Consider the following 57,671-nt stretch of genomic DNA (forward strand, 5'->3'; position numbering starts at 1 on the left):
GGTACAAAAAAGGCACTGGCGGTAATCGCCCAATGCCTTTTTGAAAGCTACGCGCAGTGAGGAATTTTCTCCACTTCCCTGTAGATTTGCTCCCCTTTGGCAATCTCAGCTGTGCGTAAATCATACGCAGTCTGCAAATTCAGCCAAAACTGTGCCGACGTATCCAATGCTACTGCCAAGCGCAAAGCGACATCTGCACTCACGCTACGGCGCATTAATGCGATGTCATTTACCGTCGGCGCTGATACATGCAAAGCCCTTGCAAGCGCAGCGGCCGTAAGGCCAAGCGGTTCCAGATACTCCTCCTTGAGAACTTCTCCAGGGTGTATGGGCCTCATGCCATTCTTAAACATGACTCACCTCAGTGATATCCACGATTTCTACATGTTCGGGACCGTTGGCCCCCCAGACGAAACAGATTCGGTACTGACCGTTAATCCGGATGCTGTGTTGGCCTTCCCTGTCGCCATGCAACTGCTCCAGCCTGTTTCCAGGCGGGGAGCGCAGATCGGTGAGATCGACCGCTGCGTCAAGCATGCCGAGCTTTCGCTCCACTACTGAAAGGATCGCTGCCCAGTGTCGGGTTTTGCCCGTTTCAAAGAGAATCTGGGTGTCGGCGCATCTGAAGCTTCTGATCATAGCTTAATGCTTAACGTTATTCGTTAAGGCGAGTCTACAGCGTTTGCTGGAATTCTCAACCTGCTGAGGAGGGGCGTGTGGGTATGGGAAGGGTTATACAGCGCGGGTTTTTTCCGACCCATGGCTTCGAGTCGAACGATTCAGACACAAAAAAGGCACTTGCGATAGATGCTAAGTGCCTGGTCTCTATAGCTTGCTGCCGGGGTAATTTGAATTGGTTGAGTAAGTTATTGATTTATAACATTAATATCGGATTTTGTTTTTGGTTGGAATACCAATTGGAATACTGCGTTCCACTTGACTACCTGTTTTCATTCGATCTGACCAGCACGCTTCGTAACCATGATTGGCAGTGAACTACCCCTAGCTGCCGGTAGCGACAGGCAGAAATCGGCCAGGAGCGAACGTTCATCTTAGGGGCTCATACAGCCAAACGCGGTCACTCGACGTGTCTACGAAAGCATGGGCGATTCATCCACGACACAGCCGGTTGAGACCAAGCACATGAATTGACACTCCGGCACTACGCCTCACAGCGTGATCGTGGTTGATGGGCCGAGTAGTCGATACTGTTATCGGCCGAGTCTCGATGGGATATTGCCGCTAGACATCGTGTGACAATTGTGAAGTTATGGCTGGTTCGTGGAAAGCTGACCGGTCCTTACTTGAGGCAGAGAGCAAATGCAGTCCGATCTTATTAAAAAACGAATCATCGGCAATCTGATCGATGAGGTAGTCGAGCTCGACGCTTCTACTCTAGAACAGGTTGGACATAGCCTGATTGAACTGTTGGAAGAGAAGCGCCTGATCCATCACGGTCTTAACAAGGACTATCGACCTGTCGGATACACCATCGACACCTTTTCGCAAGATTTCCTCGTCGCCGGAGAGTACAGCGCCGAAAAAGATTACTTCCATGGCAAGGTAAGCAAGGGGGCAGACGGGAAAGGGATCGCAGGCGAGGAAGAGGCTGAGGATCCCGTACCAACGTATGCCAAGATCGCGAATGACGTTCAGCATGTCCTTGACCACGCTGCAGGCAAGCTGCCCAAAAAAATCTACCTGATATGCAGCCAAGAGGAGCCAGAGTCGTTTCGCGCAAAATTCAACCGCACGCCAATCGCTAAGGAGCATGGCGAGCGTCTTAATATTCTCGATGCGCGCGAATTGGCAAGGTTCATCTACGAGTTCTCCACGCAGAATCATACAGCGGCGGCATTCTATGCCACGATTTTCCCGGGATTTTCCCAGGATCTAGACAACCATGCCTACTACGGCAAGGCACCTGCATCGTGTGAGTATCACGTCTCTGATGCTGCTGTGGTGGTCGCAATCCAGAAGCACTTTGATCAGGGCAACAGTGTTTGTCTGCTGACCGGGCTCAGCGGCTCTGGCAAAACGCAGGCGGCTATTGACTACCTGCAACAGGAAGGTAAGCACTACGAAAACTATCTTTGGATATCTGGGGGGGACTGGAGTCCGGACACCTCGCTCAGTTCGGTTCAGCGTGCAAGAGGTGGCGTCGCTGTAAATATCGCGGGTATTTTCAACAGCTTCAAGACATTGCTCGTTATCGACAGTCTGGAGCGCGGGTTGGGTGAGAACTCGCTCGATGACCTCTTAAAAGGGTTCGAGCGTGGCGGTCGGGTGATAGTCACTTCGCAGCTCAATCCAGCGAGCAAATCAGTACTCCATATGCCTACCCTTTCGACGGAGGCCGCTGCCGCCATTTTGGGGGAGGACGGGAACAAACTGAGCGCGATTGCAGCAAAATTTATAGAGGCTTGCCGGTTCTCTCCTCTCATCCTCGCAACAGTTCGTAAGCTTGTCGAAGCTGAAGGCGTGCCGCGGGAAGAGCTCTATGAAGAAATCCTCGCCGAACCGCAGGTCATTTCAGATAGCAATGGCACGGCAATCATGGGCAGCATCTTGCGACGTTTGGATAGTCGATATCATCGTGGCCTGCAACAGATTGCAAACTCTGGATCATTTGCGAACGACGCAAGGTTTCTCGGGCATTTCCTGGGCCACTCCGTAAAGTCTCACCTTCAACGACTGTCGATACTGAAGCCGGGGGTCGCGCCTGAGCTTCTATCCGTACACGACCTCATCTGCCAAGCCGTTCGCGAAAAACTAGACGCCGAGCCGATCGCTATCGCCGTCACTCAATATGTCGAAAAGCATTCGGGTGAGATGATTCCAAGTGTCATCCGGCAGATCCACTTGTGCGCGCCTCAGTTGACTGAGATCTATCAGCGACGTCAGGTGCAGCAACCAGACTGGCTAACCTACGCTTTGCTGCAACTGGATAACGGCCGTAGTCTCGTACAAGAGCAGGAGCTTCACCTCCGGAGAATTCAGGGGGAGACTCCATTGCAGGAGCTACTCTGTGTCATTGACGCGCAAGAGGCATTTGTCTACTCACTGGATCACGACGATCGGCACCAGCACTTTAGTGCCTGGGCGGAAGAGTATGGCAAGGCTCAGCAAGGGGACCCAACATCTGAAGTAAACCTTGAGCTTTTACACCACCAAGGTAAGGCATTGCGCCGCTGCGGCAGATTGCCTGAGGCACTAACCTGCTTTCAAAGGTTACTGGAGATTCGTCCCGAGTGGCATGCGACGCAATTGCAGATTGCGCATTTGGGAACACAAAATGGTGCTGACGACTTAATTAAAAAAGCGGGAGCGGATTCCATGCGCATCCTCGTCGGCCGTGTAATGAAAGCACCATGGGATGTGCCGCTGCGGGTATCGTTGGCCGCGGTCGCGCGACTCCGCTCTTACAAGAAAGTCGCCGACGAGATGGTGAGCAAAGCTGAGCAGGTGCAAGCCCTTGCGGATGTCATTGCTTTGTCGGCTCTCGAAGGGCTGGACCAGTTCTATGAGGCCTACCTGTCATTTACCTCAATTTTTGCGTATCAGCACCCGGAGATTTGCGTGGCGCTAGCTGAGGGATTCCCGGAGATGCTCTACATGCCTCCCGATTCGGTTGATAAGGATCAATGGACTAGCGCGTGTGAGGCACTTGGTAATACCGCCGCGGCGGCTGCCAGTGCAGGCAAGGAAGCTTTGCGCGATCGCATCACGGCGGCAGGCGTTATGTTCGCAACGGCTCTGGGGAGCAAATCTAGGGTCAAGAGCTTTGACGCACGTGCGATTGCCAAAATGTTCCTTTTCGCGAAGATGCCAGCGGAGGCGCTGGATGCAATCATGAAAATCTCTCCTGAAACTCTTAATAAGGATCACTGGCTCCTATATCGCAAAGCTGAGGCGGAATTAGGAGTCGGCAAACTGGAGGATGGGTTGAACACCGCTGAGCTTGCGATTGCGCTTGCCAAAGGAGACCCAAAAGGGCTTGAGCGCATCGCTAGCTATTATGATTTGCTCAGTAAATGCCACGAGGCATTGGGCGATTCAGACGCTGCGATCACCCAAACGGAGCTAGCGATGGAGGCCACCCCAGCAGGGAAGTATAGGAACGCGTTGTCGGAAAGATTGGGAGAACTAAAACGGCAAGCCACCAACCACTGACCGACGACTTAGGATCGATTCAGTTTTATTCGGGGATGACTGCAATGGCCGATAGCTGGTCTATACGATAGACAGCTATCGGCCGAGGCTGTGTGAGAACTATTTAGAGCAGGTTTGACGGTCAGTAACGGAACGAAATCGCGCTCCTACGCAAAAATATAGATCTGCTGACTAACCAAACGTTTGCAGATTTTACGTAGCAACGCAGACTTCAAAACAATCCCTGCGTTTTTACACAACCTGAGCCAATAGCGGACGTTCAACCCAAGCGCTGCTTCCGGTCAAAAGCAGAAGTTTCAGAAGGGTGCCCGGCCAGGTGCAACAAGCCAACGCGGCTCAACCCTGACCCCACTCATCCATAGCCAACGCCGGTTTGTATTCGCATCTTTGCCGTTCGAAGTCGGTCGGCACGGTAACAGGCGTCTCAAAGAAGTCGGAAAAATCGAAATCGGCCAGCTTGTATGGGGCGACCAGCACGGATTCTTGAGCATTTCCGAGGAAGACCACCGGCCGATTCGCCGCGACATTGGCGCATTCGTGCGAGTAGTTAAAGTCCAGAGCGTGTGCCATCAAATATATTTTCTCCGGCACCCGGGAATCGGCTATCTGATCACTGGACCAGCTAAATCCGAAATAGAGAATTACGCTGGACACCAAGACTGACAGCAACGAGTAAAGCGGGGGCTGATCAGCGGCTTTGCCATCAAGCTTGCCCTTCAGCCAGCCGGCTCCAATGAGAGCGTGAACCATGGACAGCATCAACGCCACGGTGAGTATGAACGGCACCAGCAGTTTGAGCACCAACAGAGCAGTGGTGAAGACCAAGGTGATGGGCAATGCGGAGGCGTCAACGTGGAAAACTCCATTGATATTGCTCGCAGCTTTGCCGCGAGCGTAGAGAACCACACCCGAGAGGATAATCGAAACCAGAAACTTAGTGCTTGCAAAGCTCCACAGGGATCTCACCACCGCCGAGCGTTCCATTGATACCCCAACGAAGATAGTGCAGAAAACTACCGCCCACAGCCTAAATGCCAGAGTATGTTCGCGAACCCAGTCCATATCGCTGTTCGCTGATCGAGTGATCGCCAGCAGGACTCCGACAACCCCAATCAGGCCAAGCGCCCAGCTAAGTTCGTAACGGCGTTTGTCTTTTTCATACCCCTGTAGGATCAGCCATTCGCCCAGGCGCTGGTGGATATCGCGAATATAGTACTTCAACGATTTCTGGCGTTCCCGAGACAGATCCTTCTCGCTCCCACGCAGCTCCTGATGAATGCTTTCGAGGTGTTGTTCGATTTTTTTTATCATCTTTCTTAAAGCTATCGCTGAAATGAATCGTTGGTGTAAGACTTATGTTGCTCTGCATAGGAACGCAGACATAAATCTGGCGAAGAGAGTTGAGGGAGGATGTAGGCCCAATAACAGCGTTTGATAATTTTAGAACTGCCAGTCATCAGCACATCTAGGAGCTCCCGCTTAAATTGCAACCGTTCGCGACCGTTTTCTTACGGCAAGAAGTGGACGTTCGAGCCAGGTCCGCTTTCGGCCAGAGGCAATGGGGCGCTCTGATGTATCTTGAAAAGCAGGGCGATTCAATTTAGTAAAGCCGCCTGTATAAGTTCTATTTCGACTTCAGAGTAAGCTGATTTCTTTGACCTACGACAGTGGCGGGAACAGTCCTGGTCTACCATTTCCGTTTTGCCCGGAGAAAGTTGTGATTTTCGCCTTTCCAACCACGAAACCGGGAGGGTCATTGTTTTCTATAACCAAAAATTGCCCAGTCGCTGAAAGAGAGGCCAAGTGTTCGTAAAATTTGAGATCTAAAGTGGTCTGCGCAATGGCTGCCTCATCAGGCGCGAGCTCGCCATGACGCTTATACAGGATTGGTTTGCGATAGGTGACGAGTGGCGAGTCCAGCACCACAAAGCCTGGATGAGGTAGGCCTTTTTCCCTGCAAAATATCAAGAAAGCGACCACAAATGCTGAGTGAAATATCGCCTTCACACCTTTACCGTTTTGACCGCGAGGAATCCCATTCACTGCAAAATCATAAGATTGCTGATCCCAGCTAACAGTATGCACTCCGGGGTATCCCCATGCATCTAGTACAAGTTTGACGGTCTGAGCGAACGCATCCCCTTCACTTTCGTCGATCCCAATGATGAGCCCTTCTGCGACCTGTCTCCCGATACGGAGCATCTCTATTTGCTGGCGGCGATTCAAAAGGTCAATTCGCCGATCATATAAGGCAACTGATCGAGCAGCATCGTCCCGCATCTTTATGCATTTTTGGTAGGACTCCCGGATGCTTGACTCTATCGGTCTCAGAAGCAATATGTCCTGTTCGTAACTTTTTATATTGGTGGCTAAACTTTCACTTTGTTCCCTAGAACCCGCAAGATCAGTTTGAAGATTCTGTATAGTAGGTTTTAGGTTTTCGAGATCGCGTTCTATTTTTCGAATTTCTGCTTGGGCAGAGTGTTGTTGGCGCTCTAGGTCAGCGGGTGAGTGCGGGATGTGTTGATGCCCTGGCTGCGCGCCACACATAGGGCATGGTTGATCTTCAAATCGGCGAAGGAGAAATCCTCCTTCCTCAATGGCCTCAAGCCGCCTAATATCTGTTATATAGGTTTGACTTAGATCGATAAACCGTTGTCCCATAGCTTGCAGTTGGGAACTCTGAGCGTCTGAGATGCTTTGGTTATCCAAAGTTTTGCGCCGAAGGTGAACCAGATAGTCAAGTCGCTCTTGAACCGTTGTCAGTTCCTCCCCCAAAACCTCCGATCTTGTTAACTGTTCTTCAAATATGCGTTCCAGTTCTTCTATATTTGAATCACCTAGTTTCTGATCTAGCTCCTCGATCATTTCAGTTAGGAGTTCAATTTTTCCGGCGTTACCAGCTTTCAGTGTTGCTTGGTCAGGTATGGGGATGATGTGGGAATCATCTTGACCAGTGAGCAGTGCCTTGAATACATTTTTGTCTAGGGTTGGAGAATTTTTGGGATTTATTTGAGTCGGGGTGACAACCGAAAACATCCGATCTTCATCTATTAGAAGATATGGTATTAAGTGCCGGAGAGAGAGGGGGACTAATCTTGCCGCTTGAGTTGAAGCTATTTTTGCGTCTGAGATGCCTACGCGGCCCAGCAGGAGCTCAGAAATACTACCTGTTTTACCTTTGCCGTGGTCTGCCGACACAATAGTGCCCTGACGATCAGCAATAAAGCCATCCTCTGCTAAATCATCATATACCGTGATTTTTCCTCCCTTCCTCATCCGATGGATAGTAATGCTTCGATGATGGGAAAAATCTATACCTAATAATATGGTGTCGTAATCTGCACCCTGTTTTAGTATGGGGGGTTTGTCGCCGCCGAGCATAAAGTTGAGCACGGAGAGAATATAGGATTTCCCCGCATTCGAGCCACCGTAGATGATATTTAGACCAGCCTCCAGCGTTAAGCAAATGGCAGGAAGGTTGGGTCCGGTAAAGGTAAGGTGGCGGAGGCGCATCCCTTTAAATGATGTGACTTCAGGCAATTGAATAACCCTCGTCAAACTGAAACTCCATTGTTAGACTCTCTATATGTGTGCGCATATCATAAAATAAATTGCCATGGTGCTTCGCTTGTAAGGCTAGCCAGTTGGCTCGCTCTGATAAAGTGAGGTTGTAAATTGTTGCAAGTAACTTTATGAATGCGGGTGCGTCATCGCCAGAAACAAATCGTATCCCATCATCTGCTTCTGTCGATACAATCAGATTTCTTCTAATCAAAATTTGGAGGCTGTCTTGAATTGTTCTGCGTCGTACTCGGTATTCGCCTACTCTGCTGCTGACTGCAGGATGAAGACTGGACGGCCCTCCAATATCTGCCGTATGCACGACGAAATAGTCCAGCAGAGAGATCGTTTCCAAATCGAGTGGGCATGGATAAAACGCTTCAAGGATAATCAATGAGCGTAGAGCTGTTTCAATGGGGCCATTGAAGAGAGTGTTTTTAGAGTCGGTTATATTGTCCATGGCAACGTTCCCTCGTTGGCGAAGTGATGGCAGGTGCCCTGTCTAACTTGGATAGATGCACGTTTGTGTCTGCCAAAAATTCCACTTATTTCAATTGCTGATGCTTGCGTCATTACTTTAGTTATACGCTCCATACCCACTGCGGAACAGTATGTTTCATAGATTCCTGCAAGTATCTCGTCGTTAAATTTATCTAGGTGATAAGGATTTATATTGTCCCGGAAGTGTCTTCGAAAAGCATCAGCATCGAAGTAGCGTCGACGTTGCAGGTTGAAGCCTATTTTGTGTAATGGATGGTTTAGGATGTCTGAGGCATCAGTGAAAATAGTGTTTTCGTATTCGGAGTATATGGAAATTAGCTGCCGAATATATTCGCTTTCTTGAGATGAGATATCGATCGGCACTACGCCGGCAGGTGATTCACCAGGATCATCACCAAATGTGTCTGCAAGCACAAAATCGATACCTTCGAGCGTTAACATCTTTGCAGCATCAATGCCGACGATGTTTGTAAAATCAAACTCTTGGATTATTTTTTTAAGTTTGGGTGTTAGCGCAATCGACTGCTTGGCTATTATTTTTTTTGCGCAACGGGTGTCCCATTCATTCAATATTTGATTTTGAAATTGCGCAGAGTTATTAAGTAGATGCTCAGCTTTACGATTAAAGCCTTTGGGTGCGACAAAAATGTATTTGCGAGGAGGAGTAAAATGCCCTTCAGAAGCAAAGTAGAAAATTTTGCCCAACTCTTGGTGCATGGCAGCGTCGTCAAGGGTTTTGCCAAGCATCTTGCATTGGTAATTGTCCCATGCGCCTTCATGGCGCTTGTGGGTCACAAACCCTACGACGTCACGGCCGAGGTCGTTGGCATTACCGAACTCTTCATGATCCACATACTCTTTTTTTTGCTGAGCAACCCAGCGATGTACGAAAACCTCAAGTTCCTTGTCACCCATTGCGAGGATGTCGCGGCTATAGCTCAGTTTCCGAGACATTTTTGAACGCTCCCTTTCCTTGAGTATGTAATGCTCACCGTCATTCTCCTGACCCCATGCCGGCAAAATCATCTGAGGTCTCTGTGGGCCACTCGCTTTGCCCAACGGCTTAGCTTTTGATATCAAAACGACATTGGATAGTGAGTTTAGCGATTTGTCGAGCAAAGTCTTACGTATAGCTGGTGCTGAGGATTACGACGCGATTCTGACTCCAAAGTGAACCGGCTCGGATATCTCACAAACTCCAATGACCGTTTTTTCCTGCTGCTAGCGAAAAACAGCGTGAAACTCAGCGGCCGTTTTTGGCCTGTCACGACTAACCGGTTTGGGTTGGTTTTGCCATTGCGGCGGTGTTTTCGAGCAGGTTTATCCGCAAGAAAATATCTACGCTGAGATGGATGAAGGCGGGCAAGTGAGCCTGGAGGGTTGCCTAATCTCGATACGAGCGTCAGATCAGCAACTCTCGGCTGTTCCCTAATCGTTTCCAGACCAGTAGGGCGGTGAGCCGATAGTAATACCGGGTGGCGTCGGAATGGTCTTTCAGGTGCTGGGTGAGAAACCAGCGCATATGCTTGAGCTGCCAGGTCCAGGGATTGTCTCGCTGCCATCGCTGTTGAATGGCTGCTTGCATGATGCGGGCTTGCCGTAGGTGACGCTGCTGCGTGACCTTCGAGCCGGTCAGTACGCCGCTCAGGAACAGCGCCATATTGAACGGCTTGGTCACGCTCGACCTCCAATGTAGGCCGAAACCACATCGATCCGGTTATGCCCGAGCTCAAGGCTGATCTGTTGCCGCGCCTGTCGATCCAGTTCGCGGTCAATGCGATAGCAGTGGCCACCATTGACTGGTGCGGCGTGGCCAGTGAGCTGTTCGTAACGCTCGCAGGCGTAGGCCGCGCGCAGTTCATGAAGACCTTTCAACCGTTGTTCATGTAGCGTTTCGCGGGCAGGGAGCACGGTCTGTTGTAGGAACACGGCGTAGCTTTCGTCTCGGGCCAACAAGTTGCGGCTGCGGGGCGGCGATGCATGACGAGCCAACTGCAGGGCCGCCTTCACCGCTTCATTTGCCACAACCCATCGCGGCGCTGAAGCCCCTGAGCGGCCACCTTTGGTGCCGTCCTGAATGTTGATGCGGCCTAAGTGTTCGGCTTCGCGGTGCAAGCGTGGCAGGTCAGCCAGGATCGCTTCGCGCAGGCGCATACCGGTTGTTCGGGCCAAAAGGACAATCGCCGCCACCCGTTCGTGTTGCTGTTTGCCTAGCGCCTCAATCACTCGCCGCACCTGTTGGTGGCCTTGGCCATCTGGCGCGCGGGTGCGTATGGTCGAACGCTTCTGTTCCAACGCCTGACTCGGGCTGGCGATCCTCACGTCCTGATCACCGCGCAGCGCGGCGAGGGTGCGGTTGACGCTGCTCAGGCGGTTCTGCGCTGTAGCGATGCAGAGTTCACCTTGTTGGATCTGCTGGCGCAGGTAAGCGGCGTAGTCCTGCAGCGTATGTCGGTCGATCTGGCGCGCATCGTTGTAACCGGGGCCGTCCTCTGACCGACACCAACGCACGAACGCTTGCCAGCGATCGCTGTGCGCTTTGACCGTGGCGAAGTGGCCGCCGGCAAACAGATCCTTGAGCGCTTGTGGACCGGCGTAGCTCAGCTGGCGGCCATAGCCAAAGTTGCGACCATCACGCCGACTGACCAAGGCCATCGTCATCACCGCTTTCGTTTGTTTGCAGAAAGAGCAGCAGGGCTTTCCAGTGAGGGCTGAGCCTGTCCACCTGCTGCCAGTTTGTCGGACGGATCAGGAGAGTGTTCTCGTGGTGTTGCAGTAGTGCCCCTTCCTCACGCAGTTGCTCGATCAGTCGGGCGAGGTCGGCAGGGTCTAGGGGTGGTGTGGCGACAGCGGCGACAGTGGCGACAATCCGCGTCGTTTCTGGCCTGGCACGTGGCGACAGGGTGGCGACAGAGGCGGTGACACGCCGCGATTCTGGTTGCGATTGATGTTGCGCCTGGTAGCGGCGCACCGCGTCATTGAGGCGGAACATGGCGTACCTCGAAGGTTCTTCCATCGCGACTGCTCAGCCAGCGATGAGTGATCAGCACGACCAATAAAGAGGCGGTATGGTCGGCGCTCTTGCGGGCAAAACGAGGGCCTTTGCGATTGACGTCGCGGATGCTGAAGTGGGTCCAGCCTTTCTGCACCAGCCAGCGCAGCAGCCGATCCGCTTCCTCGCGTCGGCTATTGACCGGCTCCTGTTCAGTCAGGCGCTGAATCTCGGCCAGGTAGTAATCCATCAGCGTGGAGGCGCGCTGGATGTGTGCTTCGTCCAACGCACTGGCCTCTTCCACCATGGCCAGCACGCCCGCGATACGCAGTACATTCGCCGCGGCCTTGCTCGCGACAGGCTGGACGCCGGCTAGCTCGCCGAATTCGCCAGACTGGCACTCGATGGTGTCGTGAATATCAATCCAGGCACGACGGGCACGGGGAGTCAGCTCCAGCCTGGCGGGATTGAGTGAGCCATCCTTGTGGAGCGACCAGGGCTTTTGCAGCAGGGCGGTGATCCGCTGTTGGTAGCACTGGACTTTGGCATCTCGGGTCAGGTCGATCGCTTTGTAGAGCCGCTGGCCGGCCAGGCGCTCGGGCCAACTGATCAGGCAACGACCCAGGATGCCTTGGCCATTGATCACCGGGTCTTTGAACAGCTGGTTGGCCAGGTAGGGTTGCAGCATCAGATGCAGGCTGAGGCGGCGGTCATAGGCGCGTAGGCTTTCTCCGGCCATGGAGCGCGCCCGGTCGATCGGGCTGCCATCCCACAGCGTCGACAAGGTGGTGATTGCCTTGAGCAGATTCTCTTTGCTCATGGTGCTGCTGCCCAAGAATTGGCCACCTTCATCATTGAACAAACCCATGCTGGGTAAGCCATGGCACAGGCTTTTGACCAGGGCCTCGATAGTGGGCTCGGCAATGATCAGTCTCGGCGGTACCGGCTCGGATAGCTCTCTGTCTTCCGCCTCCGCGTGTTTCTTTGATGTTTTGGGTTTGGTCATGATGCTGGTGGCTACGCGATAAGCTTTGAGCTTTTCCGCATACAGGGTCCACTGCTGTCGTTCCCAGTCGCGCGCGGCCTTCAGTGCCAGGTGGTCCACCGCGCTTTTGCGATCACCCGAGGACGCCACCGTCAATAGGTAGAGGGACAGCGGATAGGTTCGGCCGTCGAGTTGGACATTGGCATGACCCTGGCTCACCAAGGCCGTGGTAGCCAGCACCGATTGCGCTGCCATGGCGCAAGGTACCCCGATCACCTCGGCCAGTCGTTTGACCGCAGGACCCAACAGATCCCCGAGTGCTTCGACCGGGTAGGGCAGTGGCGCCTGCTGGTATTCCAGCAACGGTTGTGGTGGCTCGAACGCTTCGCACAATTGCATCGCAATTCTCCTGATGATCAATTTCTTCCTCACTCATCCCGCCACGGTTGTTGAGTGTTATCAGGGATCAAGGCCCCTGCGACCTGTGAGGTTTGTCCTCTCACGCGGGACTGACGGCTCCTTACGGCCGGGAGCTTGGGCATCTCACGATCTGGCCTCCTGAACACCGATAGCGGTGGGCGGGTGGAGGCTGCACTGGCTGACGAGACCGGTGACGCGGATCCTGAGTCAGGTGAAGGCAGTGATGCGATGACCGGGGCATGCCTGACTGTCAGTCAGGGGCAGTCCATTCCTTGGGCTGCGGCACCGTCATCTGCATCGCTGTTGCGGGTGATTTCGGTGCTTGTCACGCCGATTATCACGAGGGGGGAATGCCGCAATGCCTTGTACGAGTTGGGCAGCAGCAGCGTTAGGAGCGCCCGTCTCTTTCCAGAAGAAAGAGACGGGCGCAGGTTGGCGCAGTGAAATGGCCAAGCGGATAGGTTGCTGCAGGGCAGTTGGGTAGGGGGATGTATTTGCCGCAATGGCAATGATCTGAAGTTGGCATCCATCACTCGGTGAGTGACCGTGCGAGCCGCCGGACGCTAATCGCACTTTGGGAGAACCACCCACCATGGGGCGTAGCCTTTTAGGTTCGGGCTACCTCTAAGGGTGCTGTCGATGACAGCGGCTTGCGTGATCATTCGTACGCCTGTGGCCAAAAGCGGTCAAGCCTTTAACCGATGTCCGCGATTAACGTGGCGACTGTCGCCACTTTTGACGCCACGCTCCAGGCCAGGCAGGGCGTGGTTTGTCGCCGGTGTCGCCGCTGTCGCCGTGAAAAAAGTTTGCCCGCTTAGGCTAGGCATTGTGTGTGGCCAAAAGGCGAAAGTTTTGGCGATACTATTGAACCGTTTAATGGCAGCCATACATTGATCAACGTACTGGCATGACGTTGCGGTCTTAGCTACTGCTAGATACCAGGTGAGCCGATAGGCCCTTGGTAAAGATACTTCTGGAAACTATAAAACACATCCTTGATCAGTTCTGGTTTGCCAAGGTCGGCGATTGCGTCGGCAATGGCGTTGTTGTACTTAAGCTTGAGAAGCGGTGACAGCTTTTCCGGCTCAAGCTCTTCCACACCTTCCTTCACGTAATGTGCCAGCACGAAGTCAATAAAGACTTCCTGTTTGTCGCTGAAGTGGCCGTGGAGAGTTCTGCGTGCCTTGATTGCACGTTCTTCACGAGTAACAGGGTCGATGTCGAAGGCGACATAAGTCAGCACATCAAAAATATCGCTGTTCTCTGCGTCAATGATATTTTGCATTTCGGCTAGTACCTCCTTGTTGAAGCCTCTCTCAGCCAGGCCCTGCATGAAAGCTTTACGAGTGTCTGGCCCACTCCAGATGGAGCGCAGTTCGTCTTCATCTTTGAAGAAGTCTGGAAGGCTGCCGAACAGACTTTCTAGAAATTGCGCGGCAGACATTGGCTTGCCATCCGCGCTGAGGAACAAGGTCGCCATCATGTTTTTGATCCGGCGCACCGAACCATTGCTTAACCTGATCTCGATCACGTGTGGTCGCGGCTCCATCGGCGGTTTGGGAGGCTTCTCTACGCCCCCCACTTCGTCACCCTCCTCATTACCACCAGATTTGCCATCCCCCTTAGGCACGGGCTCTTCCGGCTCGCCATCCCAGGCAGGGTCGCTGAAGAGATGGTGGGCCTTCACGAAGTCGAAGATAGTGAAGTAGTCCTTACCGTCGAAGAGGCGTGTTCCGCGACCAATGATCTGCTTGAACTCGATCATGTTTTTGACTGGGCGCATCAATACAATATTGCGCACGTTACGCGCATCCACGCCGGTAGAGAGTTTCCTTGAAGTGGTCAGGATGGTGGGGATGGTCATCTCGTTATCTTGAAATGTCCGTAGATACTCTTCGCCGCGAGCGCCGTCATGTGCGGTCACACGCACACAGTAGTCGGGCTCGGAGCTTTTCTTCTGCTGATTAATCAGGTTTCGAACTTCGAGCGCATGCTCTTGTGTCGCGCAGAACACCAACGTTTTGTCGTTCGGATTAATCATGCCCATGAATAACTTAACGCGATACGCCTCTCGCTCCGGAATTTTAATAATGCGGTTGAAGTCGTCCTCAACATAGCGTCTTCCTGGCTCCACATTACCCTTTACCACCACACCGTCACCAGGGACATGGACGTATTCGTCCAGCGTCGTAGCGATCTGTCTGACCTTGAACGGAGTCAAGAAGCCATCGTTAATGCCTTCCTTGAGCGAGTACACGTACACCGGCTCGCCAAAGTAGGCATAGGTGTCGACGTTGACATCGCGCTTCGGGGTGGCGGTCAGGCCCAGCTGCACGGCTGGCGAGAAATAGTTGAGAATGCCGCGCCAGCTACCTTCATCATTAGCGCCGCCACGGTGGCACTCATCGACAATGACGAAATCGAAGAAGTCCGCTGGGTACTCGCCGAAGTATGGGGTGTCATTCGGCCCGCTCATAAAGGTCTGGAAGATGGTGAAGAAGATACTGGCGTTCTTCGGCACCCTTCCCTTCTTACGAATGTCAGATGGGTCTATACGAACCAGCGCATCTTCAGGGAAGGCGGAAAACGAGTTGTAGGCCTGATCAGCCAGAATATTACGATCCGCCAGGAACAAGATGCGCGGCTGGCGCTGAGCGTCACGTTTGAGGTTCCAGCGGCTCTTGAACAACTTCCAGGCGAGCTGGAAGGCGATGAAGGTCTTGCCCGTGCCAGTTGCCAGAGTCAGCAGGATGCGCTGCTGCTCCGCAGCCATGGCCTCCAGTACCCGGTTGATCGCGATATCTTGGTAGTAGCGTGCCCCCCAAGTACCAGCCTTGTCCTCGAACGGTATAGCGGCAAAGCGCTCGCGCCACTCGTTGTGCTCGGCAAAAGTCAGATTCCATAACTCTTCTGGACTGGGGAATTTGGCGACATCCCCTTCAGCTCCGGTCAGCATGTCAATGCTGTAAATGGTCTGGCCATTGGTGGAGTAGGTAAAGCGCACCATCAGCTTTTTGGCATAGCCCTTGGCCTGCGCCACGCCTTCGGTGTAGTGCTTGTCCCAGGCCTTAGCCTCAATCACCCCCAGCTGGGTGTTGCGATAGACCAGAACGTAGTCGGCAATATCGGCAATGCCACGTTTGCCTGCGCCCTGGATGCGACCATGGGTGATCTGAAACTCACGATGAACGCGGCTGCCGTCTATTACGCCCCAGCCCGCATCGCGTAAGGCTGGGTCAATGTGTTCGGCGCGGGTTTCTGCTTCGTTCATCACCTGTTTCCTTACAGATTGCCGCTAAAGGCTTGGTGCAAAATGGACTTTCTTAGCTCGTCGAGTGTAGCGAGCTTTCGCCTGTAGATGGACTCGAGAACCTGAACCTTTTCTTGAAGGGTTTCAATCAGCCCCACGATTTGAGTTTGTTCTTTAATAATGGGAAATGGTATCTCTAAATTAGAAAGTGTTCCTTGGCTCAGGCTTTTAATGTTCGCCCCATTCCCTCCGTCAATCATCGCTCTACGCGCGCTGTTCGACTTCAGAAAATGACACAAGTATTTAGGTGATATTTCAGTGCTATGCAGACGGGCTTTAATCGTAAAGCCCGAGTGCGTTGCTCTTTCGCTGATATCTCCAATCAAAAGACAGCGGCCAATAAGCTCCGGATTGCCATTTGATCGCACAAAGACAAGGTCGTCTTTCTGCAACATGTCTGAATCAGGAAGCGTACCATCTGGGATGATCGACTCAAGTTTATCAAGGGGGGCCCAGTAACTGGTCTGAAAGTCTCTCACCCCTAGAATTTTTATCAACTCACCCTTGCTTGACTTGTTGAAGTTAATGCCGTTGCGAAATGTAACCATCTCGCCCAGTCGTTTAATTTTCCATTTCCCATCGCGCGGCGCAAAGATGGAACGTAGGTAATGCTCTAACAACTCGCGGGCATTTTTCAGATTTTTCCCAGCGTTGTAGCGAGCTTTGGCGATACCTTCAAGAGCCTCATCGAGAATAGCGACGATACGTTGCTGCTCCGAGAGTTCAGGGAAGGGGATCTTTATTGAGTTTAAGGCCTTTTGATTTAGCTTTGGCTGCGCGGCCCCCGTTATATAACCTTCCAATGTAATGCTTTCAAGATACAGCTCAACAAATCGCTGAGTCGTCATGCTCTCAAACTTCAAGATATGAGCATGGTTATTTACCCAGTATTTTCCTGACGCCGGAAAAGCAATAGGGGTTGATCGTGCCAGTAAATTAGCACCATCTTCGGAAATGAGGAGAGCATTACCTTCGAAGATATAGTCATCTACGAAGTCGACAATCCCAGACGCACCGTAGTATGGATATTCGCCTCCAATACGGGCAGCTTTAGTGATTGGGATACGCTTGCTGTCTAAGTTTATTGAGATCTGCTCTAGGGTCTTTGTAGGCCACTTCATAGCATCGCCCTGATACTTCTCAGTATTTCCGCACTCTCTGCGTCCAGAACAGAGATTTCATCCATAACTTGTTGTGGAGCTCGATACACAATTTCTTCGCCGCCATTGGGGTTTTTCACTGAAAGATCAAAGCTAGTTTTATCAATGCCGGAAGTATCCAGAGTCCAGCTTTTTGGCGAGTCGGCGAAGTTTTTTTGCAGTTCGATAAATTCGGCCAGATCATCATCGTTCAACGGGTTAGTCTTGCCCATATTACGGCCAGGATTGAGTTGGTAGTACCAAATTTTTCGCGTCGATGTGCCCTTCTGGAAGAATAGCACCACGGTTTTTACGCCCGCCCCTTGGAAGGTACCGCCTGGACAGTCGAGTACGGTATGTAGATTGCAACTCTCTAGCAGAAGCTTCCGCAAACTTAACGAGGCGTTATCGCCATTGCTTAGGAAGGTGTTCTTAATGACGACAGCACCCTGACCGCCCGCCTTGAGGATCTTGATAAAGTGCTGAAGAAACAGGAAGGCGGTTTCCCCGGTCTTGATTGGAAAGTTCTGCTGTACCTCTTTGCGCTCCTTTCCGCCGAAAGGCGGGTTGGCCAGCACAACATCAAAACGATCCCTATCCTGAATGTCGCTCAGGTTTTCAGCCAGAGTGTTGGTGTGGATAATGTTCGGTGTATCGATGCCATGAAGGATCATATTCATGATAGCAATGACATAGGCGAGGCTTTTCTTCTCCTTACCGTAGAAGGTGCGCTTTTGCAGAATTTCCTGTTGGTTTGTAGTTAGCGTTGGATTTCTGCTCAGGTAGTCGAATGCTTCGCAAAGGAAGCCTGCCGAACCAACTGCTCCGTCATAGATGCGTTGGCCGATGTGCGGGTTAACCACTCGAACCATGGCTCGAATCAGAGGACGTGGGGTGTAATACTCCCCTCCGTTACGCCCGGCGTTCCCCATGTTCTTGATTTTTGCTTCGTAGAGGTGCGAAAGCTCGTGCTTTTCAGTCTGTGAGCGAAAGCGCAGGCTATCAACGATTTCCACTACTTCGCGTAGATTGTACCCACTCTGGATACGGTTCTTGATCTCACCAAAGATTTCGCCAATTTTGTACTGGATGGTGTCCGGGCCGCTGGCCTTCTGCTTGAACCCATAAAGATAGGGGAACAGCTTGTTGTTGACGAAATCCTTGAGGTCATCACCCGTAAGGGTGCAGTTGTGGTCGATCTCACCCTTTTCATTCTTCGGCGCAGCCCAGCGTTCCCAGCGGTATTCGCTGTCGAGGATGTAGAGGTAATACTTGCCCTCCAGCTCAGCCTCCATCGCTTTATCCTGCTCCAGGGCATCGAGGTACTTGAGAAACAGCAGCCAAGAGCTTTGCTCGGTATAGTCCAGCTCGCTGGTACAGCCGGCATCCTTATGCAGGATGTCGTCGATGTTTTTGAAGGCTTGCTCAAACATTGGGGATTCTGTCCCTGAAGGTGGGGCGACTGAAAGACATACAGCTAGGCATTATGCGGTTTTGAGTATGCAGATGCATGCGGATTGTAGTGGTCAACTCACCCCCTGACACGACGTTAAGTTTTCTCGGATTGAGCGGATGGCAGCCCCCTATTGAACTGATGCGGCCGGATTCAGTTGTACCGATCCATCCCAATTGGCTGATGTCCTGCTGAGTCTCTCGGGTCATGTAGTCTAGATAGGCGGTCCGCGGCTAGGTAACCCGGTTGTCGTCTTTAAATGTCAGCTCCTGCGCATGGGAATGCGGAGCCTTGCCATGCGCAGGAGCTTGGCCTGAGGAGCGCAGGCATGCAGGAAAACAGGTGACAGTTGCCACTTCGGTAACCATGCCCTACGCAATGGATTACGTGGGTTATCGCCGCTGTCGTAATCCGGTGAGCTCTCAACGTATCGGCACGACGTTGCTGTCCCTGCTTTGATTGATCGCAGATGCCGACAGACTGCCCGTTGCCGCCTTTTGAATGTGCTCACTCCACCACGCCATCATCGGGCGACGGCGTTCGATGTAGTCCGCACGGTTATAGGCGCTTCGAACTTCATCCTTGTCGACATGCGCCAGGGCGACTTCGATCAATTCCGGATCCCAGCCATGCTCGTTCAGGATGGTGCTGGCCATGGAGCGCATGCCGTGACTGACTAAGCGGTCTTGGAAGCCCATACGTTTCAACGCCATATTGGCGGTCTGGCTATTGGCGTGAGTGCGCGGGTTTCTATCTGCAGGGAACACGTATTCCCTGTGGCCGCTGTGGGGCTTGAGCGCCTCCAGTAACGCGAGTGCCTGTTCGGTCAGCGGGATGGTGTGCGGACGACGTTTCTTCATACGCTCCGGCGGGATGGTCCAGATGCGTTTGTCGAAGTCGATGTCTGCCCATCGGGTGGTAGCCGCTTCGGCAGGACGGGTCATGGTGTGCAGTTGCCATTCGATCAGGCAGCGGGTGATCCGCTTGATGCTGGCGTTCGCGATTTCGATCATGAGCTCGGAAAGCTCATCGGGTCGTAGCGCGGCCATGTTCTGTTTTTTGGGTTTCTTGAATACCGCCCGAATGCCACTGAGGGGGTTAGCGAAAATAAACCCGGAGTTCACCCCGTAGGTCATTATCTCGTTGAGCCGTTGGCTCAATCGCTTCACTGTCTCGAGGCTGCCTTTGGCCTCGATTGGACGAAGCAGTTCGATGACCATCGGTGCGGTAATTTTCGAGAGCGGCGTTGTTTTCAGGTCTGGAAATACATGCAACGTGAGCGATCGCCAAATGTCTTCGGCGTAAGCCGGCGTGACGGAGTCCTTCTTCAGCTCGAACCAGGCGGTGGCCACGTTCTCAAACGTATGTTCCGTCTCCGCTCGTTTGGCTTCGTCCTGTGCATTGCGTTGCACCTTGGGATCAATGCCTTGTGCCAGCAGCTCGCGCGCTTCAACCACTTTTTTCCTGGCGTTCGCTAGTGAGAGCTCTGGGTACGTGCCCAGCCCCATATTGATACGATTTTTGGTTACCGGCTCGCGGTAGTTGAAGTTCCACAGCATCGAGCCATTGCTCCTGACTCGGAGCTGGAGGCCGTCACCATCGCTGAGGACGTAATCCTTGTCTTTTGCCTTGACTGCCTTGAGCTGGCGGTCGGAGAGGCGAAGGGCTGGAGCAGGCATGAGAGCTACCTCTGACACCGTTTTGGTATTCCAAAAAATAGCACCGGATGGCTTGGAATACCATTTGGAATACCCAAACGGCTGGAACTCAAAAGTTCTCTGCGGAGCCCAGTAGCGCTTAAACCCTTGATTTCACTGGATTTCAGACACAAAAAAAGACGTCCGTGGACGTCTTTAGATGTTGAAGTGGTGGAGCCGGGGGGATTTGAACCCCCGTCCGCCAGTACTCCGCTGTCGGTACTACATGCGTAGCCGTGTCTATTGAGTTAACCCTCAGCGACCCGACGGGCAGGGTGCTTTGGGCGAGTTGTGTAAGTTTTAGCCGCTTCGTCCACAACGTACTGCACGGCGATTCCGTTCTATATGACAATCACTTTGGGTTTACGGACATCCCCTGGTGATTGCTGGACCCGAAGGTACCAGAAGGGAAGGGCTAAGGCTGCTTACGCAGCGAGAGCGTATTCCCCGTAGGTTTCGTCATTGGCAACTATAGGAAGTTGCAACAGTGGATTTACGAGTTCTGTTACCAACTCGGCATGCACCTAAAGTTTCGCAACCGGCGTCGAATCCTAAACGGCCCCGAACCTGGCGCTCTGTGAATCTGTAGAGCGACAGGCCTGCGTAGTGTACGCCAAAACGCATCAGGGGCCAACCCGAAGGTTGGCCCACTGCATTCAGGAGTTTTTACCGTCTTTGTTGGTCTTCTGCATCTCTTGGATGGTCTGGGTGGTTTCAGAGATGCATTTCTCGGTGCCTTCCTTGGTTTTCAAGGCTTGATGGGCCTTCGCCTGCTGAAGGCTCGCCTCGATCTGGCTTTGCGAATCCGAGCCTTGGTACTGGGTCTTGGCATTCTCAATGGTTTTGATGTTGGTGGCGCAGAGACTGTCCGAATCGCCGGCAGCAAACGAGGGTGATGCCAGCATCGAAGCAGTGACAAACAGACCTAACAGCACAGAGCGTTTCATATGTCTCTCCTTGACCCAAGGGCAGCATTTGCTGGCCATCAGGGCGGCTACCTGTTGAGGAAGTCCCGCGTTTGCGGGACCTGATCAATGGACTGCCGTTGTTCGTCAGGGTTCTATTTTTTTCACATCGCCCTGGCCCGTGTCACTCGGTCGACCAGATAAACCAGCCCGTGGTAATCAATCGCACCGTGTTGCGTAAGACCGATCTCACAGGTTCGGCTGGTGGAGATTCCTTCGCTGCAATGCTCTACCGCGCCCTTCAGCGTGCGCAACGAATGGGCGTTCAGTTCCGGCGTGGTGAATCCTTTGTCCCCGGCAAATCCGCAGCAATGGATGCCTTCCGGGATGACCACGTTTTTGCTGCACCTGCGCGCCAGATCGATCAACGCCTGGCTCTCGCCAAGGTGCTGCGTGCTGCAGGTGACGTGCACCGCAATGGGGGCCTCTTGGGGAATGAAGTCGAGGCGATCCATCAGGTGCGTGCGAATGAAACGCACCGGGTCGTACAGGTCCAGGCGTACGTCACCCAAGTCTTGAACCAGGCGCAGGGTGCATGGGCTGGTGTCGCAATAGATCGGGTCGAGCCCGCCGCGGCTGGCGTGCAGCAGCGCGCCGATCAGTTCCTGGCGCTTGTGCTCGGCCTGTTCGGCGTAGCCTTTGGATGCAAAGGGTTGGCCGCAGCAGAGGCTGTCTACGTTGTCCGGGAAAACGACTTGGTAACCGGCTTTTTCCAGCAGCCCGCGGGTCTTGTCGTGCAACGACATCTGTTCTTTGTCCCCTGCCGCCGGGCCCATGACCCGCGACACGCAGGCCGCCAGATAAACCACCCTCGGTCGTTCGTCCGACACGCTGGGGCTGAACCGAATCGCCCTTTCCGGCTGCGGCATGGCGTTGGTCCACTGCGGGACCTGTCCTTTGGACAGCCGCGTCAGCCCGGCGGACAACCGTGCCAGGCGCGGCGCTCCCAACATCATTCGCGCACCGTTGGCGACGTGCAGGGTAAAGCGCGCGCCTTGCAGCGCAGTGGCGAAATTGCCCGCAAGCCAATCGGCGGTTTTCGTACGCGTCGCAGTGCGGCTGCGGAGTTTTTTCACCAGCTCGCCAGTATTGATGCCTACAGGGCAGCGTTGAGAGCACAGCCCGGTGGCGGCACAGGTGTCGATGCCCTGGTATTGATAGGCCGTTTCCAGCTCGGAGGTATCAATACCGGCGCGCTTTTTCGCTTGAATGTCGCGCCAGATCACGATGCGCTGGCGCGGGCTCAAGGTCAGGTCCTTGGAGGGACACACCGGCTCGCAGAAGCCGCACTCGATGCACTTGTCGACTATTTCATCGGCCGCCGGCAATGGCTTGAGGTGCTTGAGGTGGATCTGCGGGTCCTCGCTGAGCACGACGTCCGGGTTGAGGATGCCGTTGGGGTCGAGCAAACGCTTGAGCTGCCACATCAATTGATAGGCATCAGTGCCCCATTCCAACTCAACGAACGGTGCCATGTTGCGGCCGGTGCCGTGTTCGGCTTTCAGCGAGCCGCCGAACTCCACCGCCACCAGTTGCGCTACGTCATCCATGAACGCCTGGTAGCGTGCGACTTCTTCAGTGCTGTTGAAGCCTTGGGTGAAGACAAAGTGCAGGTTGCCTTCCAGTGCGTGTCCGAAAAGGATCGCTTCGTCGTAGTGATGTTTGTCGAACAGGGCGATCAGGCGGTTCACGCCGGCGGCCAGTTGCTCGACCGGGAAGGTCACGTCTTCGATGATGACGGTGGTCCCGGTCTTGCGCACCGCGCCTACGGCGGGGAAGGTGTCTTTGCGGATGGCCCACAGGCGGGCGTTTTCTCGCGGGTCCTCGGTGAAGTCGACTTGCCTTTCTACCGGGAAAGCCGCCAGAGAAGCCATGATCCGGGCCAGTTGTTCCTGTAGTAACGATGACGAAGCGGCGCGGGATTCGATCAGCAACGCGCAGGCATTGCTCGACAGGTGCTGTACGAAATCCGGCATGCCCGGCTTGTCCTGCACCGAGCGCAGGCTGCGGCGGTCCAGCAGCTCAACGGCGGAGACCGGCTGGCTTTTCAGTACGGTCACGGCGTTGCAGCAGGTCTCTACATCTGGAAATACGATCAATGCCGAGGCTTTGTTCGGGTGGTCGATGACGGTGTTGTAGGTCACCGCGCTGATGAATCCCAACGTGCCTTCAGAGCCCACCAGCAGGTGGCTGAGGATATCCACCGGCTCGTCGAAATCCACCAGGGCATTGAGCGACAGGCCGGTGGTATTTTTCAGACGGTACTTGTGGCGAATTCGGGCGGCGAGCTCCGTGTTGGCGCGGGTCTCGCGGCCAAGGGTTGCCAGTCGCTCCAGCAGTTCGCCGTGGCTCGCCCTGAATGCCGCCACGCTGGCGGCGTCTTCGGTGTCCAGGCGCGTGCCATCGGCTAGCACCAGGCGAATGCCGGCCAGGGTGTGATAGGTATTCTGCGCCGTGCCGCAGCACATGCCGCTGGCGTTGTTGGCGACGATGCCGCCAATCTTGCAGGCATTGATCGACGCCGGATCCGGGCCGATCTTGCGCCCGAACGGGGCCAGCCAGGCGTTGGCCTGGGCGCCGATCACGCCGGGTTGCAAACGGATCTGTGTGCCTTGCTCGCGAATTTCCCGGCCGTTCCAGTTGTCCCCGAGCACAATCAGCACTGAATCGCTGATGGCCTGGCCGGACAGGCTGGTGCCCGCCGCACGGAAGGTCACCGGAACCCGGTCGCGCTGGGCCAGTTGCAGCAGGGCGATGACTTCGTCTTCGCTTTCGACGCGTACCACCAGTTTCGGAATCAGCCGATAGAAGCTCGCATCGGTGCCGAAGGCCAGGGTCGACAACGGGTCGTCGAAGCGTCGTTTTTGCGGGATCAGTTGGTGTACGTCGCGCAGGAAAGGGGCCGGAAGCGTCATTGGTCCTCCAGAATCAGCACCACCAGATCCTTTGGTCCATGGGCGCCGTAGGCCAGGACCTGCTCGATGTCGGCGGTCTTTGACGGGCCCGACACCAACAGGGCGTTGGTCGGCATGCCTTGGGCCCATTCGAATTCCTGCTGCACTTCATAGAAGTTGTCACGGATTTCGCTGGCCTTGAGCAAGGCGAAGTGCACCGGCGGGACGAGGCTCATCAGGCGCGGTTCTTCCCGTGTCGGCCAGAGAATCAGGCTGCCGGTCGCGGCGATCGCGCCGAGGGTGCCGGTCAGGCTGGCAGGCGTATCGTTGAACAGCTCGGCTTTCCATTCCTCCACCGGCCGATCGTAGGCCTTGAGCGCAGGAAGGCCAGGATTGTTCGCCCAGAACTGTACGATTTTTTGCCCATGGGGCGTTGTCGGAGCGATAAGCAAACTCGGCAGTTGCCGGTCGCGCAGCAACTGCGCCAGCAGCGTCGGCCAGGCTTCGCCGGACGTCAGGTGAATTTCGGTGTGCACCGCTTCCATCAGCTTGCGCAATTGTGGAATGCGTTCCTCGGGCGCGTAGCGGTAGGTCTGTGTCACCAGTTCGACGTCGTAGCTGTCGGCAACGGGCGTGGTGCCGGTCAGGCTTTTTCGCAGCTTGGCGAGGATATTTTCCTTGGCGCTCATCGGCGGTCTCCCTGCCGGGTCAGGTGGTCGCGGGCCAGGTCATGCAACGAGCGGGCGGCGGGTTTCGGGGCGCTGTGGTTCTGGGTCCAGGGGCCGACATTCTGCGGCGCCAGGCCGCGCAGGCGCGTGGCGAGGAAAGCGAACAGCCGGTACAGCCGTGGCGAGCTGTTGAGCCGGGCCCAGGCATTCCAGATGAAGCGCTCCTTGGCCGAATACTTGCTGCCCTGGCCGCGCATGACCGGGTTGGGGCTGTCCGGCGCCTTGACGTTTTCTTCTCGCAGCCGTCGCAGCAGGGCCGGGATCGGAATCTTCACCGGGCACACTTCGCCGCAGGCACCGCACAGCGAAGACGCGCTCGGGTGATCTGGCACCTTGGCCAGGCCGACCATGTGCGGCGTGATGATTTTTCCGATAGGTCCCGGGTAAACCTCGCCGTAGGCATGACCGCCGATTCGCGTGTAGACCGGGCAATGGTTCATACAGGCGCCGCAGCGAATGCAGTTCAGGGTCTGGCGCAGCTCACTGTCGGCAAACGCCTGGCTGCGACCGTTGTCGAGCAGGACCAGGTGAACTTCTTGCGGCCCGTCCAGTTCGTTTGCCTTGCGCGGGCCGGAGATCATGTTGACGTAGGTGGTGATCGGCTGGCCCAGCGCCGAGCGGGTCAGCAGCGAGAGCAGCGGCACGACGTCCCGCAGGTTCTCCACGACTTTTTCAATGCCGGTCACCGCAATGTGCACCGGTGGCACGGTGGTCGACATCCGCCCGTTGCCTTCGTTTTCCACCAGCAGCAGCGTGCCGGTTTCGGCAACGGCGAAGTTGACACCGGAAACGCCGACGTCGGCTTCGAAGAATTTCTGCCGCAAGACCTTGCGACCGATCTGAATGAGTTGGTCGACGTCCTTGGTGTACTCCACGCCAAGTTTGTCGTGGAACAAGGACGCGACCTGACCGGCATTCTTGTGGATTGCCGGCATGATTATGTGTGAAGGCTTCTCGTGGTCGAGCTGGACGATGTATTCCCCCATATCGGATTCGAGACATTCAATGTCCCGAGCCTCGAGGAAATGGTTCATCTCCATCTCTTCGCTGACCATCGATTTGCCCTTGATCACTTGCCGCGCCTCGTGAGCGCGGATGATCGAGAGGACGATGCCATTGGCCTCGTCCACCGTTTCCGCCCAGTGCACGTTCACACCGTTGCGGGTCAGGTTGGCTTCAAGTTGCTCGAGCAGGTCGGGCAGCTTGGATAACGCGCGGGCGCGGACAGCATTGCCCAGCACCCGCAGGTGTTCTCTTTCGTGGGCATCGCTGAAGGACGTTGCCCGTTTTGTCATCAGTGAATCCATCGCAGTGCGAAAGTTGTTTCGCAGTTGCGTGTCGTCCAGCGCCTTGTGGGCGCGGGCGCGAAAATCTTCCTGCACTGCAACGGTAGGAATCAGCGTCGGCGTACTCATGCGACACCTCCGGTACGCTGCCAGAGGAAGCTCGCCAGATGCTGGCCGCGTAGCGCTTCGCGCTGTTTTTCCAGCGCGCCGTTGATGTTCATCAGGCAACCGCAGTCGGCACTGACCACCTGATGCGCGCCGGATTCCTTCAGCGCGCGGGTCTTGTCGGCCACCATCGCGCCGGAAATATCCGGCATGCGAACGCTGAATGTCCCACCAAAACCGCAGCATTCACTTTCGTGGCTGTGGTCGACCCGCTCCACGTTGCGCAGCTGTGCCAACAACGCACGGCCATGCAGGTGCGTATTCATTTCCCGTCGTGCCGAGCAGGACGTATGCAGCGCGACCTTTACCGGCGCGCCACCGTCGTTCAATTGCACCTTGCACACAAACAGCAGGAACTCGGCCAGCTCATACGTCCTGGCCGCCAGGGCCTGGACCTGTTTGAGCGTTTGCGGTTCGTCCTTGAACAGGTCGGCGTAATGTTCACGCAGCATGCCGGCACACGAGCCCGACGGCACGACCACCGGATAATCCCCGGCAAACAGGGCCAGTTGCGCCCGCGCCACCGTCCGCGCCTGCTCGGTATATCCCGAGGTGTAGGCCGGTTGCCCGCAGCACGTCTGGCCTTGCGGGTAGTCGACCTGGATGCCTTCGCGCTCAAGCAGATGAATCGCGTCCATCCCTGCTTTGGGGTAGAACAGATCCACCACGCAGGTTCCGAACAGATAGACCCGTCGGGGTTTCTCGCTGGGATACTGGCGCGGCTCAGGCAATGGCGGGGCGACTCGGGTCGCGTTCGGCACGGCGTTGTAAAAAAGCTCGCTCATCAGGCGTGTCTCCGGGTGGTCCCGGTTATCCGTCTGCTGAGGCTGCTGAATATAGAGAGGAAATCTTTCAGCAGCCTTGCAGACCCGGTGGTGAATAGCGGACGCCGAATCACGTTTCAGCGTCGGGTTTTTTAATGTTTCGTGTAGTACTCAGTGAACCAGCATGCCGGTGAACCAGTAGGCCTGGGCCAACGTGATCAAGCCGACGATCGTTGCAAAGAATAGGCTGTGTTTCAGGGTGAAACGGAACAGATCCGATTCCTTGCCCACCAGGCCGGTTGCCGCGCAGGCTACGGCGATCGATTGCGGCGAAATCATTTTGCCGGTGACGCCGCCACTGGTATTGGCTGCCACGAGCAATGTGTCGTTGACACCGATCTGGTGCGCGGTTGTCGCTTGCAGCGAGCCGAACAGCGCATTGGACGAGGTATCGGAGCCGGTCAGGAACACGCCCAGCCAGCCGAGGAATGGCGAGAAGAACGGGAACGCGGTGCCAGTTCCGGCCAATACCAGGGCCATGGTTGATGACATGCCCGAGAAGTTGGTGACGAAGGCGAATGCCAGCACCATGCCGATGGACAGGATAGGCCAGCGCAGTTCGTAGAAGGTCTCCTTCAAAGTGGTAAGACCAGTTCTGAAGTTGATCTTCAAGACGATCATCGAGATGAGTGCCGAGAAGAAAATCGCCGTGCCGGTGGCCGAAATCGGATCGAGCTTGAACACCGCCGGAATCGCCGTGGGGTTGATCACGATAGGGGCGACCTTGATGACCAGTTGATCCAGGTGCGGGATCGCAAAGTTGAATACCCAGCCATACATCGAGCCACCGGCGGCGAACATCGCCTTGAAGGGCTTCAGGGTCCAGATGGTCACCAGCACGGTCAGGATCAGGAACGGTGACCAGGCCTTGATGATTTCCCCCAGGCTGTAGGGCGAAGCCACGGTACTGCGCGGCTGGCCGAAACCGCCGACGCTGGCGGTGATCGCTGCGCTGGAGGTTGCGCCGGCAATCTGGGCACCGGCGGTACGCTTGGGCTGCCAGATTTTCAGGAACAGCGTCAGGGATACCAGGCTGGCCAGGGCCGACGTGATGTCCGGCAGTTCCGGGCCGATGAAGTTCGAAGTGAAGTACTGGGTGATGGCGAAACTCAAGCCCGCCACCAGGGCGGCCGGCCAGGTTTCCCGCACACCGCGTAGGCCGTCCATCATGAACACCAGCCAGAACGGCACGAACAGCGACAGCAATGGCAGCTGGCGACCGGTCATGGCGCCGATCTTGAAGGCGTCGATCCCGGTGACCTGGCCCGCAACGATAATCGGAATACCCAGTGCGCCGAAGGCTACCGGAGCGGTGTTGGCGATCAGGCACAGGCCGGCGGCATAGAGCGGGTTGAAACCCAGGCCGACCAGCAGCGCGGCGGTAATCGCGACGGGAGCGCCGAAACCGGCGGCACCTTCCAGGAATGCGCCGAAGCAGAAGCCGATCAGCAACACTTGCAGGCGTTGGTCATCGGTAATCGACAGCACCGAGCTGCGGATGATTTCGAACTGGCCGCTCTTGACGGTCAGTTTGTAGAGAAACACGGCGGCGACGATGATCCAGGCAATCGGCCAAAGACCATAGGCAAAGCCATAGCCGGCGGCCGCAAACGCCATGTCGGCCGGCATCTGGAAAGCGAAGATCGCGACGGCAATCGCCAAGGCCAGGGTGATGCTGCCCGCCACGTGCCCCTTGAGGCGAAACACCGCCAGGGCGAGGAAGAAAAACACGATGGGAATGACGGCCGCGAGTGCGGACAAGCCTAGGCTGCCGAGCGGGCTGTAAAGCTGTTGCCAGGTTTGCATATTGGGTGAGCCCCTAATTGTTGTTGGTCAGGCACTGGTCAGCGGTTTTGGGTAATTGGTAATACCAATTTACAAGCGCTGTCGGCTAGGGTAAAAGCCTTGGTCGTCGTGTGTCAATTTGCCGCTTTGAAACTTTCGTCGAATAAGCGGTGCAGATGACATCTGATCTGCTGGCATTAATATTTTTTGTTGGGTGTGGACGAGGCCCGGATGGGCCAGAATAGAGAGCCCGGCGAGCCGTCGGGACCGTGGAGAATCGAGTTATGGGGTTTGATCAGATTCGTCAGCGCCGTTTGTCTGACGATATTGTCGAGCGGCTTGAAGGCATGATCCTCGAGGGCACGTTGAAGTCCGGCGAGCGATTGCCGGCCGAACGGACCCTGGCCGAGCAGTTCGGTGTGTCACGCCCTTCGTTGCGTGAGGCGATCCAGAAGCTGACGGCCAAGGGTTTGCTGATCAGTCGTCAGGGCGGCGGCAACTATGTGGTGGAGTCGCTGGGCTCGACGTTCAGTGATCCGCTGCTGCAGCTCCTGGAAAGCAATCCCGAAGCACAGCGTGATCTATTGGAGTTCCGGCATACCTTGGAGGCGTCCTGCGCTTATTACGCAGCATTGCGGGCTACCGAGGTCGATCGCGAGCGGCTGACAGCGGCGTTCGATGAGTTGCAGGATTGTTACTCGCGTCACGAAGAGGTGAGTCGGGCGGAGGAGGGCGCGGCGGATGCGCGCTTTCACCTGGCGATCGCCGAGGCCAGTCATAACGCGGTTTTGCTGCACACCATTCGCGGCTTGTTCGACCTGCTCAAGCGCAATGTGGTGACCAATATCGGCGGCATGTACAAACAGCGTAGCGAGACCCGCGACATGCTGATCAGTCAGCATCGGGAATTGTATCAAGCCATCATGAATGGTCACGCCGAGTTGGCGCGGGAGGTTTCCAGCCGACATATCCTGTATGTGCAGGAGGTGCTGGAAGAGGTGCGTCAGGAAGTGCAGCGGGTTGCCCGGGCGGAGCGGCGCAAGGGGATGTAGCCCTGTTGCGGATCGTGTGGGAGCGAGCTTGCTCGCGATGGCAGTCTGTCTGACACATCAATGCAAGATATGCCGATGCCATCGCGAGCAAGCTCGCTCCCACAGTGGCTCGCGGTTGGGCTAGTCTTCCTTGCCCTTGTTACGCACCGCGCGCTGCAACTCGCGCCCGGCATCGCGTTCGCGCTCGGTGTCGCGCTTGTCGTATTCCTTCTTGCCCTTGCCCAGTGCAATTTCGCACTTGATCAAATGCTTGCTCCAGTACAGCGAGGTACAGACGCAGGCATAACCCTTCTGCTGCACGGAGGCGAAGAGCTTCTCCAACTCCCGCTTATTGAGCAGCAGTTTGCGCGAGCGCACAGGATCGGCAATGACATGGGTGCTGGCGGTGGTCAGCGGCGTGATGTGGCTGCCCAGCAGCCAGGCTTCACCGTCCTTGAGCAGGACGTAACTGTCGACCAGTTGCGCCTTGCCGGCACGCAAGCTTTTTACTTCCCAGCCGGCCAGGACCATGCCAGCCTCGAAACGCTGTTCGATGAAGTAATCGTGTCGCGCCTTTTTGTTTTGCGCGATGGTCCCTGTGGGGTGTTTCTTCTGTTTAGCCATAGGGGCGGCATTATAGGCAGTTGCGTGCGTGTCGGCTACGGTGAAGCAGCATGCTTGAGCAGGTTGAATGAATCCCGGACAATGCGGCCTCTTTTTTGAACGCTTGGGCGTGATCACGATGTCGACAGACAAGGTTTCTGTCCACGGCAGTTGGGCTAGCCGCTGGGTCTTCATATTCGCTGCGACCGGTTCGGCCGTGGGGCTGGGTAGTATCTGGAAGTTTCCGTACATGGTCGGCGTCTACGGCGGCGGTGCCTTCGTATTGATGTTCCTGGCATGCATCGCCCTGATCGGTGCGCCGGTCATGTTGGCCGAAACACTGATCGGTCGTCGCGCCCGGCAAAGCCCGGCCAATGCCTTGAAGGTGCTGGCGACGGAGGCGGGCCATTCGGCCAGGTGGTCGTGGGGCGCGTTCGCCGGAATGGTCACGGCACTGTTGATTCTTTCTTTCTACAGTGTGGTTGGCGGCTGGTCCCTGGATTACATCATCGATATGGGCCGGGGAGATTTCCAGGGGGCGACGCCCGATCAGGTCGGCGCCTACTTCGGCAATGTGATCGCCGACCCCTGGAGGCTGACACTTTGGCACACGCTTTTCATGGTGCTCTCTGCCGTAGTGATCGCCCGAGGCGTGGTCGCCGGGCTTGAGCGCAGCCTGCGGATCATGATGCCGCTGCTGTTCGTGATGATCCTGGTGCTGCTGGGCTACAGCATGACCACCGGACATTTCATGGAGGGCGTGCATTTCATGTTCGACTTCCAGCCGGAGAAAGTCATGGACGGGCTGCTGCCGGCCATGGGGCATGCGTTTTTCTCCCTGAGTGTTGGCGTCGGCTCGATCATGATCTACGGCGCCTACATGCCCAAGAATGCCTCGCTGACCAGGACTGTCTTCGGCGTTGCGTTGCTGGATACCTTTGTATCGCTGCTGGCGGGGGTGGCGTTGTTCCCGATTGTCTTCGCCGCAGGCCTGAACCCCAGTGAAGGGCCGGGGCTGATGTTCGTCAGCCTGCCTTTCGCCTTCGGCAGCATGCCGTTCGGCCAGGTGATGGGCGTGGTGTTTTTTGTCCTGGTGGCAGTCGCTGCCTGGAGTTCGGCCATTTCCTTGCTCGAACCGATGGTCGCTTACCTGGTTGAACGTACCCGCCTGAGCCGCGCCTGGGTCACTTTCTGGCTGGCCTTCACCTGCTGGTTCGTGGGATTGGGTACGGTGTTTTCCTTCAATATATGGAAGCAGGCAAAGTTTTTCGTGAACGAAGGCGGTCTGTTCCACCTCTATCAGTGGGGAGCGACCGGAGGGCTGGATTTCTTCGGAGTGATTGATTTCTTCACGTCGCGGATCATGCTGCCTTTGGGTGGATTGTGTTTCGTGGTGTTTGCAGGGTGGATCATGGGGCGTGACGCGGTGCGTGATGAACTGTCGCTGCGCAGCCCGGTGGTGTTCGCCTTGAGTCTGTTCTTGATGCGCTATGTGGCGCCCATCGGCATCCTGGTAGTGTTTGCCGCCCAGCTGTGGAAGTGACGCTTACATGACGACACATATTCAACGCTCGGCCTTGCTGCCCTACCCGGCGCAGGCGCTGTACGACCTGGTCAACGATGTGGCGAGTTATCCGGAGTTCCTGCCCTGGTGCTCGTCCGCCGAGGTGCTTGAAAGCTCCGATACCCACATGCGCGCCAGTCTCAATGTGGCCAAGGGCGGATTGAGCCAGCACTTTGTCACTCGTAACACCTTGGTGCCGGGGCAGTCGATCGAAATGAACCTCGAAGAGGGGCCGTTCAATCAGCTCCATGGTGTCTGGGTGTTCAAGCCGCTCGGGGAAAAGGCCTGCAAGATCAGCCTGGATCTCTCGTTCGACTACGCGGGGCCAATCGTGCGGGCGACCTTGGGGCCGCTGTTCAACCAGGCGGCCAATACGCTGGTCGATGCGTTCTGCCAACGCGCCAAACAGAACGCCGAGCTCAAGCGTTGATCGAAATCGAAGTGGTGCATGCCAGCGTCGACCGCCAGGTCTTGCGCACGTTTGCAGTGCCCGAAGGTACCAGCGTTCGCGTTGCGCTGTTGGCGTCGGGTATTGCCGAGGACTTTCCGCAGCTGGACTTGAGCGCGTGTCCGATCGGTATTTTTGGCAAGGTGGTCGCCGATCCGGATCAGCAAGCGGTGCAAGCTTGTGATCGGCTCGAAATCTATCGACCGTTGCTGGCTGATCCGAAAGAAATTCGTCGTCTGCGAGCGGCCAAGGCTGCCCAGGCGCGTCAGGCGGATCAGTAAGCAACGGCTAATTACAGGCAATAAAAAACCCGGCATGCCGGGTTTTTTGTTGTCGCAATTTATTGCGGCGAGGTGTCCAGAGGCTCGGGCGTCGGGACAGGTACGGTCTCGACGTTGTCCACATCCTTCTGGATCTGATCCAGCAACGAACCTGGCTTGGCCGGTTTTTCCGGTTTCGGCTGTTCGGCATTCTGGGTCGGGTCGGTGACGGTCGTACCGCTGTCCTTGCCCATTATGGCCTCATCGCGGCTCACACCAGGCATGAAATCACCCGACAGGCTGACAAGTTGGTCATTGGCATTGAAGATAACGCTGATGCGTTCCTGTTGCCGTTCACCACCGCCTGGCTGCAGGCTGTACAGGTAATCCCAGCGATCGGCATGGAACGTGTCGGTCAGCAGGGGGTTGCCCATGATAAACCGTACTTGCCGACGGGTCATTCCCGGGCGTAACTGGTCTATCATGTCCTGCGTGACGACATTGCCCTGCTGGATGTCGATTTTGTAAACCCCGGGGAATGAACAACCGGCGAGTGCGAGCAGTCCCACGAAGGTGAAACTGGTTAGCAAGAGCTTGGTGTTTTGCATCGGTGGGCGACTTCCACTATCTTGGCTGGGACAACGTAAACGCCGATCATACCCGCATTAAGAGAAGCTGCGAAGCAGCATCGCGAGAAAGCTGACCATGGTTGAAAATAGCGAACTACGCAAAGCCGGCCTCAAAGTGACCCTGCCAAGGGTCAAGATTCTGCAAATGCTCGATTCCGCCGAGCAACGCCACATGAGTGCCGAAGACGTCTACAAGGCGCTCATGGAAGCTGGCGAGGACGTCGGTCTGGCTACGGTTTACCGTGTATTGACCCAATTCGAGGCGGCGGGACTGGTGGCTCGTCATAATTTTGATGGCGGTCATGCTGTCTTCGAATTGGCGGACGGGGAGCACCATGACCACATGGTGGATGTAGAGACTCGCGAGGTAATCGAGTTCGTCAGTCCTGAAATCGAAAAGCTGCAAAAGGCGATTGCTGACGAGTATGGCTTCGATTTGATCGATCACCATCTCGTCTTGCATGTCCGCAAGCGCAAGTAAGTTCGTCACGTAGGCGAAAGCCCGCAAAACGAAAGAAGGCGACCCTCGGGTCGCCTTCTTGCTTTACAGCGCTTTCAGCTTTTTGCCGCAACCACCATTTTTTTGGCATGGGCCAGGGATTCCTTGGTCAGGTCGATGCCTCCCAGCATCCGTGCCACTTCTTCCACGCGCTCGTTCTTGTCGAGCTTGGAGACGGCGGTGCGAGTCGCGTCTTCGCCACGCACCTTGTGCACGAACAAATGCTGATGGCCTTGGGCTGCGACCTGAGGCAGGTGAGTCACCGTCAATACCTGCCCGCGCTCACCCAGCCTGCGCAGCAATTGACCGACGATCTCCGCTGTCGGGCCGCCAATGCCCACGTCGACTTCGTCGAAGACCAATGTCGGTACACGGGATGTCTGCGCCGTGATGACCTGGATGGCCAGGCTGATGCGCGACAACTCACCGCCGGACGCCACTTTTGCCAGGGCCTTGAGCGGTTGCCCGGGGTTGGCACTGACCAGTAGCTCCACTTGTTCCAGGCCATTGGGCTGAAGCTCGTCACCGGCGTTGGGGCGCAGTTCGATGGTAAATCGGCCGCCTGGCATGCCAAGGCGCTGGATTTCCTGCTCCACGGCACCGGCCAGGCCGGTGGCGGCCTTGCGGCGCAGCTCGCTGAGTTCCCTGGCCTTTTCCTGGTAATGCCGCGCGTAGGAAGCCAGCTCATCTGCGAGTCGCTCGATGGATTCGTCGTTGGCGTTCAGGGTCTCCAGTTCTTCCAGCAGTCGTTGCTGCAGTTCGACGACTTCGGTTGGCTGGACGCGGTGCTTGCGTGCAAGCGTATAGATAGTGTCCAGTCGTTCTTCCAGGTATTGCAGGCGCGCAGGGTCGGCATCGAAATGATCCAGGAACCGGTTCAGTTCTCCGACGGCTTCCTCGACCTGGATCTGTGCGCTGGTCAGCAGGTTGCCGGCCTCGCTCAGGGCGCCTACCGAATTGCTGACGCTGGAGAGCCGGTTCAGGCTCGCCGTCAATGCGCTGAGCACATTGCCCGAGTCGCTTTCGCTGCATTGTTCGACTACCTGGCGGCAGACGCCCAGCAGTGCTTCGGCGTTGGTCAGGTTCTTGTGTTCCTGTTCCAGCTCCTCCAGTTCGTTTTCACCCAGGGCCAGGTTCTCCAGCTCTTCGAGCTGGTAGCTCAAGAGTTGGTGGCGGGCGCGTTGCTCGTCGCCGGAATTGGCGAGTCGGTCCAGCTCCTGCCGGGTCTGGCGCCAGCGTTGGGCTGCCAGGTGGACCTGGCGGGCCAGGTCGGTGGCTCCGGCGTATTCGTCGAGCAGGCGGCGATGGGTATCGGTCTTGAGCAGGGACTGGTGTTCATGCTGGCTGTGAATATCAATCAGCAGTTCGCCGAGTGCTTTCAGATCACCCAGTGGGCAAGGGGCGCCATTGATATAGCCGCGGGAGCGACCTTCGGCGGTGATGACCCGGCGCAGGATGCATAGGCCGTCGGTGTCCAGGTCCCGTTCGGCCAGCCACGCACTGGCTTCGGGAATGTCGACCAGGTCGAAAGTTGCCAGGATGTCGGCCTTGTCTGCGCCGGGCCGCACCACGCCGCTGTCGGCACGATCACCCAGGGTCAGCCCGAGGGCATCGAGCATGATCGATTTGCCAGCGCCGGTTTCACCGGTAATCACGCTCATGCCCCGGTCGAGTTCGAGGTCGAGATGTTCGACGATGGCGTAGTTGTGTACGGACAGGTGCACCAGCATAAGGCCGCTCCCAGGCATTAGGTCTGGTTATTTATACAGTGTTTTGTCGCGAGCTGACAATGCCTGGCCTTAGCTCGATTTGCTTGGATTGCGTGATTTTTTAGCGCGACTGGGAATGATATGCAGCTGTTTTTTGTAAGGTTAATTCGTCGCGCGGCCCTTGAAGCTGAAAAACGTGGCCCCATATACCGGGGCAGAAGCGCGAGTCGAGCTCGCGGACGAAGTTGAAAGGAGAAATCTATGGCTGACGAACAGACGCAGGATACGCAAAATCTAGACGCCAATCAGGCTCCCCAGGATTCGGGCGAAGACCTGTCGGCTCGTGTACAAGTGCTCGAAGAGCAACTGGCCGGTGCTCAGGATCAGGCGTTGCGCGTAGCAGCCGACCTGCAGAATGTCCGCCGCCGCGCCGAGCAAGACGTGGAAAAGGCCCACAAATTCGCCCTGGAGCGTTTCGCCGGCGACCTGCTGCCGATCATCGACAGCCTGGAGCGCGGCCTGGAGCTGTCCAACCCGGACGACGAGAACATCCGTCCGATGCGTGAAGGCATCGAGCTGACGCTGAAAATGTTCCAGGACACCCTCAAGCGTTATCAGCTTGAAGCGATCGATCCCCACGGTGAACCCTTCAACGCCGAGCACCACCAGGCCATGGCGATGCAGGAAAGTGCCGACGTCGAGCCGAACAGCGTGCTGAAAGTGTTCCAGAAGGGCTACCTGCTCAACGGCCGCTTGCTGCGCCCGGCCATGGTTGTGGTCAGCAAGGCGCCGGCGCCGGTTTCGCCTTCTATCGATGAGCAGGCTTGAAATCGGGCGCAACGGCCCCATTAAGAAGTCAAGCGTTTAAGTACTACCGCAGTTAGCCACCACTGCTGCGGCAAAAAAATTCAAGTTCCGGGAGAGTTAACATGGGCAAGATTATCGGTATCGACCTGGGGACCACCAACTCGTGCGTCTCCGTGCTGGAAAACGGCAAGGCCAAAGTCATCGAGAATGCTGAAGGCGCGCGTACCACGCCGTCGATCATCGCTTACGCCAACGATGGCGAGATCCTGGTGGGCCAGTCCGCCAAGCGTCAGGCTGTGACCAATCCGCATAACACCCTGTACGCGGTGAAGCGTCTGATCGGTCGCAAGTTCGACGAAGAAGTCGTGCAGAAAGACATCAAGATGGTGCCGTACAAAATCGCCAAGGCTGACAACGGCGACGCATGGGTTGAAGTGAACGGCCAGAAAATGGCGCCGCCACAGATCTCGGCTGAAATCCTGAAGAAAATGAAGAAAACCGCCGAAGACTACCTCGGCGAGCCAGTGACTGAAGCGGTCATTACCGTTCCTGCGTACTTCAACGACAGCCAGCGCCAGGCGACCAAAGACGCCGGCCGCATCGCTGGCCTGGACGTGAAACGTATCATCAACGAACCAACCGCAGCCGCTCTGGCCTACGGTATGGACAAGGCCAAGGGCGATCACACCGTGATCGTTTATGACCTGGGTGGCGGTACTTTCGACGTTTCCGTGATCGAAATTGCCGAAGTCGACGGCGAGCACCAGTTCGAAGTATTGGCAACCAACGGCGATACATTCCTCGGTGGTGAAGACTTCGACATCCGCCTGATCGACTACCTCGTCGATGAGTTCAAGAAAGAAAGCGGCATGAACCTCAAGGGCGACCCGCTGGCCATGCAGCGTCTGAAAGAGGCCGCTGAGAAAGCCAAGATCGAACTGTCCTCGAGCCAGTCGACCGACGTGAACCTGCCGTACATCACCGCAGACGCTACCGGTCCGAAGCACCTGAACGTGAAAATCTCCCGCGCCAAGCTCGAAGCGCTGGTAGAAGACCTGGTTCAGCGCACCATCGAACCTTGCCGCATTGCGATGAAGGACGCCGGTATCGACGTTGGCTCGATCAACGACGTGATCCTGGTCGGCGGCCAGACCCGTATGCCGCTGGTTCAGAAGCTGGTAACCGATTTCTTTGGTAAAGAAGCACGCAAGGACGTGAACCCGGACGAAGCCGTTGCCATGGGTGCTGCCATCCAGGGTGCCGTTCTGGCCGGCGACGTGAAAGACGTTCTGCTGCTCGACGTCAGCCCGCTGACCCTGGGTATCGAAACCATGGGCGGCGTGATGACCGCGCTGATCGAGAAAAACACCACGATTCCTACCAAGAAATCCCAGGTGTTCTCGACGGCCGACGACAACCAGAGCGCCGTGACCATTCACGTGCTGCAAGGTGAGCGCAAGCAAGCGGCCCAGAACAAGTCCTTGGGCAAGTTCGACCTGGCCGAGATTCCACCGGCTCCACGCGGTGTGCCACAAATCGAAGTGACCTTTGACATCGACGCCAACGGCATCCTGCACGTCGGCGCGAAAGACAAGGCCACCGGCAAGACCCAGTCGATCGTGATCAAGGCCAACTCCGGCCTGTCCGAGGAAGAAATTCAGCAGATGGTTCGCGACGCTGAAGTCAACGCCGAGGAAGACCGCAAGTTCGAAGAGCTGGCCAGCGCTCGTAACCAGGGCGACGCCTTGGTTCACTCGACCCGCAAGATGGTTGCCGATGCCGGCGACAAAGTGACCGCTGAAGAGAAGACCGCGATCGAAGCTGCCGTGGTTGCCCTTGAAGCTGCTGTCAAAGGTGACGACAAGGCTGCCATCGAAGCGAAGATCGAAGAGCTGTCGAAAGTCTCCGCGCCAGTGGCCCAGAAGATGTATGCCGAGCAGGCCCAGCCAGCTGAAGGTGCTGCGCAGCAAGGCGAATCGGCCGAGAAAGCCGATGACGTGGTCGACGCTGAGTTCGAAGAAGTAAAAGACAACAAGTAATCGCTTGTTGGTCGGCCGGTTGACTGCGTTTGTGCGGTGGCTGGTAGGATGTCGCCGCGCGGGAGCTTGCTCCCGCGTTGGCGTGTCTGGAGTCAGTGAATTTTTACAGCATGCGACAGCGTTCGGATGCTGGCGGTGTGTTCGGGAATGCTCCTGCTTTCCGGGCGATATGCGCCGAGACCAGGATCGTTGAATCGACGTGAGTTGGGTCCGGGCCTGTATTGGGGCTCAACGAGTTTGGCAAGGTTCAGGAGAGGTTTGCCGGACGTCCTATAAGAGTGCAAAGACTAATGGCGAAGCGTGATTTTTACGAAGTATTGGGTGTCGAGCGGGGAGCCAGCGAGGCAGAGCTGAAAAAGGCTTACCGTCGCCTGGCGATGAAGCACCACCCAGACCGTAATCCCGGCGATAAAGCGTCGGAAGAGATGTTCAAGGAAGCCAACGAGGCTTACGAAGTTCTGTCCGATTCCAGCAAGCGCGCGGCCTACGACCAATACGGGCATGCCGGTGTCGACCCGAGCATGGGTGGCGGCGGTGCCGGTTTCGGCGGCCAGAACTTCTCCGATATCTTCGGCGATGTGTTCAGTGATTTTTTTGGCGGCGGCCGCGGCGGCGCCCGTGGTGGTGCCCAGCGTGGCAGCGATTTGCGCTACACGCTGGAGCTGAACCTGGAAGAAGCGGTGCGCGGTACTACCGTGAATATCCGGGTGCCGACGCTGGTCAATTGCAAGCCGTGCGACGGTTCGGGCGCCAAGAAGGGCTCCTCGCCGGTCACCTGCCCGACTTGCGGCGGCATCGGCCAGGTTCGCATGCAGCAGGGCTTCTTCTCGGTCCAGCAGACCTGCCCGCGTTGCCATGGCCAAGGCAAGATCATTTCCGATCCGTGCGACTCCTGCCACGGCGAAGGGCGTGTCGAAGAGTACAAGACGCTGTCGGTCAAAGTACCGGCCGGTGTCGACACCGGTGACCGCATTCGTCTGTCCGGCGAAGGCGAAGCGGGTGCCCAGGGCGGCCCGACCGGCGATCTGTATGTAGTGATCAACGTGCGCGAGCACGCGATCTTCCAGCGTGATGGCAAGCACCTGTTCTGCGAAGTGCCGATCAGTTTTGTTGATGCGGCCTTGGGCGGTGAGCTTGAAATCCCGACCCTTGATGGTCGCGTCAAACTGAAGATTCCCGAAGGGACGCAAACCGGCAAGCAGTTCCGCATTCGCGGCAAGGGCGTGGCTCCGGTGCGTGGCGGCGGTGCGGGCGACTTGATGTGCCGCGTCGCGGTAGAGACACCGGTCAACCTGAGCCGGCGCCAGCGGGAGCTGCTCGAAGAGTTCCGCAGTTCCCTGGCGGATGACAACAGCCACTCGCCGAAAACCACCGGTTGGTTCGAAGGTGTGAAGCGCTTCTTCGGCGATCTGTAAGGAGTGGGCATGCGACGTATAGCTGTGATGGGCGCCGCGGGGCGTATGGGCAAGGCGCTGGTCGAGGCGGTGCAGCAGCGCTCGCCGCTCTCTGGCCTGACGGCTGCCATTGTCCGGCCCGACAGTACGCTGGTGGGCGCCGATGCTGGCGAGCTGGCCTCGATCGGACGTATCGGCGTGCCAATGTCCGGTGGGTTGGAAAAGGTACTCGATGAGTTTGACGTCCTGATCGACTTCACCCTGCCGGAAGTCATGCTGAAAAGCCTCGCCATCTGCCGCAAGGCCGGCAAGGCCATGGTCATCGGCACGACCGGCCTGGACGCCGCGCAGAAGCAATTGTTGGCCGATGCCGGCAAGGACATTCCGATCGTGTTCGCGGCGAACTTCAGCGTGGGCGTGAATCTCTCGCTCAAGCTGCTGGACCTGACGGCGCGGGTGTTGGGTGATGATGCGGATATCGAAATCATCGAGGCACATCACCGTCACAAGATCGATGCGCCTTCGGGAACAGCCTTGCGCATGGGCGAGGTGATTGCCGATGCGCTGGGTCGTGACCTGCAGGAAGTGGCCGTGTATGGGCGCCAGGGGCACACCGGTGCGCGTGAGCGAGACACCATCGGTTTCGCGACCGTACGTGGTGGCGACGTGGTAGGTGATCACACCGTGCTGTTCGCCACCGAGGGTGAGCGCCTGGAGATTACGCACAAGGCGTCGAGTCGGATGACTTTCGCCAAGGGCGCCGTGCGTGCCGCGCTGTGGCTGGATGGTCGCGAGCCCGGCTTGTACGACATGCAGGACGTTCTCGACCTGCGTTGATGCCTTCAAGGCGGGGTTCAGGTTACACTGAGCCCCGTTTTACACCGCTTCGCGACGGCCTGTCGCATTCCCCTGCCTTTAAGGCTCATTAGCGGTGGACCAAAAAAGCCTTTTTCTGTAAGCTACAGCTTTAGTGTGTCCACTAAAAGCGCGCAGAATAATTCAGTGAACAAGCGGGGTGACGTGTCCATACGTCACTCCGCTTTTTTACAACCTGCGATCGCCCTTTCAGGCTTTATTTACGGGAGGTCTTCTTGACTAAGCCAGCCATACTCGCCCTTGCTGATGGCAGCATTTTTCGCGGCGAAGCCATTGGAGCCGACGGTCAGACCGTTGGTGAGGTGGTGTTTAACACCGCAATGACCGGCTATCAGGAAATTCTTACCGATCCTTCCTACGCCCAGCAAATCGTTACCCTGACTTACCCGCACATCGGCAACACCGGCACCACGCCGGAAGATGCCGAGTCCGATCGTGTCTGGTCCGCTGGCCTGGTCATCCGCGACCTGCCGCTGGTAGCGAGCAACTGGCGTAACAAGATGTCCCTGTCCGACTACCTGAAAGCCAACAACGTCGTGGCGATCGCCGGTATCGACACCCGCCGCCTGACCCGCATCCTGCGGGAAAAAGGCGCGCAGAACGGCTGCATCATGGCCGGTGACAATATTTCCGACGAGGCCGCCATTGCCGCTGCCCAGGGTTTCCCAGGCCTCAAGGGCATGGACCTGGCGAAAGTCGTCAGCACTCAGAAACAGTACGAATGGCGCTCCTCGGTCTGGGACTTGAAAACCGATAGCCACGCGACGATCGAGGCTTCCGAACTGCCGTATCACGTGGTCGCTTACGATTACGGCGTCAAGCTGAACATCCTGCGCATGCTGGTCGCGCGCGGTTGCCGCGTTACCGTAGTGCCGGCCCAGACCCCGGCGGCTGACGTCCTGGCCCTCAAGCCCGACGGCGTGTTCCTGTCCAACGGCCCGGGTGACCCGGAGCCATGCGACTACGCGATCCAGGCGATCAAGGACGTGCTGGAAACCGAGATCCCGGTATTCGGTATCTGCCTGGGGCACCAGTTGCTGGCCCTGGCTTCGGGCGCCAAGACCCTTAAAATGGGCCACGGCCACCACGGTGCCAACCACCCGGTCCAGGACCTGGATACCGGTGTCGTCATGATCACCAGTCAGAACCACGGTTTTGCGGTTGACGAGGCGACCCTGCCGGCCAACGTACGGGCCATCCACAAGTCGCTGTTCGACGGCACGCTGCAAGGCATCGAGCGTACCGACAAGAGCGCGTTCAGCTTCCAGGGCCACCCTGAGGCGAGCCCGGGCCCGAACGATGTGGCGCCGCTGTTCGATCGCTTCATCAATGAGATGGCCAAGCGACGCTGACCGCGTGAAACCCGAGGGCGGCCCCGAAAACGGCGGCCCCCGCGGGCGCTTCAAAGATTGTTCGACGGCCTAGCCGACTGACCTGCGGATTTGAGTGACAAACCCATGCCAAAACGTACAGACATAAAAAGCATCCTGATTCTCGGCGCTGGCCCGATCGTGATCGGCCAGGCCTGCGAATTCGACTACTCCGGCGCCCAGGCTTGCAAGGCCCTGCGCGAGGAGGGTTATCGCGTCATCCTGGTGAACTCCAACCCGGCCACCATCATGACCGACCCGTCGATGGCCGACGCCACCTACATCGAGCCGATCAAGTGGCAGACCGTTGCCAAGATCATCGAGAAGGAGCGTCCGGACGCGCTGCTGCCGACCATGGGTGGCCAGACCGCATTGAACTGCGCTCTGGACCTGGAGCGCGAAGGCGTCCTGGAGAAGTTCGGTGTGGAAATGATCGGCGCCAATGCCGACACCATCGACAAGGCCGAAGATCGTTCGCGCTTCGACAAGGCGATGAAATCCATCGGCCTGGACTGCCCACGCTCGGGCATCGCCCACAGCATGGAAGAAGCCAACGCCGTGCTGGAACGCCTCGGCTTCCCGTGCATCATCCGTCCGTCCTTCACCATGGGCGGCACGGGTGGTGGCATCGCCTACAACCGTGAAGAATTCGAAGAAATCTGCGCCCGTGGCCTGGACCTGTCGCCAACCAAGGAACTGCTGATCGACGAGTCCCTGATCGGTTGGAAAGAATACGAAATGGAAGTTGTCCGCGACAAAAAGGACAACTGCATCATCGTTTGCTCCATCGAGAACTTCGATCCGATGGGCGTGCACACCGGCGACTCGATTACCGTTGCACCGGCCCAGACCCTGACCGACAAGGAATACCAGATCCTGCGTAACGCCTCCCTGGCGGTACTGCGTGAGATCGGCGTGGAAACCGGTGGCTCCAACGTCCAGTTCGGCATCTGCCCGAACACTGGCCGCATGGTGGTCATCGAGATGAACCCGCGCGTGTCCCGTTCGTCGGCCCTGGCCTCGAAGGCCACCGGTTTCCCGATCGCCAAGGTCGCCGCCAAGCTGGCCGTCGGCTACACCCTGGACGAACTGTCGAACGACATCACCGGCGGCAAGACTCCGGCGTCCTTCGAGCCGTCCATCGACTACGTGGTGACCAAGCTGCCGCGTTTCGCCTTCGAAAAATTCGCCAAGGCTGACGCGCGCCTGACCACCCAGATGAAGTCGGTGGGTGAAGTCATGGCCATCGGCCGGACTTTCCAGGAATCCCTGCAAAAAGCCCTTCGTGGCCTGGAAGTGGGTGTCTGCGGCCTCGATCCGAAGTTGGACCTGAGCAAGCCGGAAAGCATGAGCGAGCTCAAGCGCGAGCTGACCGTGCCGGGCGCCGAGCGTATCTGGTACGTGGCGGATGCCTTCCGCGCCGGCATGACTGTCGAGCAGATTTTCGACATGAACATGATCGACCCTTGGTTCCTGGTGCAGATCGAAGATCTGATCAAGGAAGAAGAGAAGGTCAAGACCATGGGCATGTCCAGCATCGATCGCAACACGATGCTGGGTCTCAAGCGCAAGGGCTTCTCCGACATGCGCCTGGCCAAGCTGCTGGGTGTGACCGAAAAGAGCCTGCGCACTCACCGCCACAAGCTGGAAGTCTTCCCGGTCTACAAGCGCGTCGACACCTGCGCGGCCGAGTTCGCCACCGACACTGCCTACCTGTACTCCACGTACGAAGAAGAGTGCGAAGCCGCGCCTTCGACCCGGGACAAGATCATGATCCTGGGCGGCGGTCCGAACCGGATCGGCCAGGGCATCGAATTCGACTACTGCTGCGTCCACGCGGCACTCGCGCTGCGCGACGATGGTTACGAAACCATCATGGTCAACTGCAACCCGGAGACCGTTTCCACCGACTACGACACCTCTGATCGCCTGTACTTCGAGCCCGTGACCCTGGAAGACGTGCTGGAAATCGTCCGTGTCGAGAAGCCAAAAGGCGTGATCGTCCAGTACGGCGGGCAGACCCCTCTGAAACTGGCCCGCGCCCTCGAAGCCGCCGGCGTGCCGATCATCGGCACCAGCCCGGATGCCATCGACCGCGCCGAAGACCGCGAGCGCTTCCAGCAGATGGTCGAGCGTCTGAACCTGCGCCAGCCACCAAACGCCACCGTGCGCAGCGAAGACGAAGCGATTCGTGCGGCGGCGAAGATCGGTTATCCGCTGGTGGTGCGCCCGTCCTACGTACTGGGCGGCCGTGCGATGGAAATCGTTTACCAGGAAGACGAACTCAAGCGCTACCTGCGCGAAGCGGTCCAGGTGTCCAATGACAGCCCGGTTCTGCTCGACCACTTCCTCAACTGCGCCATCGAAATGGACGTGGACGCGGTCTGCGACGGCAAGGATGTCGTGATCGGCGCAATCATGCAGCACATTGAGCAGGCAGGCGTTCACTCCGGTGACTCCGCCTGTTCGTTGCCGCCGTATTCGTTGCCGGCCCACATTCAGGACGAGATGCGTGAACAGGTCAAGAAAATGGCCCTGGAGCTCGGGGTTGTCGGCCTGATGAACGTGCAGCTGGCGCTTCAGGGCGAAGACATCTATGTCATCGAAGTCAACCCGCGCGCCTCCCGGACCGTACCGTTCGTGTCCAAGTGCATCGGTGTTTCCCTGGCGATGATCGCTGCTCGCGTGATGGCCGGTAAAACCTTGGCGGAGCTGAACTTCACCAAGGAAATCATCCCGAACTTCTACAGCGTGAAAGAGGCGGTGTTCCCATTCGCCAAATTCCCTGGCGTTGACCCGATCCTCGGCCCGGAAATGAAATCCACCGGTGAAGTGATGGGCGTTGGCGACACCTTCGGCGAGGCCTTTGCCAAGGCCCAGATGGGCGCCAGCGAAGTCCTGCCAACGGGCGGCACAGCGTTCATCAGCGTGCGTGATGACGACAAGCCACTGGTTGCGGGCGTGGCCCGTGATCTGATCAACTTGGGTTTCGAAGTGGTCGCCACTGCCGGTACCGCCAAGCTGATCGAGGCGGCGGGCCTGAAAGTGCGCCGCGTGAACAAGGTGACCGAGGGTCGTCCGCACGTGGTCGACATGATCAAGAATGACGAAGTCACGCTGATCATCAACACCACCGAAGGCCGTCAATCGATCGCCGATTCCTATTCCATTCGTCGCAATGCGCTGCAGCATAAGATCTACTGCACCACGACTATTGCTGCTGGCGAGGCGATCTGCGAAGCGCTCAAGTTCGGACCCGAGAAGACCGTACGTCGCTTGCAGGATCTACATGCAGGATTGAAGGCATGAGCATAACCAAGTACCCGATGACTGTTCAGGGCGCGAAGGCCCTGGAGGAAGAGCACGCTTTCCTGACCAAGGTCGAGCGTCCGCGCTTGAGCCAGGCGATCGGCGAAGCCCGTGAACTGGGCGACCTGAAGGAAAACGCCGAATACCACGCTGCCCGAGAGGAGCAGGGCATGGTCGAGGCGCGTGTCCGTGACATCGAAGGCCGCATGCAGAATGCGGTGATCATCGATGTCACGACGATTCCGCATACCGGCAAGGTCATTTTTGGCACTACGGTGGAGATCGCCAACGTCGAGACCGACGAAAGCGTGACTTACCAGATCGTTGGCGAGGACGAGGCAGACATCAAGCTCGGCAAGATTTCCGTCGGTTCACCCATTGCTCGCGCCTTGATTGCCAAGGAAGAGGGTGATGTGGTGGCGGTGAAGACGCCGGGTGGTGTCATCGAGTATGAGATTGTCGAAGTCCGTCATATCTGAACGAAGGCGCCCGCTGCGTGCGGGTGCCATGATCTGGCAGCTCACCCAGATGTTATGGGTGGGCGGCGTCTGGTTGCTGCACGTCGGTCTGCTGCCGGTGCTGGGTCGGATTGGCCTGGCACCGCTGCTCATCAATGAAATCGCGGGTATGCTGACGGCGCTGCTGGTGGGCTTTTCAGCAGTGTGCGTGATATTCCAGGCTTTGGTGCTGGTTCAGGCCGAGGGTCTTGGCAGTCTATGGCGCGACATTCGTGGGCAATTGCTGCTCATGGCCTTGTACGCTTGCGGGATGTTCCTGGCGGTGCGTCTCGGCTGGCCGGATGCGAGCCAATGGCAGGTATTCAGCTACTTGGTGCTGGGTTTTTCCGGCCTGGTGCTGGTGTTGCAGCCGGTTCCCGGATGGAGCGGCAGGGTGCGCGAAGCGCACCCTTGACCGTTTGCATCATTTGAAGCGGTGAACGTTCGACAGTTGCTTGTTGACGCTGAAGTTCTTGCGATAAATCAGCGCCATCTTGCCGATGACCTGGACCAGGTCAGCCTTGCCGACCTTGCACAGCTCGGCAACGGCAGCCAGGCGGGCTTCGCGGTCGAGGATGTTGAGCTTGATCTTGATCAGCTCGTGATCGCCGAGGGCGCGTTCCAGTTCAGCGAGGACACCTTCAGTCAAACCGTTGTCAGCCACAGTCAAAACCGGTTTCAGATGGTGGCCGATGGATTTGTATTGTTTCTTCTGCTCTTGAGTGAGCGGCATAATCTGACCCCTGCGTCTGATCTTGTAAAAAGCGGCGGCCAGTTTACCCGAGCGAGTCCGGGACCGCCCACTTAATCACGACCCGATTTATTTTTCAGAGGTGGCCCGTGGCCCGTTCCAAGACTAGCCAGAACTGGCTCAGAGAGCATTTCAACGATCCGTACGTCAAAATGGCGCAAAAAGACGGTTATCGCTCGCGCGCCAGCTATAAATTGCTGGAGATCCAGGAGAAGGATCGCCTGATTCGTCCTGGCATGACCGTAATCGACCTCGGCGCAGCGCCGGGTGGCTGGTCGCAGGTGACCAGTCGTCTGATTGGCGGCCAGGGGCGATTGATTGCTTCGGACATCCTGGAAATGGACAGCATCCCTGACGTGACCTTTATCCAGGGTGATTTCACCGAGGACGCCGTATTGGCGCAAATCCTCGAGGCCGTCGGAAATACGCAAGTCGACCTTGTGATTTCCGATATGGCCCCCAATATGAGTGGATTGGCGGCTGTCGACATGCCTCGTGCAATGTTCCTCAGCGAGCTGGCCCTGGATCTGGCGGGGCGGGTTCTGCGTCCGGGTGGTGATTTTCTGATCAAGGTCTTCCAGGGTGAAGGCTTCGATGAATACCACAAGGGCATGCGCAAATTGTTCGACAAAGTGCAGATGCGCAAGCCTTTGTCGTCCCGCGACCGCTCTCGCGAGCAGTATCTGCTGGCGCGAGGGTTTCGCGGAATCGAAGGCGCTTCCAGTGATGAGCGGCTTTGAAACAGGCCGATAGTTTTTTTTGTATCGCATTGCGGGCGTCGCGTAACGAAAATTGCGCGAGTCAAAGTTTCACAAAGGGTTACAGACGGCGCCTGCCAGAGTCGCAGGTAATGTAGTAAGTTAGGCCGGTGAATATCATGCGAAGCGCGCGCCAGTAGCGGAGCTTGCTTCAGAGGGTAGTTAATTGAACGATATGGCAAAGAATCTGATCCTGTGGTTGATCATCGCCGCTGTCCTTGTGACTGTGATGAACAACTTCTCCAGCCCTAACGAGCCGCAGACCCTCAACTATTCCGATTTCCTCCAGCAGGTCAAGGAAGGCAAGGTCGAGCGCGTAGCCGTTGATGGTTATGTGATTACCGGCAAGCGCAGCGATGGCGACAGCTTCAAGACCATTCGTCCGGCGATCCAGGATAATGGTCTGATCGGCGACCTGGTGGACAATCACGTCGTGATCGAAGGCAAGCAGCCTGAGCAGCAAAGTATCTGGACCCAGCTCCTGGTCGCGAGCTTCCCGATCCTGGTGATCATCGCGGTGTTCATGTTCTTTATGCGCCAGATGCAAGGCGGGGCCGGAGGGAAGGGCGGGCCGATGAGTTTCGGCAAGAGCAAGGCCCGACTATTGTCCGAAGATCAGGTCAAGACCACCCTGGCTGACGTCGCCGGTTGCGATGAAGCCAAGGAAGAAGTCGGCGAGCTGGTTGAATTCCTGCGCGATCCGGGCAAGTTCCAGCGCCTGGGCGGGCGTATTCCCCGCGGCGTACTGATGGTGGGACCACCTGGTACCGGTAAAACCTTGCTGGCCAAGGCAATCGCTGGCGAAGCCAAGGTTCCGTTCTTCACCATTTCCGGTTCCGATTTCGTCGAGATGTTCGTCGGCGTCGGTGCCAGCCGTGTCCGCGACATGTTCGAACAGGCGAAAAAGCACGCGCCATGCATCATCTTCATTGACGAGATCGACGCCGTTGGTCGCCACCGTGGCGCCGGCATGGGCGGCGGTCACGATGAGCGCGAGCAGACCCTCAACCAGTTGCTGGTCGAGATGGACGGTTTCGAGATGAATGACGGCATCATCGTGATCGCCGCCACCAACCGTCCGGACGTGCTCGACCCTGCGCTGCTGCGTCCAGGTCGTTTTGACCGCCAGGTCGTGGTGGGGCTGCCGGACATTCGTGGTCGCGAGCAGATCCTGAAGGTTCACATGCGCAAGGTGCCAATGGGGGATGACGTTGCTCCGGCGGTCATCGCTCGCGGCACACCGGGTTTCTCCGGTGCTGACCTGGCGAACTTGGTAAACGAAGCGTCACTGTTTGCTGCTCGTTCCGGCAAGCGTGTCGTGGAGATGAAGGAATTCGAACTCGCCAAGGACAAGATCATGATGGGCGCCGAGCGCAAATCCATGGTCATGTCGGAAAAGGAAAAGCAGAACACCGCTTACCACGAGGCAGGACATGCCATCGTCGGTCGTGTCGTGCCTGAGCATGATCCGGTGTACAAGGTTTCCATCATTCCGCGCGGTCGTGCACTGGGTGTGACGATGTTCCTGCCGGAAGAGGATCGCTACAGCCTGTCCAAGCGCGCGCTGATCAGCCAGATCTGTTCGCTGTACGGTGGCCGTATCGCCGAGGAAATGACGTTGGGCTTCGACGGCGTGACGACGGGTGCCTCCAACGACATCATGCGCGCAAGCCAGATTGCCCGGAACATGGTTACCAAGTGGGGCTTGTCCGAAAAGCTTGGTCCGTTGATGTATGCCGAGGAAGAGGGCGAAGTATTCCTGGGTCGTGGCGGCGGAGGCCAGCATGCAAGCTTCTCTGGTGAGACAGCCAAGTTGATCGACTCGGAAGTTCGCAGCATCATTGACCAGTGCTACGGCACGGCCAAGCAGATTCTCACGGACAACCGCGACAAACTGGACGCGATGGCCGACGCATTGATGAAGTATGAAACCATCGATGCCGAGCAGATCGACGACATCATGGCTGGCCGCACGCCTCGTGAGCCTCGTGACTGGTCTGGTGGCGGCACGGGTACCTCCGGTACTCCGCCAGCGGTACAGGGTGAGCGTCCCGAGACGCCCATCGGTGGTCCGGCCGCCGACGTCTAAGGCTTGAAATGACTTCTGTTCAGTCCTCTAACCGGTTGCCTTGCGGCAACCGGTTTCTTGATTTGGCCCGTGCGCACGTCATGGGCATTCTTAATGTCACTCCCGATTCCTTTTCCGATGGCGGAAGATTCTGCCAGCTCGACGCTGCATTGCGGCATGCCGAGGCCATGGTGGCAGCGGGCGCAACGCTGATCGATGTTGGTGGTGAATCGACCCGTCCCGGTGCGCGGGCGGTGTCCCCTACCGAAGAGCTGGAGCGAGTGGCGCCGATTGTCGAGCGTATACACCGCGAGCTTGATGTCATCATTTCGGTTGATACCTCTACGCCAGCGGTCATGCGCGAGGCAGCGCGACTGGGGGCGGGGCTGATCAACGATGTCCGGTCCTTGCGGCGCGACGGTGCGCTGGACGCCGCGGCGGCAACCGGGTTGCCGGTGTGCCTGATGCATATGCTCGGCGAGCCGGGGACCATGCAGGACGATCCGCACTATGATGATGTGACCAGGGAAGTGGCCGGGTTCCTCGCGGAGCGCCTGGATCAGTGTGCTGCCGTGGGCATCCCTGCCGAGCGGGTCATCCTTGATCCCGGGTTCGGCTTTGCCAAGACCCTGGCTCACAACCTGAGCCTGTTCAAGCATATGGAAGCCTTGCATGCCCTGGGGCGGCCCCTGTTGGTTGGCGTCTCGCGAAAGAGCATGATAGGCAATGCCTTGGGCCGCCCGGTGGGAGAGCGCCTGTATGGCGGTCTCGCCCTGGCTGCATTGGCCCTTACCAAAGGTGCGCGCATTTTGCGCGTGCATGATGTAGCCGAAACGATGGATGTCGTGCGGATGATCGACGCTGTGGATTCAGCCGAATAAGAATGACGGAGCACTTATGAGCAAGAAATATTTTGGCACCGACGGTATTCGTGGTCGGGTCGGCGAATACCCTATTACCCCTGATTTCATGCTCAAGCTCGGCTGGGCCGCTGGCATGGCGTTCCGCAAGATGGGCGCGTGCAAGGTGCTGGTCGGCAAAGACACGCGGATTTCCGGCTACATGTTCGAATCGGCTCTCGAGGCCGGCCTTACGTCGGCGGGCGCCGATGTGATGTTGCTGGGGCCGATGCCGACGCCGGCCATTGCCTACCTGACCCGTACATTCCAGGCCCAGGCGGGCATTGTGATCAGTGCTTCGCACAATCCTCATGACGACAACGGCATCAAGTTTTTCTCTGGCAAGGGCACCAAGCTGCCTGATGAAATCGAGCTGATGATCGAAGAGCTGCTGGATGCGCCGATGACGGTGGTCGAGTCGAGCAAGATCGGCAAGGTGTCGCGGATCAACGATGCATCAGGTCGTTATATAGAATTCTGCAAAGGCAGTGTGCCGACCGGTACGAGCTTTTCCGGTCTGAAAATCGTTGTCGATTGCGCGCATGGCGCAACCTATAAGGTCGCGCCCAGCGTTTTTCGCGAATTGGGCGCCGAGGTGGTGGTGCTCTCCGCCCAACCCAACGGGCTGAACATCAACCACAATTGCGGCTCGACCCATACCGAGGCATTGCAGGCAGCGGTCCTGGCCGAGCATGCCGACCTCGGGATTGCTTTCGACGGCGACGGTGACCGGGTATTGATGGTCGACCATACCGGTACGGTCGTTGATGGCGATGAGCTGTTATTCATCATCGCGCGCGATCTGCATGGTCGCGGCAAGCTGCAGGGCGGCGTGGTCGGTACGTTGATGAGCAACCTCGGGCTTGAATTGGCCTTGGCGGACCTGGATATCCCGTTCGTACGGGCCAATGTCGGCGATCGCTACGTGATCTCTGAATTGCTGGAGCGCAACTGGGTGATCGGTGGCGAGAACTCCGGCCACATCGTCTGTTTTGACCATACCACCACTGGTGATGCGATCATCGCTGCCCTGCAAGTGTTGATGGCGCTCAAGGCGCGTAACGAGGGGCTTGCGCAGTCGCGCCAGGCGTTGCGTAAATGTCCGCAAGTGTTGATCAATGTGCGTTTCGGCGGAGGTGTCAATCCTCTCGAACACACGACGGTCAAGCAGGCCAGCGAGCGCGTAACGCAAGCAATGGCTGGCCGTGGCCGGGTGTTGTTGCGCAAGTCTGGCACGGAGCCTTTGGTGCGTGTCATGGTCGAAGGCGAGGATGAAGCACAGGTCCGCGGTTATGCCGAAGAGCTGGCGAAGCTGGTTACTGAAGTTTCTGCCTGAATTCGGCTTGCCAGTCATGAATCGGTTGGGTAACATCTGCGCCCACTTTGACCGACGAGGTACAGCATGCGTCGCCCTATGGTAGCTGGTAACTGGAAGATGCACGGTACCCGCGCCAGCGTCGCTGAGCTGATCAAGGGCCTTCGTAACCTGGCCTTGCCAAGCGGTGTTGATGTAGCGGTGTTCCCGCCTTGCCTGTATATCAACCAAGTGGTTGATGGCTTGAAAGGCAAGTCGATTTCGGTGGGTGCACAAAACTCTGCAGTGGAATCCATGCAGGGTGCGTTGACCGGTGAAATCGCGCCGAGTCAGCTGGTGGACGCAGGATGTTCACTGGTCCTGGTCGGTCATTCCGAGCGTCGCCTGATCATGGGCGAGCAGGACAAGACCCTGATTCGCAAATTTGCCGCGGCACAGGCTTGTGGTCTAATCCCGGTGTTGTGCGTAGGGGAGACCCTCGAACAGCGTGAGGCAGGCAAGACTCTCGAAGTTGTTGCTCGCCAGTTGGGCAGCATCATCGAGGACCTGGGTGTCGGTGCGTTTGCAAAGGCAGTCATCGCTTACGAGCCGGTCTGGGCCATTGGCACCGGGCTGACTGCTTCGCCTCAACAAGCGCAGGATGTGCACGCCGCCATCCGCGCGCAGTTGGCGCAAGAAAATTCTGAAGTGGCACGAGGTGTGCGGCTTCTATACGGCGGCAGCGTGAAGGCGGCCAATGCGGTCGAACTGTTCGGCATGCCGGATATCGATGGGGGGCTCATTGGTGGAGCGTCCCTGAATGCAGATGAGTTCGGTGCGATCTGTCGCGCCGCGGGAAACTGAAAAAATGCTGGAAACAGTCGTAGTCGTTTTTCATCTGCTGGGCGCACTGGGTGTAGTTGCTCTCGTATTGCTGCAGCAGGGTAAAGGTGCGGATGCTGGTGCGTCTTTCGGTGCAGGTGCTTCAAATACTGTATTCGGAAGCCAAGGTTCCTCTACCTTTCTTAGTAAGTTTACTGCTATACTCGCCGCCGGTTTCTTCATAACCAGCTTAGGGTTAGGTTACTTTGCTAAAGAGAAGGCTCATGAGCTGACTCAGGTAGGTTTGCCAAACCCAGCGGTGTTGGAAGCGCCAAAGCAACAACCGGCTTCTGATGATGTCCCGGTGCTTCAAGAGCAAAAGTCGGCCAATCCGGCGACTGACGTACCTCCAGCTCAAGAGCAGAAGTAAGAAGGTTTCAAACGCTGTATTGCCGAGGTGGTGGAATTGGTAGACACGCAACCTTGAGGTGGTTGTGCCCATAGGGTGTAGGGGTTCGAGTCCCCTTCTCGGTACCAATTATCAGGAGAGCCCGCAATTGCGGGCTTTCTTGTAGGTGGAAGCGTTACATTGACCCTGTAAGGGATCGGTCGTATACTTCCGCCCCAGCTTTGTCGCGGGATGGAGCAGCCTGGTAGCTCGTCGGGCTCATAACCCGAAGGTCGTCGGTTCAAATCCGGCTCCCGCAACCAGTTTCAGGGCCCCTTCCAAGGGGCTTTTTGTTAGCTGGACATTTACAACGCCGCTGTTCGACGGCGTTTCAGGGATGGGCGATTCGCCCATTTTTTTTTATTTGCATGGCATGCACATACATGCACGAGGGGGTTCAGGTGTCGAGCAAGCTAGAACAGTTGCAGGCCTTGTTGGCCCCGGTGGTCGTGGCCCTTGGCTATGAATGCTGGGGTATTGAGTTTTCGGCTCAAGGTCGCCACTCACTGTTGCGCGTTTATATCGATAAGGAAGGCGGCGTGTTGGTGGATGATTGCGCCATCGTCAGCCGTCAGATCAGTGGTGTGCTGGATGTTGAAGATCCCATCACCTCCGAATACACCCTTGAAGTTTCCTCGCCTGGCATGGAACGCCCTCTGTTCACTCTTGAACAGTTCGCTTTGTTTGCCGGTGAACAAGTGAAGATCAAGCTGCGCTCGCCCTTTGAAGGCCGACGCAACTTCCAAGGCCTTCTGCGCGGTGTGGAAGAACAGGATGTCGTGGTGCAGGTAGATGACCATGAATTCCTGTTGCCGATCGATATGATCGACAAGGCCAACATTATTCCCAGTTTTGACTGATACGTGCCAGATACTGCGGATCCCGCGGATCCAATGGCTTGCGAAAGGCGAGGCGTACGATGAGCAAAGAAGTACTGCTGGTTGTTGAGTCGGTATCCAATGAAAAGGGCGTACCGGCTAACGTTATTTTTGAAGCACTCGAGCTGGCCCTGGCCACTGCTACCAAGAAGCGCTTCGAAGACGAAGTTGATTTGCGTGTGGAGATTAATCGCCACACCGGTGCCTACGAGACTTTCCGTCGCTGGACGGTAGTCGAGGAGGCCGACCTGGATGATCCGGCTATCGAAACCTGGCCGAGCAAGGTTGCAGAAACGCATCCTGGCGCCAAGGTGGGTGATGTCGTCGAAGAAAAGATCGAGTCCATCGAATTTGGCCGCATTGCTGCACAGACTGCCAAGCAGGTCATTGTGCAGAAAGTTCGCGAAGCCGAGCGCGCGCAAGTCGTCGATGCCTATCGCGAGCGCCTGGGAGAAATCATCTCCGGCACCGTTAAAAAAGTCACCCGCGACAACGTGATCGTTGATCTGGGCAACAATGCCGAAGCATTGCTGGCTCGTGAAGACATCATTTCTCGCGAAACTTTCCGGGTTGGCGTGCGGTTGCGTGCGCTGCTCAAGGAAATCCGCACCGAGAACCGCGGCCCGCAGCTGATCCTGTCGCGTACCGCGCCGGAAATGCTGATCGAGTTGTTCCGCATCGAAGTGCCGGAAATTGCTGAAGGCCTGATCGAAGTCATGGCCGCCTCCCGTGATCCGGGTTCGCGGGCCAAGATCGCGGTCCGCTCCAAGGACAAGCGCATCGACCCGCAAGGTGCCTGCATCGGCATGCGTGGTTCGCGTGTCCAGGCCGTATCCGGCGAGTTGGGCGGCGAGCGTGTGGATATCGTCCTGTGGGACGACAACCCGGCTCAGTTCGTGATCAATGCCATGTCGCCCGCTGAAGTGGCGGCAATTATCGTCGACGAGGATGCCCATGCCATGGACATCGCCGTTGGCGCAGACAATCTCGCTCAGGCCATCGGTCGCGGTGGTCAGAACGTGCGTCTGGCTAGCCAATTGACTGGCTGGACCCTGAACGTGATGACCGAATCGGACATCCAGGCCAAGCAGCAAGCTGAAACCGGCGACATCCTGCGCAACTTCATCGAAGAGCTTGAAGTCGATGAAGAGCTGGCGCAGGTGCTGGTGGATGAAGGCTTTACCAGCCTGGAAGAGATTGCCTACGTACCGGTGGAGGAAATGCTCAACATCGACGGCTTTGACGAGGACATCGTCAACGAGCTTCGCGCTCGTGCCAAGGATCGCTTGTTGACCAAAGCCATCGCTACTGAGGAAAAGCTGGCAGACGCCCATCCGGCCGAAGACCTGCTCTCGCTTGAGGGCATGGACAAGGATTTGGCGATGGAACTGGCGGTGCGCGGCGTAATTACCCGCGAAGACCTGGCCGAGCAGTCTATTGACGATCTGCTCGACATCGACGGCATTGACGATGATCGTGCCGGCAAGTTGATCATGGCCGCCCGAGCCCACTGGTTCGAGTAATTAGGCGCGGCCTGAGGAGAGAAGTGCATGACGCAAGTCACGGTGAAACAACTGGCCGATGAGGTCAAAACACCGGTAGAGCGCCTGTTGCAGCAGATGCGTGAGGCAGGTCTGCCGCACACCGCCGCCGAGGAACATGTGACCGACAGTGAGAAGCAGTCCCTGCTCACTCACTTGAAGAGCAGTCACAAGGCGAAAGTGGAAGAACCGCGCAAGATCACTCTGCAGCGTAAAACCACCAGCACCCTGCGTGTTGCCGGTAGCAAAAGCATCAGCGTTGAAGTACGCAAGAAAAAAGTCTTCGTACAGCGCAGCCCGGAAGAAATCGAAGCCGAGCGCAAACGCGAAATGGAAGAACGTCGCGCGGCAGAAAATGCTGCACGTCAGAAGGCTGAAGAAGAAGCCAAGCGTCGCGCCGAAGAAGAAGCGCGTCGCCAGCCTGCTGCTGCGCAATCTGCTCCAGCCGAAGTGGTCGAGACACCTGCGGCGGCAGCTGAGCCAGTGCGTGAAAGCGCTCCTGTCCTGGCAGCTGCTCCGGCGCCGGCGGACACCCGCAAGCGCGACGAACAGCGTCGTCCGGACAAACCACGTGCCGACGACAACCGTCGTGGCAGTGGCGATGGCGAGCGCAAAAACGCTCCTCATCGTGCTTCGGTCAAGGAAAAGGCGCCTGCGCCGCGTGTTGCGCCACGTACCACCGACGAAGAAAGCGATGGCTTCCGTCGCGGCGGTCGCGGCAAGGCCAAGCTGAAGAAACGCAACGCCCACGGTTTCCAGAGCCCTACCGGCCCTGTCGTGCGTGAAGTGAAGATCGGCGAGACCATCACTGTGGGCGATCTGGCCCAGCAGATGTCGGTCAAGGCTGCTGAAATCATCAAGTTCATGTTCAAGCTGGGCACGCCAGCCACCATCAACCAGGTACTGGACCAGGAAACTGCCCAACTGGTCGCCGAAGAGCTGGGCCACAAAGTGACCCTGGTCAGCGACACCGCCCTGGAAGATTCCCTGGCCGAGTCCCTGAAGTTTGAAGGTGAAGCTGTTTCCCGTGCGCCGGTCGTGACCGTCATGGGTCACGTTGACCACGGTAAAACCTCGCTGCTCGACTACATCCGTCGTGCCAAGGTAGCCGCTGGCGAAGCCGGTGGTATCACCCAGCACATCGGTGCCTACCACGTTGAAACCGACCGCGGCATGGTGACGTTCCTCGATACCCCGGGCCACGCCGCGTTTACCGCGATGCGTGCCCGTGGTGCCAAGGCAACCGACATCGTGATCCTGGTGGTTGCAGCGGACGACGGCGTGATGCCGCAAACCATCGAAGCCGTTCAGCATGCCAAGGCTGCTGGCGTGCCGCTGGTGGTTGCGGTGAACAAGATCGACAAGCCGGGCGCCGATCTCGATCGCATCCGCAGCGAACTGTCGGTCCACGGCGTGACCTCCGAAGAGTGGGGTGGCGACACTCCTTTCGTTCCGGTCTCGGCGAAGATGGGTACCGGCGTTGACGAACTGCTCGAAGCCGTTCTGTTGCAAGCCGAAGTTCTGGAATTGACCGCTACACCTTCGGCTCCTGGCCGTGGCGTGGTCGTTGAATCGCGTCTCGACAAGGGCCGTGGTCCGGTCGCGACCGTCCTGGTTCAGGACGGTACCCTGCGTCAGGGCGACATGGTGCTGGTCGGTTCGAACTATGGCCGCGTGCGCGCCATGCTCGACGAGAACGGCAAGCCAATCAAGGAAGCCGGTCCGGCTATCCCGGTCGAGATCCTCGGCCTGGACGGTACCCCGGATGCTGGCGACGAGATGAGCGTTGTGGCTGACGAGAAGAAGGCCCGTGAAGTGGCTCTGTTCCGTCAAGGCAAGTTCCGCGAAGTCAAACTGGCTCGCGCTCACGCCGGCAAGCTGGAAAATATCTTCGAGAACATGGGCCAGGAAGAGAAGAAGACGCTTAACATCGTCCTCAAATCCGACGTCCGTGGTTCGCTCGAAGCGTTGAACGGCGCCTTGAATGGCCTGGGTAACGACGAAGTGCAAGTGCGCGTTGTCGGTGGCGGTGTCGGTGGTATCACCGAATCCGACGCCAACCTGGCACTCGCTTCCAACGCTGTACTGTTCGGCTTCAACGTGCGTGCCGATGCCGGCGCGCGCAAGATCGTCGAGCAGGAAGGCCTGGATATGCGTTACTACAACGTGATCTACGACATCATCGAAGACGTCAAGAAAGCCTTGACCGGTATGCTCGGCAGCGACGTTCGCGAGAACATCCTGGGCGTGGCCGAAGTGCGCGATGTGTTCCGTTCGCCGAAGTTCGGCGCGATCG

General features: G+C 57.2%; 47 protein-coding genes, 2 tRNA genes and 1 other RNA gene (1 of these 50 cut by a window edge). 25 read left to right on the forward strand and 25 right to left on the reverse strand.

Annotated features, from left to right (window positions below; translation table 11 throughout):
* Nucleotides 1-47: 47 nt before the first annotated feature.
* On the reverse strand, nucleotides 48-353 hold the full coding sequence (locus tag J3P91_RS03490) for a HigA family addiction module antitoxin (RefSeq protein ID WP_434602759.1): 306 nt from the start codon (nucleotides 351-353) through the stop codon (nucleotides 48-50).
* Nucleotides 346-639 carry a type II toxin-antitoxin system RelE/ParE family toxin gene (locus tag J3P91_RS03495; protein WP_434602760.1) on the reverse strand — a complete coding sequence of 98 codons (294 nt, stop codon included), beginning with the start codon at nucleotides 637-639 and terminating at the stop codon, nucleotides 346-348. Before J3P91_RS03495 ends, J3P91_RS03490 begins: the two co-directional genes overlap by 8 nt.
* 681 nt (nucleotides 640-1,320) lie before the next feature.
* Here J3P91_RS03495 and J3P91_RS03500 point away from each other — a divergent pair.
* Nucleotides 1,321-4,173 (forward strand): tetratricopeptide repeat protein, encoded by a 2,853-nt coding sequence (locus J3P91_RS03500; protein WP_434602761.1) that lies wholly within the window; start codon nucleotides 1,321-1,323, stop codon nucleotides 4,171-4,173.
* A 336-nt stretch (nucleotides 4,174-4,509) separates the two neighbouring features.
* Here the strand turns inward: J3P91_RS03500 and J3P91_RS03505 are convergent, their stop codons facing one another.
* The 19 genes from J3P91_RS03505 to J3P91_RS03595 all read right to left on the reverse strand — a co-directional run bounded on the left by J3P91_RS03505 (nucleotide 4,510) and on the right by J3P91_RS03595 (nucleotide 28,902).
* Nucleotides 4,510-5,484 carry a hypothetical protein gene (locus tag J3P91_RS03505; RefSeq protein ID WP_434602762.1) on the reverse strand — a complete coding sequence of 325 codons (975 nt, stop codon included), beginning with the start codon at nucleotides 5,482-5,484 and terminating at the stop codon, nucleotides 4,510-4,512.
* Between the two features lie 348 nt (nucleotides 5,485-5,832).
* Entirely contained in the window at nucleotides 5,833-7,716 is a 1,884-nt protein-coding gene (locus J3P91_RS03510) for a hypothetical protein (protein WP_434602763.1), read from the reverse strand.
* The gene (locus J3P91_RS03515; protein ID WP_434602764.1) at nucleotides 7,709-8,197 is read right to left on the reverse strand and encodes an ABC-three component system middle component 2; all 489 of its coding nucleotides are present in this window, start codon (nucleotides 8,195-8,197) and stop codon (nucleotides 7,709-7,711) included. The genes J3P91_RS03510 and J3P91_RS03515 overlap by 8 nt, the downstream gene beginning before the upstream one ends.
* Complete coding sequence (locus J3P91_RS03520; protein ID WP_434602765.1) at nucleotides 8,185-9,264, reverse strand: ABC-three component system protein; 1,080 nt, start codon at nucleotides 9,262-9,264, stop codon at nucleotides 8,185-8,187. Before J3P91_RS03520 ends, J3P91_RS03515 begins: the two co-directional genes overlap by 13 nt.
* 376 nt (nucleotides 9,265-9,640) lie before the next feature.
* On the reverse strand, nucleotides 9,641-9,916 hold the full coding sequence (locus tag J3P91_RS03525; protein WP_434602766.1) for a hypothetical protein: 276 nt from the start codon (nucleotides 9,914-9,916) through the stop codon (nucleotides 9,641-9,643).
* On the reverse strand, nucleotides 9,913-10,893 hold the full coding sequence (locus tag J3P91_RS03530) for an integrase domain-containing protein (RefSeq protein WP_434604985.1): 981 nt from the start codon (nucleotides 10,891-10,893) through the stop codon (nucleotides 9,913-9,915). Before J3P91_RS03530 ends, J3P91_RS03525 begins: the two co-directional genes overlap by 4 nt.
* Nucleotides 10,871-11,230, reverse strand: a complete 360-nt coding sequence (locus J3P91_RS03535; protein ID WP_434602767.1) for a hypothetical protein — start codon at nucleotides 11,228-11,230, stop codon at nucleotides 10,871-10,873. The genes J3P91_RS03530 and J3P91_RS03535 overlap by 23 nt, the downstream gene beginning before the upstream one ends.
* Nucleotides 11,214-12,614, reverse strand: coding sequence for a YfjI family protein (locus tag J3P91_RS03540; RefSeq protein ID WP_434602768.1), 1,401 nt, complete (start codon nucleotides 12,612-12,614; stop codon nucleotides 11,214-11,216). The genes J3P91_RS03535 and J3P91_RS03540 overlap by 17 nt, the downstream gene beginning before the upstream one ends.
* A 952-nt stretch (nucleotides 12,615-13,566) precedes the next feature.
* On the reverse strand, nucleotides 13,567-15,906 hold the full coding sequence (gene hsdR, locus J3P91_RS03545; protein WP_434602769.1) for an EcoAI/FtnUII family type I restriction enzme subunit R: 2,340 nt from the start codon (nucleotides 15,904-15,906) through the stop codon (nucleotides 13,567-13,569).
* A gap of 11 nt (nucleotides 15,907-15,917) precedes the next feature.
* Complete coding sequence (locus J3P91_RS03550; RefSeq protein ID WP_434602770.1) at nucleotides 15,918-17,066, reverse strand: restriction endonuclease subunit S; 1,149 nt, start codon at nucleotides 17,064-17,066, stop codon at nucleotides 15,918-15,920.
* Nucleotides 17,063-18,517 (reverse strand): N-6 DNA methylase, encoded by a 1,455-nt coding sequence (locus J3P91_RS03555; RefSeq protein ID WP_434602771.1) that lies wholly within the window; start codon nucleotides 18,515-18,517, stop codon nucleotides 17,063-17,065. The genes J3P91_RS03550 and J3P91_RS03555 overlap by 4 nt, the downstream gene beginning before the upstream one ends.
* A 442-nt stretch (nucleotides 18,518-18,959) precedes the next feature.
* Nucleotides 18,960-20,216 (reverse strand): integrase domain-containing protein, encoded by a 1,257-nt coding sequence (locus J3P91_RS03560; protein WP_434602772.1) that lies wholly within the window; start codon nucleotides 20,214-20,216, stop codon nucleotides 18,960-18,962.
* Nucleotides 20,217-20,403: 187 nt separating this feature from the next.
* Nucleotides 20,404-20,797: a transfer-messenger RNA gene (gene ssrA / locus J3P91_RS03565) on the reverse strand.
* 93 nt (nucleotides 20,798-20,890) lie between these two features.
* The gene (locus tag J3P91_RS03570) at nucleotides 20,891-21,181 is read right to left on the reverse strand and encodes a hypothetical protein (RefSeq protein WP_434569869.1); all 291 of its coding nucleotides are present in this window, start codon (nucleotides 21,179-21,181) and stop codon (nucleotides 20,891-20,893) included.
* Between the two features lie 122 nt (nucleotides 21,182-21,303).
* Nucleotides 21,304-24,114: an FAD-binding and (Fe-S)-binding domain-containing protein gene (locus J3P91_RS03575; RefSeq protein ID WP_434602773.1), complete on the reverse strand. Its 2,811-nt coding sequence runs from the start codon at nucleotides 24,112-24,114 to the stop codon at nucleotides 21,304-21,306.
* Nucleotides 24,111-24,782, reverse strand: coding sequence for a LutC/YkgG family protein (locus J3P91_RS03580; protein ID WP_434602774.1), 672 nt, complete (start codon nucleotides 24,780-24,782; stop codon nucleotides 24,111-24,113). Before J3P91_RS03580 ends, J3P91_RS03575 begins: the two co-directional genes overlap by 4 nt.
* Nucleotides 24,779-26,236, reverse strand: coding sequence for a LutB/LldF family L-lactate oxidation iron-sulfur protein (locus J3P91_RS03585; protein ID WP_434602775.1), 1,458 nt, complete (start codon nucleotides 26,234-26,236; stop codon nucleotides 24,779-24,781). Before J3P91_RS03585 ends, J3P91_RS03580 begins: the two co-directional genes overlap by 4 nt.
* On the reverse strand, nucleotides 26,233-27,057 hold the full coding sequence (locus tag J3P91_RS03590) for a (Fe-S)-binding protein (protein ID WP_434602776.1): 825 nt from the start codon (nucleotides 27,055-27,057) through the stop codon (nucleotides 26,233-26,235). Before J3P91_RS03590 ends, J3P91_RS03585 begins: the two co-directional genes overlap by 4 nt.
* 150 nt (nucleotides 27,058-27,207) lie before the next feature.
* Entirely contained in the window at nucleotides 27,208-28,902 is a 1,695-nt protein-coding gene (locus tag J3P91_RS03595; RefSeq protein ID WP_434602777.1) for a lactate permease LctP family transporter, read from the reverse strand.
* A 263-nt stretch (nucleotides 28,903-29,165) separates the two neighbouring features.
* Between J3P91_RS03595 and J3P91_RS03600 the strand changes: the two genes are divergently transcribed.
* Complete coding sequence (locus tag J3P91_RS03600) at nucleotides 29,166-29,933, forward strand: FCD domain-containing protein (RefSeq protein ID WP_434602778.1); 768 nt, start codon at nucleotides 29,166-29,168, stop codon at nucleotides 29,931-29,933.
* Between the two features lie 120 nt (nucleotides 29,934-30,053).
* Here the strand turns inward: J3P91_RS03600 and smpB are convergent, their stop codons facing one another.
* Nucleotides 30,054-30,536: an SsrA-binding protein SmpB gene (smpB, locus tag J3P91_RS03605; protein WP_030139770.1), complete on the reverse strand. Its 483-nt coding sequence runs from the start codon at nucleotides 30,534-30,536 to the stop codon at nucleotides 30,054-30,056.
* A 118-nt stretch (nucleotides 30,537-30,654) separates the two neighbouring features.
* Here smpB and J3P91_RS03610 point away from each other — a divergent pair, with 118 nt between their 5' ends.
* Genes J3P91_RS03610 through J3P91_RS03620 form a run of 3 tightly spaced genes read left to right on the forward strand, consistent with a single transcriptional unit; the run spans nucleotide 30,655 to nucleotide 32,808 of the window.
* Nucleotides 30,655-32,058 (forward strand): sodium-dependent transporter, encoded by a 1,404-nt coding sequence (locus tag J3P91_RS03610; protein ID WP_305496927.1) that lies wholly within the window; start codon nucleotides 30,655-30,657, stop codon nucleotides 32,056-32,058.
* Nucleotides 32,059-32,065: 7 nt separating this feature from the next.
* A complete protein-coding gene (locus J3P91_RS03615) occupies nucleotides 32,066-32,509 on the forward strand; it encodes a type II toxin-antitoxin system RatA family toxin (protein ID WP_434569862.1) in 444 nt (147 codons plus the stop codon).
* On the forward strand, nucleotides 32,506-32,808 hold the full coding sequence (locus J3P91_RS03620) for an RnfH family protein (RefSeq protein ID WP_434602779.1): 303 nt from the start codon (nucleotides 32,506-32,508) through the stop codon (nucleotides 32,806-32,808). The genes J3P91_RS03615 and J3P91_RS03620 overlap by 4 nt, the downstream gene beginning before the upstream one ends.
* Before the next feature lie 59 nt (nucleotides 32,809-32,867).
* Here the strand turns inward: J3P91_RS03620 and bamE are convergent, their stop codons facing one another.
* Complete coding sequence (gene bamE, locus J3P91_RS03625; protein WP_305496923.1) at nucleotides 32,868-33,395, reverse strand: outer membrane protein assembly factor BamE; 528 nt, start codon at nucleotides 33,393-33,395, stop codon at nucleotides 32,868-32,870.
* 97 nt (nucleotides 33,396-33,492) lie between these two features.
* Between bamE and fur the strand changes: the two genes are divergently transcribed.
* Nucleotides 33,493-33,897 carry a ferric iron uptake transcriptional regulator gene (gene fur, locus J3P91_RS03630; protein ID WP_305496921.1) on the forward strand — a complete coding sequence of 135 codons (405 nt, stop codon included), beginning with the start codon at nucleotides 33,493-33,495 and terminating at the stop codon, nucleotides 33,895-33,897.
* A 74-nt stretch (nucleotides 33,898-33,971) separates the two neighbouring features.
* Here fur and recN read toward each other — a convergent pair whose 3' ends face one another.
* Nucleotides 33,972-35,645, reverse strand: a complete 1,674-nt coding sequence (recN, locus tag J3P91_RS03635) for a DNA repair protein RecN (protein ID WP_434602780.1) — start codon at nucleotides 35,643-35,645, stop codon at nucleotides 33,972-33,974.
* Nucleotides 35,646-35,885: 240 nt separating this feature from the next.
* Here recN and grpE point away from each other — a divergent pair, with 240 nt between their 5' ends.
* The 8 genes from grpE (at nucleotide 35,886) to J3P91_RS03675 (ending at nucleotide 46,331) form a co-directional block, all read left to right on the forward strand.
* Nucleotides 35,886-36,452, forward strand: coding sequence for a nucleotide exchange factor GrpE (gene grpE / locus J3P91_RS03640; RefSeq protein ID WP_181287537.1), 567 nt, complete (start codon nucleotides 35,886-35,888; stop codon nucleotides 36,450-36,452).
* Between the two features lie 101 nt (nucleotides 36,453-36,553).
* Nucleotides 36,554-38,470 (forward strand): molecular chaperone DnaK, encoded by a 1,917-nt coding sequence (gene dnaK, locus J3P91_RS03645; RefSeq protein WP_434602781.1) that lies wholly within the window; start codon nucleotides 36,554-36,556, stop codon nucleotides 38,468-38,470.
* Nucleotides 38,471-38,760: 290 nt separating this feature from the next.
* Entirely contained in the window at nucleotides 38,761-39,885 is a 1,125-nt protein-coding gene (gene dnaJ / locus J3P91_RS03650; protein ID WP_030139779.1) for a molecular chaperone DnaJ, read from the forward strand.
* 9 nt (nucleotides 39,886-39,894) lie between these two features.
* A complete protein-coding gene (gene dapB / locus J3P91_RS03655; protein WP_434602782.1) occupies nucleotides 39,895-40,701 on the forward strand; it encodes a 4-hydroxy-tetrahydrodipicolinate reductase in 807 nt (268 codons plus the stop codon).
* A gap of 254 nt (nucleotides 40,702-40,955) precedes the next feature.
* Complete coding sequence (carA, locus tag J3P91_RS03660) at nucleotides 40,956-42,092, forward strand: glutamine-hydrolyzing carbamoyl-phosphate synthase small subunit (protein ID WP_305496914.1); 1,137 nt, start codon at nucleotides 40,956-40,958, stop codon at nucleotides 42,090-42,092.
* A gap of 105 nt (nucleotides 42,093-42,197) precedes the next feature.
* Nucleotides 42,198-45,419, forward strand: coding sequence for a carbamoyl-phosphate synthase large subunit (gene carB / locus J3P91_RS03665; protein ID WP_434602783.1), 3,222 nt, complete (start codon nucleotides 42,198-42,200; stop codon nucleotides 45,417-45,419).
* 2 nt (nucleotides 45,420-45,421) lie between these two features.
* Complete coding sequence (greA, locus tag J3P91_RS03670) at nucleotides 45,422-45,898, forward strand: transcription elongation factor GreA (RefSeq protein WP_030139783.1); 477 nt, start codon at nucleotides 45,422-45,424, stop codon at nucleotides 45,896-45,898.
* Between the two features lie 28 nt (nucleotides 45,899-45,926).
* Nucleotides 45,927-46,331, forward strand: coding sequence for an MFS transporter (locus J3P91_RS03675; RefSeq protein ID WP_305496910.1), 405 nt, complete (start codon nucleotides 45,927-45,929; stop codon nucleotides 46,329-46,331).
* A 9-nt stretch (nucleotides 46,332-46,340) separates the two neighbouring features.
* On the opposite strand, the gene J3P91_RS03680 is transcribed toward J3P91_RS03675, so the two are convergent.
* Nucleotides 46,341-46,649: a YhbY family RNA-binding protein gene (locus J3P91_RS03680; RefSeq protein ID WP_181287543.1), complete on the reverse strand. Its 309-nt coding sequence runs from the start codon at nucleotides 46,647-46,649 to the stop codon at nucleotides 46,341-46,343.
* Nucleotides 46,650-46,756: 107 nt separating this feature from the next.
* Between J3P91_RS03680 and rlmE the strand changes: the two genes are divergently transcribed.
* The 11 genes from rlmE to infB form a co-directional block, all read left to right on the forward strand.
* Nucleotides 46,757-47,407: a 23S rRNA (uridine(2552)-2'-O)-methyltransferase RlmE gene (gene rlmE, locus J3P91_RS03685; protein ID WP_305496908.1), complete on the forward strand. Its 651-nt coding sequence runs from the start codon at nucleotides 46,757-46,759 to the stop codon at nucleotides 47,405-47,407.
* Nucleotides 47,408-47,600: 193 nt separating this feature from the next.
* Nucleotides 47,601-49,514, forward strand: coding sequence for an ATP-dependent zinc metalloprotease FtsH (ftsH, locus tag J3P91_RS03690; protein WP_305496907.1), 1,914 nt, complete (start codon nucleotides 47,601-47,603; stop codon nucleotides 49,512-49,514).
* An 8-nt stretch (nucleotides 49,515-49,522) separates the two neighbouring features.
* A complete protein-coding gene (gene folP, locus J3P91_RS03695; RefSeq protein WP_434602784.1) occupies nucleotides 49,523-50,374 on the forward strand; it encodes a dihydropteroate synthase in 852 nt (283 codons plus the stop codon).
* 16 nt (nucleotides 50,375-50,390) lie between these two features.
* Complete coding sequence (gene glmM, locus J3P91_RS03700; protein WP_434602785.1) at nucleotides 50,391-51,728, forward strand: phosphoglucosamine mutase; 1,338 nt, start codon at nucleotides 50,391-50,393, stop codon at nucleotides 51,726-51,728.
* 66 nt (nucleotides 51,729-51,794) lie between these two features.
* On the forward strand, nucleotides 51,795-52,550 hold the full coding sequence (tpiA, locus tag J3P91_RS03705; protein ID WP_305496904.1) for a triose-phosphate isomerase: 756 nt from the start codon (nucleotides 51,795-51,797) through the stop codon (nucleotides 52,548-52,550).
* A gap of 4 nt (nucleotides 52,551-52,554) precedes the next feature.
* On the forward strand, nucleotides 52,555-52,938 hold the full coding sequence (gene secG / locus J3P91_RS03710; protein WP_025211789.1) for a preprotein translocase subunit SecG: 384 nt from the start codon (nucleotides 52,555-52,557) through the stop codon (nucleotides 52,936-52,938).
* 21 nt (nucleotides 52,939-52,959) lie between these two features.
* Nucleotides 52,960-53,045, forward strand: a tRNA-Leu gene (locus J3P91_RS03715).
* A 97-nt stretch (nucleotides 53,046-53,142) separates the two neighbouring features.
* A tRNA-Met gene (locus J3P91_RS03720) sits at nucleotides 53,143-53,219 on the forward strand.
* Nucleotides 53,220-53,357: 138 nt separating this feature from the next.
* Nucleotides 53,358-53,816, forward strand: a complete 459-nt coding sequence (gene rimP, locus J3P91_RS03725; protein WP_053118762.1) for a ribosome maturation factor RimP — start codon at nucleotides 53,358-53,360, stop codon at nucleotides 53,814-53,816.
* Between the two features lie 59 nt (nucleotides 53,817-53,875).
* Entirely contained in the window at nucleotides 53,876-55,357 is a 1,482-nt protein-coding gene (nusA, locus tag J3P91_RS03730) for a transcription termination factor NusA (protein ID WP_047229054.1), read from the forward strand.
* 27 nt (nucleotides 55,358-55,384) lie between these two features.
* A protein-coding gene (gene infB, locus J3P91_RS03735) for a translation initiation factor IF-2 (RefSeq protein WP_434602786.1) crosses the window boundary here: on the forward strand, nucleotides 55,385-57,671 show its 5' portion. Its footprint extends 233 nt past the window's final position; 2,287 of the gene's 2,520 nt are visible here — the first part of the coding sequence; the start codon lies at nucleotides 55,385-55,387; its stop codon lies beyond the right edge, outside the window.

This window comes from Pseudomonas sp. Z4-7 (assembly GCF_051131965.1).
Lineage (GTDB): Bacteria > Pseudomonadota > Gammaproteobacteria > Pseudomonadales > Pseudomonadaceae > Aquipseudomonas.

Excerpts from the sequence above, each read along its gene's own strand:
- glmM (WP_434602785.1), top strand. The coding sequence starts at position 50,391 with ATGAGCAAGAAATATTTTGGCACCGACGGTATTCGTGGTCGGGTCGGC.
- fur (WP_305496921.1), top strand. The coding sequence starts at position 33,493 with ATGGTTGAAAATAGCGAACTACGCAAAGCCGGCCTCAAAGTGACCCTG.
- J3P91_RS03675 (WP_305496910.1), top strand. The coding sequence starts at position 45,927 with ATGATCTGGCAGCTCACCCAGATGTTATGGGTGGGCGGCGTCTGGTTG.
- carB (WP_434602783.1), top strand. The coding sequence starts at position 42,198 with ATGCCAAAACGTACAGACATAAAAAGCATCCTGATTCTCGGCGCTGGC.
- tpiA (WP_305496904.1), top strand. The coding sequence starts at position 51,795 with ATGCGTCGCCCTATGGTAGCTGGTAACTGGAAGATGCACGGTACCCGC.
- J3P91_RS03555 (WP_434602771.1), bottom strand. The coding sequence starts at position 18,517 with ATGTTTGAGCAAGCCTTCAAAAACATCGACGACATCCTGCATAAGGAT.
- J3P91_RS03600 (WP_434602778.1), top strand. The coding sequence starts at position 29,166 with ATGGGGTTTGATCAGATTCGTCAGCGCCGTTTGTCTGACGATATTGTC.
- dnaK (WP_434602781.1), top strand. The coding sequence starts at position 36,554 with ATGGGCAAGATTATCGGTATCGACCTGGGGACCACCAACTCGTGCGTC.
- nusA (WP_047229054.1), top strand. The coding sequence starts at position 53,876 with ATGAGCAAAGAAGTACTGCTGGTTGTTGAGTCGGTATCCAATGAAAAG.
- J3P91_RS03585 (WP_434602775.1), bottom strand. The coding sequence starts at position 26,236 with ATGAGTACGCCGACGCTGATTCCTACCGTTGCAGTGCAGGAAGATTTT.
- J3P91_RS03520 (WP_434602765.1), bottom strand. The coding sequence starts at position 9,264 with ATGATTTTGCCGGCATGGGGTCAGGAGAATGACGGTGAGCATTACATA.
- J3P91_RS03560 (WP_434602772.1), bottom strand. The coding sequence starts at position 20,216 with ATGCCTGCTCCAGCCCTTCGCCTCTCCGACCGCCAGCTCAAGGCAGTC.
- J3P91_RS03615 (WP_434569862.1), top strand. The coding sequence starts at position 32,066 with ATGACGACACATATTCAACGCTCGGCCTTGCTGCCCTACCCGGCGCAG.
- J3P91_RS03535 (WP_434602767.1), bottom strand. The coding sequence starts at position 11,230 with ATGTTCCGCCTCAATGACGCGGTGCGCCGCTACCAGGCGCAACATCAA.
- dnaJ (WP_030139779.1), top strand. The coding sequence starts at position 38,761 with ATGGCGAAGCGTGATTTTTACGAAGTATTGGGTGTCGAGCGGGGAGCC.
- J3P91_RS03570 (WP_434569869.1), bottom strand. The coding sequence starts at position 21,181 with ATGAAACGCTCTGTGCTGTTAGGTCTGTTTGTCACTGCTTCGATGCTG.
- J3P91_RS03595 (WP_434602777.1), bottom strand. The coding sequence starts at position 28,902 with ATGCAAACCTGGCAACAGCTTTACAGCCCGCTCGGCAGCCTAGGCTTG.
- J3P91_RS03680 (WP_181287543.1), bottom strand. The coding sequence starts at position 46,649 with ATGCCGCTCACTCAAGAGCAGAAGAAACAATACAAATCCATCGGCCAC.
- J3P91_RS03610 (WP_305496927.1), top strand. The coding sequence starts at position 30,655 with ATGTCGACAGACAAGGTTTCTGTCCACGGCAGTTGGGCTAGCCGCTGG.
- secG (WP_025211789.1), top strand. The coding sequence starts at position 52,555 with ATGCTGGAAACAGTCGTAGTCGTTTTTCATCTGCTGGGCGCACTGGGT.
- J3P91_RS03505 (WP_434602762.1), bottom strand. The coding sequence starts at position 5,484 with ATGATAAAAAAAATCGAACAACACCTCGAAAGCATTCATCAGGAGCTG.
- J3P91_RS03590 (WP_434602776.1), bottom strand. The coding sequence starts at position 27,057 with ATGAGCGAGCTTTTTTACAACGCCGTGCCGAACGCGACCCGAGTCGCC.
- J3P91_RS03495 (WP_434602760.1), bottom strand. The coding sequence starts at position 639 with ATGATCAGAAGCTTCAGATGCGCCGACACCCAGATTCTCTTTGAAACG.
- J3P91_RS03490 (WP_434602759.1), bottom strand. The coding sequence starts at position 353 with ATGTTTAAGAATGGCATGAGGCCCATACACCCTGGAGAAGTTCTCAAG.
- J3P91_RS03575 (WP_434602773.1), bottom strand. The coding sequence starts at position 24,114 with ATGACGCTTCCGGCCCCTTTCCTGCGCGACGTACACCAACTGATCCCG.
- J3P91_RS03540 (WP_434602768.1), bottom strand. The coding sequence starts at position 12,614 with ATGCAATTGTGCGAAGCGTTCGAGCCACCACAACCGTTGCTGGAATAC.
- J3P91_RS03500 (WP_434602761.1), top strand. The coding sequence starts at position 1,321 with ATGCAGTCCGATCTTATTAAAAAACGAATCATCGGCAATCTGATCGAT.
- J3P91_RS03515 (WP_434602764.1), bottom strand. The coding sequence starts at position 8,197 with ATGGACAATATAACCGACTCTAAAAACACTCTCTTCAATGGCCCCATT.
- J3P91_RS03530 (WP_434604985.1), bottom strand. The coding sequence starts at position 10,893 with ATGGCCTTGGTCAGTCGGCGTGATGGTCGCAACTTTGGCTATGGCCGC.
- grpE (WP_181287537.1), top strand. The coding sequence starts at position 35,886 with ATGGCTGACGAACAGACGCAGGATACGCAAAATCTAGACGCCAATCAG.
- bamE (WP_305496923.1), bottom strand. The coding sequence starts at position 33,395 with ATGCAAAACACCAAGCTCTTGCTAACCAGTTTCACCTTCGTGGGACTG.
- smpB (WP_030139770.1), bottom strand. The coding sequence starts at position 30,536 with ATGGCTAAACAGAAGAAACACCCCACAGGGACCATCGCGCAAAACAAA.
- recN (WP_434602780.1), bottom strand. The coding sequence starts at position 35,645 with ATGCTGGTGCACCTGTCCGTACACAACTACGCCATCGTCGAACATCTC.
- J3P91_RS03580 (WP_434602774.1), bottom strand. The coding sequence starts at position 24,782 with ATGAGCGCCAAGGAAAATATCCTCGCCAAGCTGCGAAAAAGCCTGACC.
- folP (WP_434602784.1), top strand. The coding sequence starts at position 49,523 with ATGACTTCTGTTCAGTCCTCTAACCGGTTGCCTTGCGGCAACCGGTTT.
- ftsH (WP_305496907.1), top strand. The coding sequence starts at position 47,601 with ATGGCAAAGAATCTGATCCTGTGGTTGATCATCGCCGCTGTCCTTGTG.
- dapB (WP_434602782.1), top strand. The coding sequence starts at position 39,895 with ATGCGACGTATAGCTGTGATGGGCGCCGCGGGGCGTATGGGCAAGGCG.
- J3P91_RS03550 (WP_434602770.1), bottom strand. The coding sequence starts at position 17,066 with ATGAAGTGGCCTACAAAGACCCTAGAGCAGATCTCAATAAACTTAGAC.
- hsdR (WP_434602769.1), bottom strand. The coding sequence starts at position 15,906 with ATGAACGAAGCAGAAACCCGCGCCGAACACATTGACCCAGCCTTACGC.